This is a genomic window from Pseudomonas sp. BIGb0381, from assembly GCF_024809815.1.
Taxonomy (GTDB): Bacteria; Pseudomonadota; Gammaproteobacteria; order Pseudomonadales; family Pseudomonadaceae; genus Aquipseudomonas.
The window spans coordinates 685974-732998 of the sequence record NZ_JANUEN010000003.1 but is presented as its reverse complement, the minus strand read 5'-3'; the positions used below and the strand labels follow the sequence as shown (position 1 = coordinate 732998).

The 47025-nt window shown below is 62.6% G+C and carries 35 protein-coding genes and 1 pseudogene (1 of these 36 cut by a window edge); 12 read left to right on the top strand and 24 right to left on the bottom strand.

The window, feature by feature from the left end:
• Positions 1 to 278 precede the first annotated feature (278 nt).
• Both M2397_RS13455 and M2397_RS13450 read right to left on the bottom strand, forming a co-directional pair.
• Positions 279 to 13175: a non-ribosomal peptide synthetase gene (locus M2397_RS13455; RefSeq protein ID WP_259243523.1), complete on the bottom strand. Its 12897-nt coding sequence runs from the start codon at positions 13173 to 13175 to the stop codon at positions 279 to 281.
• Between the two features lie 51 nt (positions 13176 to 13226).
• Positions 13227 to 13979, bottom strand: coding sequence for a thioesterase II family protein (locus tag M2397_RS13450; RefSeq protein ID WP_259243522.1), 753 nt, complete (start codon positions 13977 to 13979; stop codon positions 13227 to 13229).
• A gap of 302 nt (positions 13980 to 14281) precedes the next feature.
• On the opposite strand from M2397_RS13450, the gene M2397_RS13445 reads away from it, so the two are divergent.
• Positions 14282 to 14833 carry an RNA polymerase factor sigma-70 gene (locus M2397_RS13445; RefSeq protein WP_027603895.1) on the top strand — a complete coding sequence of 184 codons (552 nt, stop codon included), beginning with the start codon at positions 14282 to 14284 and terminating at the stop codon, positions 14831 to 14833.
• Between the two features lie 2 nt (positions 14834 to 14835).
• Here M2397_RS13445 and M2397_RS13440 read toward each other — a convergent pair whose 3' ends face one another.
• Positions 14836 to 15624: an ABC transporter substrate-binding protein gene (locus tag M2397_RS13440; RefSeq protein ID WP_131698542.1), complete on the bottom strand. Its 789-nt coding sequence runs from the start codon at positions 15622 to 15624 to the stop codon at positions 14836 to 14838.
• A gap of 93 nt (positions 15625 to 15717) precedes the next feature.
• Positions 15718 to 16341 (bottom strand): TetR/AcrR family transcriptional regulator, encoded by a 624-nt coding sequence (locus M2397_RS13435; protein ID WP_145336956.1) that lies wholly within the window; start codon positions 16339 to 16341, stop codon positions 15718 to 15720.
• Between the two features lie 153 nt (positions 16342 to 16494).
• On the opposite strand from M2397_RS13435, the gene M2397_RS13430 reads away from it, so the two are divergent.
• The 8 genes and pseudogenes from M2397_RS13430 to M2397_RS13400 all read left to right on the top strand — a co-directional run bounded on the left by M2397_RS13430 (position 16495) and on the right by M2397_RS13400 (position 25672).
• Positions 16495 to 18273, top strand: a complete 1779-nt coding sequence (locus M2397_RS13430; RefSeq protein WP_259243520.1) for an acyclic terpene utilization AtuA family protein — start codon at positions 16495 to 16497, stop codon at positions 18271 to 18273.
• Positions 18274 to 18370: 97 nt separating this feature from the next.
• Positions 18371 to 19987, top strand: a complete 1617-nt coding sequence (locus M2397_RS13425) for an acyl-CoA carboxylase subunit beta (protein ID WP_259243518.1) — start codon at positions 18371 to 18373, stop codon at positions 19985 to 19987.
• A gap of 16 nt (positions 19988 to 20003) precedes the next feature.
• Complete coding sequence (gene atuD / locus M2397_RS13420; protein WP_167656611.1) at positions 20004 to 21161, top strand: citronellyl-CoA dehydrogenase; 1158 nt, start codon at positions 20004 to 20006, stop codon at positions 21159 to 21161.
• Positions 21158 to 21919, top strand: a complete 762-nt coding sequence (locus M2397_RS13415) for an enoyl-CoA hydratase/isomerase family protein (RefSeq protein ID WP_131698547.1) — start codon at positions 21158 to 21160, stop codon at positions 21917 to 21919. Before atuD ends, M2397_RS13415 begins: the two co-directional genes overlap by 4 nt.
• A gap of 775 nt (positions 21920 to 22694) precedes the next feature.
• Entirely contained in the window at positions 22695 to 24578 is a 1884-nt protein-coding gene (locus tag M2397_RS13410) for an acetyl/propionyl/methylcrotonyl-CoA carboxylase subunit alpha (RefSeq protein ID WP_259243517.1), read from the top strand.
• Positions 24579 to 24652: 74 nt separating this feature from the next.
• Positions 24653 to 25195, top strand: coding sequence for an exonuclease domain-containing protein (locus M2397_RS13405; protein ID WP_053133333.1), 543 nt, complete (start codon positions 24653 to 24655; stop codon positions 25193 to 25195).
• Positions 25196 to 25260: 65 nt separating this feature from the next.
• Positions 25261 to 25347, top strand: a pseudogene (locus M2397_RS30305) (outer membrane lipoprotein carrier protein LolA); the annotation flags it as partial.
• 40 nt (positions 25348 to 25387) lie between these two features.
• Entirely contained in the window at positions 25388 to 25672 is a 285-nt protein-coding gene (locus tag M2397_RS13400; RefSeq protein WP_131698550.1) for a pyrimidine/purine nucleoside phosphorylase, read from the top strand.
• A gap of 63 nt (positions 25673 to 25735) precedes the next feature.
• Here the strand turns inward: M2397_RS13400 and M2397_RS13395 are convergent, their stop codons facing one another.
• Both M2397_RS13395 and M2397_RS13390 read right to left on the bottom strand, forming a co-directional pair.
• Complete coding sequence (locus M2397_RS13395) at positions 25736 to 26542, bottom strand: MOSC domain-containing protein (RefSeq protein WP_145336963.1); 807 nt, start codon at positions 26540 to 26542, stop codon at positions 25736 to 25738.
• A gap of 39 nt (positions 26543 to 26581) precedes the next feature.
• On the bottom strand, positions 26582 to 27517 hold the full coding sequence (locus M2397_RS13390) for a chemotaxis protein CheV (protein ID WP_027603884.1): 936 nt from the start codon (positions 27515 to 27517) through the stop codon (positions 26582 to 26584).
• Positions 27518 to 28066: 549 nt separating this feature from the next.
• On the opposite strand from M2397_RS13390, the gene M2397_RS13385 reads away from it, so the two are divergent.
• The 3 genes from M2397_RS13385 (at position 28067) to M2397_RS13375 (ending at position 30422) form a co-directional block, all read left to right on the top strand.
• On the top strand, positions 28067 to 28516 hold the full coding sequence (locus tag M2397_RS13385) for a hypothetical protein (RefSeq protein WP_205885872.1): 450 nt from the start codon (positions 28067 to 28069) through the stop codon (positions 28514 to 28516).
• A gap of 356 nt (positions 28517 to 28872) precedes the next feature.
• On the top strand, positions 28873 to 29766 hold the full coding sequence (locus M2397_RS13380) for a sensor histidine kinase (protein WP_131698734.1): 894 nt from the start codon (positions 28873 to 28875) through the stop codon (positions 29764 to 29766).
• A complete protein-coding gene (locus tag M2397_RS13375; RefSeq protein ID WP_131698552.1) occupies positions 29763 to 30422 on the top strand; it encodes a response regulator transcription factor in 660 nt (219 codons plus the stop codon). The genes M2397_RS13380 and M2397_RS13375 overlap by 4 nt, the downstream gene beginning before the upstream one ends.
• Here M2397_RS13375 and yegS read toward each other — a convergent pair.
• From yegS to flhA, 18 genes are all read right to left on the bottom strand, one after another.
• Positions 30381 to 31301 (bottom strand): lipid kinase YegS, encoded by a 921-nt coding sequence (gene yegS, locus M2397_RS13370; RefSeq protein WP_131698553.1) that lies wholly within the window; start codon positions 31299 to 31301, stop codon positions 30381 to 30383. The two genes, M2397_RS13375 and yegS, sit on opposite strands and share 42 nt — an antisense overlap.
• A gap of 96 nt (positions 31302 to 31397) precedes the next feature.
• Positions 31398 to 31952, bottom strand: coding sequence for a hypothetical protein (locus M2397_RS13365; protein WP_259243512.1), 555 nt, complete (start codon positions 31950 to 31952; stop codon positions 31398 to 31400).
• 33 nt (positions 31953 to 31985) lie between these two features.
• Complete coding sequence (locus M2397_RS13360) at positions 31986 to 32312, bottom strand: hypothetical protein (RefSeq protein ID WP_065940546.1); 327 nt, start codon at positions 32310 to 32312, stop codon at positions 31986 to 31988.
• Between the two features lie 24 nt (positions 32313 to 32336).
• Positions 32337 to 32648 carry a hypothetical protein gene (locus M2397_RS13355; RefSeq protein WP_184744142.1) on the bottom strand — a complete coding sequence of 104 codons (312 nt, stop codon included), beginning with the start codon at positions 32646 to 32648 and terminating at the stop codon, positions 32337 to 32339.
• A 464-nt stretch (positions 32649 to 33112) separates the two neighbouring features.
• Positions 33113 to 33505 carry a DUF2802 domain-containing protein gene (locus M2397_RS13350; protein WP_131698556.1) on the bottom strand — a complete coding sequence of 131 codons (393 nt, stop codon included), beginning with the start codon at positions 33503 to 33505 and terminating at the stop codon, positions 33113 to 33115.
• Positions 33506 to 33988: a chemotaxis protein CheW gene (locus tag M2397_RS13345; protein WP_005790025.1), complete on the bottom strand. Its 483-nt coding sequence runs from the start codon at positions 33986 to 33988 to the stop codon at positions 33506 to 33508. It lies immediately after the preceding gene.
• An 81-nt stretch (positions 33989 to 34069) separates the two neighbouring features.
• Positions 34070 to 34876 carry a CheW domain-containing protein gene (locus M2397_RS13340; protein ID WP_259243508.1) on the bottom strand — a complete coding sequence of 269 codons (807 nt, stop codon included), beginning with the start codon at positions 34874 to 34876 and terminating at the stop codon, positions 34070 to 34072.
• 2 nt (positions 34877 to 34878) lie between these two features.
• Positions 34879 to 35667: a ParA family protein gene (locus M2397_RS13335; RefSeq protein ID WP_065924144.1), complete on the bottom strand. Its 789-nt coding sequence runs from the start codon at positions 35665 to 35667 to the stop codon at positions 34879 to 34881.
• Positions 35668 to 35718: 51 nt separating this feature from the next.
• Positions 35719 to 36606 carry a flagellar motor protein MotD gene (gene motD / locus M2397_RS13330; RefSeq protein ID WP_131698558.1) on the bottom strand — a complete coding sequence of 296 codons (888 nt, stop codon included), beginning with the start codon at positions 36604 to 36606 and terminating at the stop codon, positions 35719 to 35721.
• Positions 36607 to 36621: 15 nt separating this feature from the next.
• Positions 36622 to 37362, bottom strand: coding sequence for a flagellar motor protein (locus M2397_RS13325; RefSeq protein ID WP_027603872.1), 741 nt, complete (start codon positions 37360 to 37362; stop codon positions 36622 to 36624).
• A complete protein-coding gene (locus M2397_RS13320; RefSeq protein WP_167656605.1) occupies positions 37362 to 38486 on the bottom strand; it encodes a chemotaxis response regulator protein-glutamate methylesterase in 1125 nt (374 codons plus the stop codon). The genes M2397_RS13325 and M2397_RS13320 overlap by 1 nt, the downstream gene beginning before the upstream one ends.
• Before the next feature lie 48 nt (positions 38487 to 38534).
• On the bottom strand, positions 38535 to 40757 hold the full coding sequence (locus M2397_RS13315; protein WP_184743539.1) for a chemotaxis protein CheA: 2223 nt from the start codon (positions 40755 to 40757) through the stop codon (positions 38535 to 38537).
• A gap of 11 nt (positions 40758 to 40768) precedes the next feature.
• Positions 40769 to 41557, bottom strand: coding sequence for a protein phosphatase CheZ (locus M2397_RS13310; RefSeq protein WP_090399987.1), 789 nt, complete (start codon positions 41555 to 41557; stop codon positions 40769 to 40771).
• Positions 41558 to 41575: 18 nt separating this feature from the next.
• On the bottom strand, positions 41576 to 41950 hold the full coding sequence (locus tag M2397_RS13305; protein WP_160385018.1) for a chemotaxis response regulator CheY: 375 nt from the start codon (positions 41948 to 41950) through the stop codon (positions 41576 to 41578).
• Positions 41951 to 42119: 169 nt separating this feature from the next.
• Positions 42120 to 42860 carry an RNA polymerase sigma factor FliA gene (gene fliA, locus M2397_RS13300; protein ID WP_065924972.1) on the bottom strand — a complete coding sequence of 247 codons (741 nt, stop codon included), beginning with the start codon at positions 42858 to 42860 and terminating at the stop codon, positions 42120 to 42122.
• Positions 42857 to 43690, bottom strand: a complete 834-nt coding sequence (gene fleN, locus M2397_RS13295) for a flagellar synthesis regulator FleN (RefSeq protein ID WP_003192912.1) — start codon at positions 43688 to 43690, stop codon at positions 42857 to 42859. Before fleN ends, fliA begins: the two co-directional genes overlap by 4 nt.
• Positions 43691 to 43795: 105 nt before the next feature.
• Complete coding sequence (flhF, locus tag M2397_RS13290) at positions 43796 to 45112, bottom strand: flagellar biosynthesis protein FlhF (RefSeq protein ID WP_131698561.1); 1317 nt, start codon at positions 45110 to 45112, stop codon at positions 43796 to 43798.
• Positions 45113 to 45124: 12 nt separating this feature from the next.
• A protein-coding gene (gene flhA, locus M2397_RS13285) for a flagellar biosynthesis protein FlhA (RefSeq protein ID WP_221461931.1) crosses the window boundary here: on the bottom strand, positions 45125 to 47025 show its 3' portion. It continues 214 nt past the right edge of the window; only the last 1901 of its 2115 coding nucleotides appear in the window; the start codon falls outside the window, past its right edge — the gene reads right to left on this strand; the stop codon is at positions 45125 to 45127.

Sequence of the window (47025 nt, the reverse complement as noted above, 5' to 3'; positions counted from 1 at the left end):
CGCCCCGTCAAACACGCTGGCCGAACGCAGGCTTTGGAGCGTGGGTAACCCGGCAGGACGCCGGGTTAGCCGCGCTGGGCCAAGGATGGCCCATCGCGGCGGCCCACGTTCCAAAGCCGGAGTGAGGGCACACCGAGCCTAGGCGAGGTGCCGAGTGTTGGGGCGAAGCGTTTTTGGTTACTTTTGGCGCTCTTCCAAAAGTGACCCGCCGTAAGGGCGGAACCATAGGTAGCCGTGACCGCAGCAACGGATATGTACTCACCCAAACCCAGCGGAGATTAAAGCCCTTCCAACTCCGCCATCAAATCACTCAACCGATCCACCTTCTCCGCACTGATCTCATTAGCCGCCAGCCCCTCGATGTACTCGGCCAATTCCGCCACCGTGCTGCACTCGAACATCGCCCGCAGCGGCACGTCCCGTTGCAAGGTCTTCTGCACGCGCGACGCAATTTGCGTGGCCAGCAGCGAGTGCCCGCCCAGTTCGAAGAAGTTGTCCTGTACCCCTACCCGTTCGACTTTGAGCACCTCGGCCCAGATCGCGGCCAGGGTGTTTTCCAGTTCGTTGCGCGGCGCCAGGTAGTCCTGGCCGTGCAACTGACCGATCTCCAGTTCCGGCAGGGCGTTGCGGTCGAGTTTGCCGTTGGCGTTGAGCGGCAGGCGCTCGAGCCATAGCCAGTGCAGCGGCACCATGTATTCCGGCAGTTCGGCGCGCAGGCGTTGCTTGATGCGGTCCAGGCGTTCGCTTGTATTCAGGGCTTCGTCGGCGGCCACCAGGTAACCCACCAGATGCTTGCCGTTGGCGCCTTCGTGCACGCCCACTGCCGCATCGCGGAGCTCCGGTTGTTCGTGCAGGCGCGCTTCGATTTCACCCAGTTCGATGCGGTAGCCGCGAATCTTCACCTGATGGTCGATACGTCCGACGTACTCCAGCACGCCATCGCTGCGCCGCCGTGCCAGGTCGCCGGTGCGGTACAGGCGCTCACCCGGTGCGCCGAACGGGTTCGGCACAAACACCTGGGCGGTGCGCAGCGGATCGCTGACATATCCGCGGCCCACACCGGTGCCGGCCACACACAGCTCACCGACCGCCCCTTGGGGCACCAATTCCAGCGCGCCATCCACTACGTACAAACGGTTATTGTCCGTCGGCGTACCAATCGGCAGGTAAGTGCCACGGGTGGACGCCGGATCGACGCGGAAGAACGCCACATCGTCCGAACATTCCGCCGGGCCGTAGGCGTTGACCAGGCCGATATCCGGGTAACGCAACAACCACTGGTGCGCCAGCTCCGGCGGCATCGCTTCACCGGTCGGCAGCATCCAGCGCAAACCGTCCAGGCTGATGCGATCCTGGGCGAGCATGCCCTGGATCAGCGACGGCACGCTTTCCAGCACAGTGATGCCGTGTGCTTGGACGTGCGCCAGCAAGCCCTGCGGATCGTGGGCGATGCTGTTCGGCACAATATCCACCCGCGCACCGAACAGCGGCGCGGCGAGGAATTGCCACACGGAAATATCGAAGCTTTGCGAGGCCGTCTGGGCGATCACATCCGTCGCGCTCAGTTGCAGGTACGGCACCTTGCTCAATTGGTTGTTGAGCATGCCGCGCTGTTCGACCATCACGCCTTTGGGCAGGCCGGTGGAGCCCGAGGTGTAGATCACGTAGGCAAGGTTGTCGGGGCCGCTGTAGATGCCCGGATTTTCCCCACGGGCAGGCACTTCCTCCCACACCAGCAACTGACAGTCGACGCCGTCCAGCAGCTCGATGGCCTGCTCGCGACACGCCTCGGTGCATACCAGCAACGGTGTACGACTCAGGTCGATGATGCGGCTCAGGCGCTGGCTCGGCAGGCCCGGGTCCAACGGCAGGTAACCGGCGCCGGCCTTGAAGCTGCCGATGATCATGCCCAGCAGGTCCAGGTTACGCTCGGCCAGCAACGCTACCGGTTGGTCCAGGCCGACGCCTGCCGCAATCAGCGCATGACCCAGGCCGTTACTGCGGCGGTTCAACTCGTCATAGCTCCATTGCTGGTCCAGGCAGCTGGCGGCGATACGCTGCGGATCACCGCTCACCTGGGCTTCGAACAACTCGACATAGCTGCGCTCCAGCGGGTAGTCGTGTTCGCTCTGGTTGCAGCCGTCCAACAGGAACGCGCGCTCCTGCTCGCCCATCAGCGGCAAGTCGGCCATATCACCGTGGAAGCCCTGCACCAGCGCCAGCAGCAGGCGCTTGAATTCGCCAAGCATGCCTTGCACGGTGGTTTCGTCGAAGTAACGCTGGTCGTAGGACAGGTGCAGACCGAGGTCATCCCCCGGATAGCACACGGCAGTCAGCGGGAAGTTGGTGTGGGTGCGACCGGAGTCCGAGGTGGCATTCAGGCTGTGGGCGCGGTCCAGCACCGAGACTTCCACCGGGGCATTTTCGAACACGAACAGGCTGTCGAACAGCGGCTGGCCCTTGGGCAGTTCGCTGTGTTCCTGGATCGTCACCAGCGGCAGGTATTCGTACTCGCGAAGCTGCATATTGCTGTCGAGCAACGCACTCAACCACTGGCGTACGCTGCAGCGCTGGTCGTCCTCGGGCAGCTTCACCCGCAGGGCGATGCTGTTGATAAACAGGCCGACGGTACGTTGCATCTCGGGCATTTCTACCGGGCGCCCGGCCACGGTGACGCCGAACAGCACGTCACGGTCGCCGCTCAAGCGCCGCAGCACCAAGGCCCAGGCCGCCTGGGCAAAGGTGTTGACGGTGAGTTGATGGGCCTGGGCCAGTTCGCGCAGTTGCGCACCGTCACGGGCGTCGAGCCGGGTGTAGCAGTCGCCCACCACCATGCCGCCGCTGTGGCCGGCATGTTCGCGCAGGAACGGCCGGTCGCTCGGGATCGGCGTCGTGCGCTCGAACCCTTGCAGGTTCTGCTGCCACCACTGGCGTGCTTCGGCGAGGTTCTGGCGTTGCAGCCAGGCGATGTAGTCGCGGTAGCGCGGCGGCGTAGCCAGTTGTGCCTCGCGGCCTTCGCCGAGGGCCATGTAAATATCAAAGAAGTCATTCATCAGCAGCGAACGGCACCAGGCATCGATCAGGATGTGGTGGTTGCTCATCATGAACCAGTAGCGCGCTTCGCCGACGCGGATCAGGCGCAGGTGGAACGGCGCCTGGTTGAGCAGATCGAAACCGGCTTCGCGCTCGGCCTTGAGCAGCGCTTGCAGGCGCGGTTCCTGTTCGCTTTCCGGATCGGCACTCCAGTCCAGGTACTCAATCGGCGTGCTACCCGGCTTGTGAATCACTTGCAGCATGTCTTCACCGACGTTCCAGCAGAACGAGGCGCGCAAGGCTTCGTGGCGGGCGATCACCGCTTGCCAGGCCTGGGCGAAACGCTCGGGGTCGAGGGCACTGTTGATGCGGTAGCGGTCCTGCATGTAGTAGAGGCCGGTGCCCGGTTCGAGCAGGGTGTGCAGCAGCAGGCCTTCTTGCATCGGGGTCAGCGGGTACACGTCTTCGATGGCGCTGGCCGGTACCGGCAAGGCATCCAGTTGCGACTGGGTCAGGCGGGCCAGGGGGAAGTCGGACGGCGTGAGGCCGCCGGCGTTGTCCTCCAGGCAATGGGCGACCAACGCTTGCAGTTCGGCCAGGTAGGCCTGCGCCAGATCCTGGATGGTCTGCTGGTCGTGGCGTTCGCGGCTGAAGGTCCAGCGCAGCACCAATTCGCCGCCGTACACCTGGCTGTCGACGCTCAGCTCGTTGGGCAGCGGCGCGTCCGGGTCATGGGCCAGGCCCGCCGATTCGTCCAGCGGATGGAACAGTGCATCGGTGCCGAAGCTCTGGTCGAACTGGCCGAGGTAGTTGAAGGTGATCTGCGCGCTTGGCAGAGCGGCCATGCTTTGTTTGCACGCGTCGTCCGCCAGGTAGCGCAGCACGCCATAACCCAAGCCTTTATGGGGCACAGCACGCAGCTGTTCCTTGATCGCCTTGATCGAGTCGCCCTGCCCGACGTGCGGGGTCAAGCGCAGCGGGTAAGCGCTGGTGAACCAGCCGACGCTGCGGGTCAGGTCGATGTCGTCGAACAGGCTTTCGCGGCCATGGCCTTCCAGTTGGATCAACGCCGAATCATGCCCGCTCCAGCGGCACAGCACACGTGCCAGGGCAGTCAGCAGCAGGTCGTTGACCTGGGTGCGGTAGGCGCTTGGCGCCTGTTGCAGCAACTGGCGGGTGTGTTCGGCATCCAGGCGCACGCTGACCGTATCGGCATCGCGATTGCGCAGCGAACCGTGCGGGCGGGCCACGGGTAATACCGCGTCAGGGCCGGCTAACCGGTCCTGCCACACGCTCAACTCTTCACGCAGGGATTCGCTGCCGGCATACGCCTGCAAGCGTGCGGCCCAGTCACGCAGGGCGCTGGTCTTGGCCGGCAGGCTGACGGACTGGCCGTCGCTGAGCTGGCGATAAACGTTTTGCAGGTCTTCGAGCAACACGCGCCACGACACACCGTCCACCACCAGGTGATGGATCGCGATCAGCAAGCGTTGCTGACCTTGCGGCCCATCCACCAGCAAGGCGCGCAACAGCGGGCCGTGTTCCAGGTCGAGGCTGCGCTGGGTGTCGGTGAACAGCGCGGTGCACTGCGCCATATCGCGCACTTGCGCCTGCATCAGCACGCCGCCCTGGGGCACGGCCAAGTGTTCGGCATGCCATTGCGCATCGCGCCGGGTGAAGCTCAGGCGCAAGGCGTCGTGGTGTTCCAGTACCGCCAGCAGCGCTTGCTCCAGGCGATGAGGGTCGAGCAGTTGCAGCGGTTTGAGCACCAGCGCCTGGTTCCAGTGCTGACGCGCAGGAATATCGGTGTCGAAGAACCAGTGCTGGATCGGCGTGAGGCCCGAGCGGCCGGTGAGCACGCCTTGCTCGGCGATGATCTGCTCGGCGCGCGTGGCGACCGCGGCCAGGGTTTGCACGGTCTGGTGCTGGAACAGGTCACGAGGGCTGAAATGAATCCCCGCCTGCCGTGCGCGGCTGACCACCTGGATCGACAGGATCGAATCGCCGCCCAGTTCAAAGAAGTTATCGTCGAGGCCGACTTGCTGCACGTTCAACACCGCGCACCAGATCGACGCCAAGGTGCTTTCCAGCTCGTTGCGCGGCGCCACGTAGTGTTGGCGATTGGCCTCGGGGTCGGGTTGCGGCAAGGCGCGGCGGTCGAGCTTGCCGTTGGCGGTGAGCGGCATGCTGTCGAGCACGATCAGGTGCGCGGGCACCATGTAGTCCGGCAGTTGTGCCTTGAGATGGGCCTTGAGCGCGTCACGCAAGGTGGCGTGGTCGGCGTCGCTGACCAGGTACGCCACCAGCTGCTTGCCACTCGGCGAATCCAGCGCCAGCACCACCGCTTCACGTACGGCGGCGTGCTCCAGCAGGCGGGTTTCGATCTCGCCCAGCTCGATCCGGAAACCGCGAATCTTCACCTGATGGTCGATGCGCCCCAGGTACTCCACCAGGCCATCGGCGCGTTGGCGCACCAGGTCGCCGGTGCGATACAGGCGACCGCCAGCGGCGGCAAACGGGTCGGCGACAAACCGCTCGGCCGTCATCCCCGGACGTTCGTGGTAACCCTGGGCCAGACCGGCGCCGCCGACATACAACTCGCCGGTCGCGCCTTGAGGCACCAGTGCCAGGTCGGCGTCGAGAATGTAGGCCACGCGGTCGCCGATGATGCTGCCGATCGGCACACTGGCGGCGCCCTCCTCCAGTTGCTGCGGCGCGAGGCTGGCCAGGGGCATGACCACGGTTTCGGTCGGGCCGTAGGCGTTGAAAAACACCTCGGGCTGGAACGCCGCACGGATACGCTGCACGTGTTCGCCGGTCAGCGCTTCGCCGCCGGTGATGCACATGCGCACCGGCAAGGTCTGCTGCTGGGTCGCGAGCCACTGCGCCAACTGGCTGCCGTAGCTCGGGGTAAAACCGAGGATGTTGATGCGATGGGTACGAATCAGCCCGCAGATTTCCTCGGCATCCCACTGGCCCTGGGCGCGCAGGACCACCTGCGCACCGCTGAGCAGCGGCACCAGCAAACGCTCGGTGGCGGCGTCGAAGTTGATCGAATAAAAGTGCAGCTCGCAATCGTCCGGGCGCATGCCGAAGCGCTCGATCACGGCCTGGCAATGCATGGCGATTTCACCGTGGGACACCACCACGCCCTTGGGTTTACCGGTGGAGCCGGAGGTGTAGATCAGGTAGGCCTGATGCTGCGGCACGCTGATAAACGGCAGCTCGCCGACGGGGTAATTCGCCAGCACCGGCAAGTCATCTTCCAGGCACCAGCAGGCCACGGTCGCCGGCAATTCGCCGAGGGCTTCGAACATCGCCGCATCACTGAGCAACAGGCCGATGCCACTGTCTTCGATCATGTAGTGCAGGCGGTCCAGCGGGTATTCCGGGTCCAGCGGCACATAGGCGCCACCGGCCTTGAGGATCGCCAGCAGGCCGATGACCATTTCCAGCGAGCGCGGCAGCGCCAGGCCGACACGCACCTGCGGGCCGACGCCGCGCTCGCGCAGCATCCACGCCAGGCGATTGGCGCGGGCGTCCAGTTCGGCATAAGTGAGGGTGACACCGGCAAAGGTCAGCGCCGGGGCCTGCGCACGCTTGAGCGCCTGCTGGCTGAACAGTTGATGGATGCACTGGTCGAGACGATGCTCGCCGGCTTCCACGCCCAGGCTGTCCTGCAACGCACGTTGCTCGGTGGCGCTCAGCAACGGCAGTTCGCTGAGGCATTGTTGCGGATTGGCGATCAACGCTTCGAGCAGGTTGCGCCAATGCTCGGCCATGCGCGCAATGCGTGGTTCATCGAACAAATCAGTGCTGTAGGTCAGGCAGCAACCCAGGCGATGATCGAGGTCGGTGACTTCCAGGTTGAGGTCGAACTTGGTCGCGCGGGCATCGTTGGCCAGGTAGTCGACGGTCATGCCGGCCAGTTGGCGGCTCTGCTGGAATTCCCAGCGCTGCACGTTGCACATCACCTGGAACAGCGGGTTGTACGCCGCGCTGCGTGGCGGTTGCAGGGCTTCCACCAGATGGTCGAACGGCAGGTCCTGATGGGACTGGCCTTCGATCACGGTGTGGCGGACCTGCTCGAACAGCTCGGCAACATTCATCTGCCCAGTGAGCTGGCAACGCAGCACCTGGGTGTTGAGGAACGCCCCGATCAGCCCTTCGCTTTCCGGGCGAATGCGGTTGGCCACCGGCGCGCCGATGCGCAGGTCGGTCTGGCCGCTGTAGCGGTAGAGCAACACCGCCAGGGTGGCCGTCATGGTCATGAACAGGGTCAGGCCACGTTCGGCGTTGAAGGCACGCACACGAGCGGCGAGATCGGCGCTGAGGTCGAAGCGGTACAGCTCGCCCCGGTGACTTTGCACCGGTGGCCGCGGACGGTCGCCGGGCAATTCGAGCAATGGGTGTTCGTTGCCCAGTTGCGCGGTCCAGTAATCCAGCTGGCGTTGGCGCTCGCCAGACTCCAACCATTGGCGTTGCCACACGCTGTAGTCCAGGTACTGCACCGGCAACGGCGCCAGCGGTGACAGGCGCTCATCGATAAACGCTTCGTACAGCGCGCTGAGTTCACGGGCAAAGATGTCCATGGCCCAGCCTTCGGTGACGATATGGTGCAGGGTCAGCACCAGGTAGTGCTCCTGCTCGCCGGCCTTGACCAGGCAGGCGCGCAGCAGCGGCCCGGTTTCCAGGTTGAACGGCGTGTGGGCTTCAACATCGGCCAGTTGCTGCAGACGCTGCTCACGTGCGCTTTCGTCCAGTGCAGAAATATCCTGCCAATCCATGCGCAGGCCGGTCTGCGCCGAGACCTTTTGACAGGCCACGCCGTCGACGCTCGGAAAGGTGGTGCGCAGGGTTTCGTGGCGCAGGATCAATGCCTGCAACGCCGCTTCGAAACGCGCCACATCCAGCACACCGCGCAGGCGCGCCATGCCGCCGACGTTGTAGGCCGGACTGTCCGGTTCCATCTGCCACAGGAACCACATGCGCTGCTGGGAATACGACAACGGCACCGGCACGCTGCGGTCGACGGTGGCGATTGCGGTTTGCTGGTTGCGTTGGCCGCTGGCCTGGATCAGGCCGACTTGCTCGGCAAAAGCGCCCAGCTCGCTGGCTTCGAACAAGGTGCGCAACGGCAGTTCGACGTCGCAGGCCTGGCGGGTGCGGGAGATGATTTGCGTGGCCAGCAACGAGTGGCCGCCGAGGGCGAAAAAGTCATCGCGCAGGCCGATACGGGGCACGCCCAGCACTTCACGCCAGATCGCTGCAATCTGCTGCTGCAAGGGTGTTTCGGGCTCGACGTGTTCGCGGGTTTGCCACACCGGCGCCGGCAACGCGCGACGGTCGAGCTTGCCGCTGGGGCTCAGCGGCATCGCGTCCAGGCGCATCAGTTGCGCGGGCACCATGTACTCCGGCAACTCGGCGGCCAGAGCGGCTTTTACGTCCTGTTCGTCCAGCGCGGTATGGGCGGTGTAGTAACCGATCAACTGCGCGTCACGCACCAGCACCACGGCCTGGGCGATACCGTCCAGGGCCAGCAGGCGCGCTTCGATTTCTTCCGGCTCCACCCGGAAGCCGCGCAGCTTGACCTGCTGGTCGAGACGGCCAAGGTATTCAAGCACGCCATCTGCACTCCAACGTGCGCGGTCACCGGTGCGATACAGGCGCGCGCCGGCCTCGCCCAGCGGGTCGGCGACAAAGCGCTCGGCGGTCAAACCGGCACGCCCAAGGTAACCGCGCGCCAGGCCGATGCCACCAATGCACAGTTCACCCGGCACACCGGCCGGCAACGGGTTGAGCTGCTCGTCCAGCACGCGGCAGATCACATTGCCCAGCGGCCGGCCAATCGGCGAGCGCTCGCCATCCTCGGCAGTGCAATGCCAGTGGGTAACGTTGATCGCCGTCTCGGTCGGGCCATAGCGGTTGTGCAATTGCACCGCCGGCAACTGCGCCAATACGCGATTGCGCAACTCGGCGGGCAAGGCCTCGCCACCGGAGAACAGGCGACGCAGGCTGGTGCACTCGGCCACCAGCGGTTCGTCGATAAACAGCTGCAACAGCGGCGGCACAAAGTGCAGCGTGGTCACGCCGTACGCCTGCACCAACTGCGCGATGCGGTGCGGATCGCGATGTTCGCCAGGGCCGGCCAGCATCAGGCGGCAGCCGGTGATCAGCGGCCAGAAGCACTCCCACACCGACACGTCGAAACTGATCGGCGCCTTTTGCATCAGCACGTCGCTGTCATTCAGTTGATAGGTGGCCTGCATCCACTGCAAGCGCTCGGCCAGGGCCGCGTGGGTATTGCCCACGCCCTTGGGCTGGCCGGTGGAGCCGGAGGTGTAGATCACATAGGCGAGGTTGTCGCCGTGCAGGTGCAGGCCCGGTGGCTGGGTCGGCCAACCGTCGAGGTGCAGGGTGTCCATGGCAATCACGCACACGCCTTCGGCACTCGGCACGCGGTCCAGCAACGCGGTCTGGGTCAGCAGCAGGTGCACGCCGCTGTCCTTGAGCATGTAGGCCAGGCGCTCGGCAGGGTAATCCGGGTCCAGCGGCACATAGGCGCCACCGGCCTTGATGATCGCCAGCAGGCCGGCCAGCAACTGCGGCGAACGCTCGGCGGCGATGGCCACGCACACGTCCGGGCCGACACCTTTGTCACGCAGGTAATGGGCCAGGCGGTTGGCCTGGGTGTGCAGTTGGGCGAAGGTCAGGCTGCCGTCCTGCCAGACCAGCGCGGTGGCGTCCGAGGTGTGTTGGTTGAGCAGTTCGGGCAGCCAGTGTTGAGCCGGTGCGCACGGCGCCTGGCTCCACGCTGGCTGTTCGTCCTGCTGCATCAGCTGGAGGTCGCCGATGGCCTGTTGCGGTTGTTCGCACACGGCCTGCAGCAGGTGAATGAAGTGCTCGGCCAGGCGCTGGATGGTCGCGCTGTCGAACAGTTCATCGGCGTAGTCGAAGGACAGGCTCAAACGCCCGTTGCGGTCTTCTTCGCTGTGCAGTTGCAGGTCGAACTTGGCTTCGCGGCTGTGCCAGGGCAGCTCATCGGCGAGCATGCCCGGCAGACGGCGCAAGGCGCTGAGGTCACGTTGCTGGTGGTTGAACATGACCTGGAACAGGCCCTGTTCGCGGGCTTGCGGGAAGGCTTCCAGCAGTTGCTCGAACGGCAGGTCCTGGTGGGCCTGGGCGCCCAGTGCAGTCTCGCGGGTGGCGGCCAGCAGCTCAGTGAAAGGCAAGCGTCCGTCCAGCTCGGCACGCAGCACCAGGGTGTTGATAAAGAAGCCGATCAGGCCCTGGGTTTCCTGGCGCGGGCGGTTGGCATTGGGCACGCCGATGCGGATATCGCGCTGGCCGCTGTAGCGGTAGAGCAAGGTCTGGAACGCCGCCAGCAACAGCATGAACGGCGTGGACTGGTTGGCCTGGGCGGTCTGGCGAATCGCTTCGCTGAGGCTGACACTCAAGCGCGCACTATGGCGCGACGCACTGTGGCGTTGCTGGGCCGCACGCGGGTGGTCGGTGGCCAGGCTCAGGGTCGGGTGCTCGTCCCCCAGTTGGGCTTTCCAGTACGCCAGTTGGCGCTGGCCTTCACCGTCGGCCAGCCATTGGCGCTGCCAGCTGCCGTAGTCGGCGTACTGCAAGGCCAGTGGCGGCAACGTCAGGGCCTGGCCCTGGCGTGCGGCGGCGTAGAGACGCGAGAACTCGTCGATGAGGATATTCAACGACCAGCCGTCCGCGATGATGTGGTGCAGGGTCACCAGCAACTGGTGATCCTCATCGTCCAGGCGCACCAGGGTCACCCACAGCAGCGGGCCTTTTTCCAGGTCGAACTGGGTGCGGGCTTCGTCCTCGCGGATCTGTTGCGCGCGGGCTTCACGCTCGGCGGAGGGCAAATCACTGAGGTCGATGATTTGCAGGTCGAAATCGCTGTGGGCATCCACACGCTGGAAGGCCTGGCCATCACGTTCATAGAAGCGTGTGCGCAGGGCTTCGTGGCGCTGGATCAGGTACTGGAAGCTTGAGCGCACCGCGTCTTCATCCAGTTCGCCACGCAAACGCAGGGCGCCGGGGATGGTGTAGGCGCTGCTTTGCGGGTCCAGTTGCCAGGTGATCCACAGGCGGTTCTGGGCCAGGGATTGCGGCAGCTCTTCCTGGCGTGACAAGGCATGAATAGCACCTTGGGCGATGCCGCCGTCCTGTTGCAGTTGCGCCACGTTGGCAGCAAATGCAGACAGCGTCGGCGCCTCGAACAGCAGGCGCAGGTTCAGCTCCAGGCCGAGGGTTTCGCGCAGGCGCGCGACCACTTGGGTGGCGGTGATGGAGTTGCCGCCGAGCAGGAAGAAGTGATCATCGGCCGCCACCGTGGCGACCTGCAACTGCTCGCACCAGATCGCGGCGATCTGGCTTTGCAGTTCGGATTCCAGCGCAACAGCGCTCGCCTGCGCGTGCAGATCGGGAAACTGCGCGTAGCAGTCGAGGCTGCCGTCGGCCTGCCGAAGCGCGCACGCCGCACGCTGCACCTTGCCGCTGGAGGTCTTGGGCAAGCCGCCGGGGTTGAGCAACACCACCACGCACGGCGCCTCTTGATAGGCCTCGGCCACGGCTTGGCGGATAGCTTTGATCAGCGCTTCAGGCGGCAGGATTTTCTGCACGCTGCGGCTTATTTCCGCGGCGATGCCGATGCCTTCCAGGCCGTTGTCATTCACCGCAAACGCGGCGACCCGGCCCTTGCGCACCAGTTCCACTTCGCGCTCGATGGTCTGTTCGATGTCCTGGGGGTACAGGTTGTGGCCGCGCACGATCAGCAGGTCTTTCAGGCGGCCGGTGATGTACACCTCGCCCTCGCGGATAAAGCCCAGGTCACCGGTGCGCAGCCAGGTGCGGCCGGCATGCTGCACGAAGGTCTTGGCGCTGGCCTCCGGGTTGCGCCAGTAGCCGTGGGCGATGCTCGGGCCGCTGGCCCAGAGTTCGCCAACATGGTTGTCGGCCAGCTCGGCCAGTGTGTGCGGGTCGGCGATCAGTACCGCGTGTTCCGGCTGGCGGGTGCCGCAACTCATGATCGCACTGCCCTGCCCCGGCTCGGCGCGGTTGGCGGCCAGGGCCTGCTCGTCGACACGTAGCGCGGGGATGCCATGGCCACGCCGGCCGCCGGCGACAAACAGAGTGGCTTCGGCCAGGCCGTAGGAGGCGAAGAAATTATTCGGGGTAAACCCGCAGGCGGCGAACTTCTCGGCGAAGCGCTCCAGGGTGTCGAGGCGGATCGGTTCGGAGCCGGAATAGGCCACGCGCCAGCGGCTCAAGTCCAGGCGTTCCAGGGCCGTCTCGCTGACCCGCTCGCTGCACAGGCGGTAGGCGAAATCCGGCCCGCCGCTGATGGTGCCACGGTATTCGCTGATCGCTTCGAGCCAGCGCAACGGCCGGCCGAGGAAGTAGGCCGGCGACATCAACACACACGGCACGCCGCTGAAGATCGGTTGCAGCAGGCCGCCGATCAGGCCCATGTCGTGGTACAGCGGCAACCAGCTGACGATCACATCGTCAGGGTTCAGGTCGATGCCAAAGCCGCGCCGTATCAGCACTTCGTTGGCCACCAGGTTGCCGTGGCTGACTTGCACGCCCTTGGGCAACGCGGTGGAACCGGAGGTGTATTGCAGGAAGGCGATGTCATCGGGGTGCAGGTCGGGGGCGCTCCAGGCGCCGGCGATCTGTGCTTCGAGGGTGTCGACACTCAGCACCGGCGGCGCGTTTTCGATCTGCGCGAGGCCATCGGCCAGGCTGGCGATGGTCAGCAGCAGGCGTGGTTCGGCGTCACCGATAATCGACAGTAAGCGCTCCTGGTGATGACGGCGGGTGGACTCCGGCGGGTAGGCCGGCACCGCGATCACCCCGGCGTACAGGCAGCCAAAGAACGCCGCGACGTAGTCCGGGCCACTGGGGAACAACAGCACCGCGCGGTCGCCCAACTCGGCGTTGGCCTGCAAGGCGGCGGCGATGGTGCGGGCGCGTTGGTCCAGGTCACGGTAACTGAGCACCACGTTATGCTCGGCCGACTCGGCGAGGAAGCGCAGGGCGACCTGGTCCGGGGTCTGCGCGGCGCGACGTTGAAGGGACTCGACCAGGGTGCGGGGAAGTTCGAAGGCGTCCATCATGGGGTTCCTGCCTGAAATCGGCTTACGGGAAATGCGGGAATGGGAGAGCGATCAGCCGGCGGCCAATTGCCGCGCCGCGCCGTTGCGCCAGCGGGCCAGGTGTTCGTCGGCGTAGCGCCGCACGCAGCGCAGTACGGCGCTTTCGTGTTGGATAAGGAAGAAGTGGTGGCCGTCGAACATGTCCAGGGAAAAGCCACTGGCGGCATCGAGTTGCCAGTCGAGCAACTGGTCGGCGCGCACGCTGTCCTGCGTGCCGCCAAACACATGGATCGGCATGCCCAGCGGCTCGCGCTCGCCGTAGGTGAAGCTGCCGCACAGCAGGAAGTCGGCGCGCAGGATCGGCAGCATCAACTGCATCAACTCGGGGTTGGCCAGGGCTTCTTCGGCGGTGCCTTGCAGTTCGCGCAGGCGGACGATCAGTTGCGCGTCGGTCTTCTCGATGGCGTATTCGCTGACATCACGCCGAGCCGGACCGGCCGTGCCGGAGGCGAACAGCGCCAGCGGCGCAGGGACATTTCGTGCGTTTAACGCGTGGGCCAATTCAAAGGCCAGCAGGCCGCCGAGACTATGGCCGAACAACGCATAAGGGCCGCTCAAGTCGCCGCTGATTTCATCCGCGAGCTGCGCCGCCAAGGCCTTGATATCGCGCTGCAGGGGCTCGTCCATGCGCATGCCACGGCCGGGCAATTCCAGCGGGCACACCTGCAACCACTCCGGCAACGTGCGGCGCCAACGTGCGTAAACCATGGCGCTGGCGCCCGAATAGGGCAGACAGAACAGGCGCAGTCGAGTCGGCGTAGTCATCCCGCGACGACTCCAAACTGAAACACGCTGTGTGCACGATAAAAACCCATGTCGTCCTCCTGCGGGTGCTGATCCCTGGCCGCTTGACTAACGGACCTGTCACCCAGAAGAACGGACGGCACCGGCAAATAATTAGTCGCCGGGTACCTGCGAGACGTGGTTCACACCAAACAAGAAAGCATAAGATTAGTTCGCCTTCTCATTTGACAATCATTATCATTAAGCATAATTTGTTGCCCGATGTGTAGGAGGCCTCAGCAAGGACGCCCTCCCCTAACCTCTTTTGCGACAAGGTGATTTCCATGACGGAACAAGTATCCACAGGCAGGTGCGACTCACCGCTTCTCCAGGCATTTGTCGACAATCGACTGATTCTGGTGAAGATTGCGGCACGTATTACCGGGTGCCGCTCCCGTGCTGAAGATGTAGTGCAGGACGCCTACTTCCGCCTGCAATCGGCGCCGACGATCACGTCATCGTTCAAGGCCCAACTGAGTTATCTGTTCCAGATCGTGCGCAACCTGGCGATCGATCACTATCGCAAGCAGGCCCTGGAACTCAAATATTCCGGGACGGAAGAGGAAGGCTTGAATGTGGTCATTCACGGCGCTTCACCGGAAACCTCCCACATCAATTTCAACACCCTGGAAAACATCGCAGACGCCCTGACGGAGTTGCCCCAGCGCACCCGCTACGCGTTCGAGATGTACCGCCTGCACGGTGTGCCGCAAAAGGACATTGCCAAAGAACTGGGGGTTTCACCGACGTTGGTGAACTTCATGATTCGCGATGCGCTGGTGCACTGCCGCAAGGTGTCGGGCAACCACAGCGATACATTTGCGCGGCGGGTTTGACCTCAGGGCACCGCCATCACATCGATGCGATACGGCTCGAAAATCTTCAGCATCTCGCCCTTGTCGCGCAGTCGCTTGAGCAACGCCGAAAACGCCTCGCCCGTGATCGGCGCCTTGGGCCGCAGCAACGCGTAGTGGTGATAGACCTGGTCGATGCGCTCCGAGACCAGGAACTGCCCGGCCATATCCGCATTGCGCACCATGAAGTCACTCAAGTACGAACGGGTTACCAAGGCGATGTCCGCCCGCCCGCGCGCAACCATCAGCAGGTTGCTGTCATGGGAGTAGGTCAACGTGGCGTTGAAGTGCTCAGCCAAGTACTTGGGGTCGGGGTTAAAGTTGGCAAAGGCGTAGTGATAACCGCTGAATACCGCCAGGCGCTTGCCGGTCAGGTCGGCGAAATAGCTTTGGTCACGGCCTGGATCATGCTGGGCAACGAAGATTTCCGCATCTTCAAGGCCCATATCGACGCTGGTGTGGGGAATCTTCTGCCAGCCCCAGTCGGGATTTTCGAAAATAGCCATGTCAATCCGGCCCTGCTCGAAATCGCGGAAGCGCCTGGGGATGGAGGTGGGCACCAGCACAAACTGGTAGTCGGTCTGCGAGGCGTTCAGGACCTCCACCAGTTGCGGCAACAAACCGGTATCGGCGCCCTGCTCCGGACGCACGGTGTAGGGTGGAAAATGCGCCGCGCCGATGCGCACCAGTTGCGCAGCCGAAGCCGGCAACCACGCTGCGGTGCCGAGAGCCCATAAAGTAAGTCCTGCAGCCAACCGCCATGGCGAAAACATCAAGGCACACACCGTTCAATACATCGATGTCGATAAGCTAGGCGTTTTTGTTCGGCTAGACAACTTTCCATCGACAAATTAAGAGCTTGCGCCTCAATCGGCCTTCAAAACCATCAACAAGGCTTCTTCGGCCAATTGCTCCAGGGTCAGGTTGCCCTCGGCACGAAACCAGGTAGTGGTCCAGGACAAGGCCCCGGTGAGGAAGCGTCGCGCAATAAACACATCACCCTTGATGTAGCCCGCCGCCTTGGCTTCGCCCAACACCTGCAGCCAAATGTCTTCGTACACATCGCGCAGCGCCAGTACCTGGGCCTGGGCGTCGGCCGACAACGAGCGCCACTCATACACCAGCACCGCCATGGCCTCGCCGCTGCCGCCCATGATCGATTGCAACTCGCAGCGAATCAGCGCCCGCACGCGTTCGCGCACGTTGGTCGCCTCCTCGAGCGAGGCGCGCATCAAGGCCGTGTTGTAGTGGATGGTTTCCTCCATCACCGCACGCAGGATCTCGTCCTTGCTCTTGAAGTGATGAAAGATGCTGCCGGACTGGATGCCCACGGCGCTGGCCAGGTCGCGCACGGTGGTGCGCTCAAAGCCCTTGTTGCGAAACAGGTGAGCCGCGGTTTGCAGCAACTTGCCACGGGCACTGTCGGGGTCGGTCAATTGGCCGCCGTCGACCATGGTGCGCATCACCCGCAGGGCTTTGTGCTCATCCATGCTGCTCTCCTCTACTTCTACTGACGTCTTGGCCGGCAATTTAGGCCGTGCCAGTCACCCAAGCAAGCGCTTGGCTAAAACTTGTGACCAGAGTTTACAAACCAAGCGCTTGCTTGGTAGTCTCGTTGCCAGCCATTCGAGGAAAGATTTCTCATGAGCAAGACGGTTCGTATCGGCTGCGCCAGCGCGTTCTGGGGTGACACCTGCACCGCTGCCGCGCAGTTGGTGCACGGCGGCAAGCTGGATTACCTGGTGTTCGACTACCTGGCGGAAGTCACGATGTCGATTCTCGCCGGTGCGCGAATGAAAGATCCTCAAGCCGGATACGCCACGGATTTCGTCGAGGTGCTCACGCCGCTGCTGGCCGAGATCCAGCACCAGGGCATCCGCGTGATCAGCAATGCCGGCGGCATCCACCCCCAGGCCTGCGCCACCGCCCTGCAAACCGCCTGCGATAAAGCCCAGATCCCGCTGAAAATCGCCGTGCTGCTGGGCGACGACCTGCAACCCCAGCTCAAGCACCTGCACGGCATCACCGACATGTTCAACGGCGCGCCGCTGCCGCCCATGTGCGTCTCCGCCAATGCCTACCTCGGTGCACCGGGCATCGCCCAGGCGCTGCAATTGGGCGCGGACATCGTCATCACCGGCCGCGTGGTCGACAGCGCAGTGGTCAGCGCGGCACTGGTGCATGAATTCGGATGGTCGTGGCAGGACTACGACCGCCTCGCCCAGGCAGCCTTGGCCGGGCATATCATCGAATGCGGCGCCCAATGCACCGGTGGCAACTTCACCGATTGGCGCGACGTGCCGGACTACGAGCACATCGGCTTTCCCATCGTCGAAGTCAGCGCCGACGGTCAATTCACCGTCAACAAGGTCGAGGGCAGCGGCGGACTGATCAGCGAACTGAGCGTGGCCGAACAGCTGCTGTATGAAATCGGCGACCCACGCGCTTATTTACTGCCCGATGTGATTTGCGATTTCAGCCAGGTGAAGTTGCAGCAACAAGGCAAACATTGCGTACGCCTGCACGGCGCCAAGGGCCTGCCGCCGACCGCGCAGTACAAGGTCAGCGCCACCTACCCGGAGGGCTTTCGCTGCACCGCCAGTTGCCTGATCGCCGGGATCGATGCGGTGGCCAAGGCCGAGCGCGTCAGCCAGGCGATCATCAACAAGACCTCGGAGCTGTTCAGCCAGCGCGGCTGGGCACCCTACACCGAAGTGAATATCGAACTGCTCGGCAGCGAAGCAACGTATGGCGCTCACGCCCAGCGCCACGACTGCCGCGAGGTGGTGGTCAAGCTGGCGGTGCGACACCCGAGCAAGCAAGCGCTGGTGCTGTTCGCACGCGAGATCGCCCAGGCCGCCACCGGAATGGCGCCGGGGTTGACCGGGATTGTCGGTGGCCGGCCAACGGTCTACCCGCTGATCCGCTTGTTCTCGTTCCGGATCGATAAGGCCGCCTGCGAGGTGGTGATCGACTTCCAGGGCCAACGCCACGTCTGCACGCTGCCCGTCGCCGACGCCCCCCTCATGCCTGCCGCCGCAATGGATCCGCCCAAACCCCTGGGCCGCGCCGACGCCAGCGTGGCGCTGGTGAAACTCGCCGTGGCGCGCTCCGGCGACAAGGGCAACCACAGCAATATCGGGGTCATTGCCCGAGCCCCCGAGTACCTGCCGTGGATTGCCGAAGCGCTGACGCCGGAGGTGCTCGTCGACTGGATGGGCCACGTGCTCGACCCCGTGCACGGCCGCGTCGAACGCTGGTATTTGCCCGGCAGTCACAGCCTCAATTTCCTGCTGGAAAACGCCTTGGGCGGTGGCGGCATCGCCAGCCTGCGCATCGACCCCCAGGGCAAGGCCTTCGCCCAGCAACTGCTGGAAATCCCCATCGCCGTGCCGCAACACATCGCCGATCAACTCACGTAAAGGAGCGTTGCCGTGGCCTTCGACTCGATCCTCAAAGCCGGTCTGTTCCAGGGCCGCACCGTGATCGTCACCGCTGCACAAGGCGGAGCAATAAACCATGCCGCTGATTGACAGCCTGATCGATCCCCACAGCCCCCAGTTCGCGCAGAACCGCCAGGCCATGCTCGAAGGTATCCAGCACCTGCGCCAACTGGAACACACCCTGCTCGCCAAGGCCGAGGAAGCCAGGCCCAAGTTCGACAAGCGCAGCCAACTGCTGCCGCGCGAGCGCCTCAACCTGCTGCTGGACCCTGGCGCGCCGTTCCTGGAACTGGCGAGCCTGGCGGGCTACAAGCTGCACGACGACAAGAACGGCAGCGCCGCCGGTGGTGGGTTGATCGCAGGCATCGGCTACGTCAGCGGCGTGCGCATGCTGGTGGTGGCCAATAACAGCGCGATCAAAGGCGGCACCCTTTCGCCCTCCGGCCTGAAAAAATCCCTGCGCCTGCAACAGATCGCCATGGAAAACAAACTGCCGGTGGTGACCCTCGCCGAAAGCGGCGGCGCCAACCTCAACTACGCCGCAGAGATTTTCGTCGAAGGCGCGCGCAGCTTTGCCAACCAGGCGCGCATGTCGGCCATGGGCTTGCCGCAGATCACCGTGGTGCACGGCTCGGCCACGGCGGGGGGTGCGTACCAGCCAGGGCTATCGGATTACGTGGTGGTGGTGCGCGGCAAGGCCAAGCTGTTCCTCGCCGGCCCGCCGCTGCTCAAGGCGGCGACCGGTGAAGTCGCCACCGATGAGGAACTGGGCGGCGCCGAGATGCATGCGCAAATCGCCGGCACCGCTGAATACCTGGCGGAAAACGATGCCGATGGCGTGCGCATCGTGCGCGAGATTGTCAGCCTGTTGCTCTGGAACGATCGCCTGCCACAGGCGCCAAAACGCACTTACGCCGAGCCGCTGTACCCCATCGACGACCTGCTGGGGCTGATCCCCGATGACGCCAAAAAACCCTACGACGTGCGCGAGATCCTCGCGCGCCTGGCCGACGGTTCGCAGTTCCTCGAATTCAAGGGAGAGTTCGACGCCCATACCGTCTGCGGCCATCTGCACATTCAAGGCCGTGCGGTCGGCGTGATCGGCAACAACGGCCCGATCACGCCCAAAGGCGCGAGCAAGGCGGCGCAGTTTATCCAGCTGTGCGACCAGAGCCGCACGCCGCTGTTGTTCATGCACAACACCACCGGCTTCATGGTGGGTACCGAAGCGGAGCAGCAAGGGGTGATCAAGCACGGCGCGAAGATGATCCAGGCCGTGGCCAACGCACGGGTACCTAAACTCACCGTGGTGGTCGGTGGCTCCTACGGCGCCGGCAACTATGCGATGTGCGGTCGCGGCCTGGACCCGCGCTTTATCTTCGCTTGGCCCAACAGCCGCACAGCGGTGATGGGCGGTGCGCAGGCGGGCAAGGTGCTGCGGATCGTCACCGAGGCCAAACAGCTGAAGGACGGTTTGGTGCCCGATCCCAAGGTGCTGGACATGCTTGAGCAGGTCACCGCGCAGAAACTCGACAGCCAGTCCACTGCACTCTATGGCAGCGCGAATCTGTGGGATGACGGGCTGATAGATCCACGGGATACCCGTACCTTGCTCGGCTTTCTGCTGGATATCTGTCACGAGGCCGAAGTCCGCGAGTTGCAGTCCAACAGCTTCGGTGTCGCGCGTTTCTAACAGGAGAACAAGAACAATGATCTTCACCCAGGAACACCAGGAACTGCGCCGCACCGTCCGCGCCTTCGTCGACCGCGAGATCAACCCCCATGTGGACGAATGGGAAAAGGCCGGGCGCTTCCCCATCCACGAAATCTTCCGCAAGGCCGGTGACCTCGGCTTGCTGGGCATTTCCAAACCGGAACAATTCGGCGGCATGGGCCTCGACTACAGCTACTCGATCGTCGCTGCCGAAGAGTTCGGCACCATCCGCTGCGGTGGCATCCCCATGTCCATCGGCGTGCAGACCGACATGTGCACCCCCGCCCTCGCCCGCTTCGGTTCCGATGAATTGCGCGAGGAATTCCTGCGCCCGGCCATCAGCGGTGAGCAGGTCGGTTGCATCGGCGTATCGGAAACCGGCGCCGGTTCCGACGTGGCCGGGCTCAAGACCCATGCGCGCAAGGACGGCGGCGACTACGTCATCAACGGCAGCAAAATGTGGATCACCAACTCGCCCAGCGCTGACTTTATCTGCCTGTTGGCCAACACCTCCGACGATAAGCCGCATATCAACAAGTCGCTAATCATGGTGCCGATGAACACCCCCGGTATCAGCGTCAGCCCGCCCCTGGAAAAGCTCGGCATGCACAGCTCCGAGACCGCCCAGGTGTTCTTCGACGACGTGCGCGTGCCGCAGCGCAATCGCGTCGGCCACGAAGGCGCGGGCTTCATGATGCAGATGCTGCAGTTCCAGGAAGAACGCCTGTTTGGCGCGGCCAATATGATCAAGGGCCTGGAATACTGCATCGACAGCACTATTGATTACTGCAAGGAGCGCCAGACCTTCGGCAAGGCGCTGATCGACAACCAGGTGATTCACTTTCGCCTGGCCGAACTGGCCACCGAAATCGAATGCCTGCGGGCGCTGGTCTACCAGGCCACCGAGCAGTACATCAAGGGCCAGGACGTGACCCGCCTGGCCTCCATGGCCAAGCTCAAGGCCGGGCGCCTCGGCCGTGAAGTCAGCGACAGTTGCCTGCAATACTGGGGCGGCATGGGCTTCATGTGGGACAACCCGGTGGCCCGCGCTTATCGCGACGTGCGCCTGGTGTCGATTGGCGGCGGCGCCGATGAAATCATGCTGGGCATCATCTGCAAACTGATGGGCACTTTGCCTGGGAAAAAGCCATGAATACCTTGCTGCTCGAACCGCATAACGGCGTGTTGCACATCACCCTCAACCGGCCCGAATGCCGTAATGCCATGAGCCTGGAGATGGTCAACGAACTGCGCGCGGTGCTGGCGGGATTGGACAACCAGGTGCGCGCGGTGGTGATCAGCGGCGCAGGCGGACACTTTTGTGCCGGTGCCGATGTGAGGGATCTGGTCAGCGCAGGCGAACAATTGCAGGCGTTGAACCGGGCCTTCGGCACGTTGCTGCAAGAGGTGGAAGCCGTGTCGCAAGTGGTCATCGTGGTGCTGCAAGGCGCGGTGCTGGGCGGTGGGTTTGGCCTGGCCTGCGTGAGCGACATCGCGATTGCCGACCACCAGGCGCAGTTCGGTTTACCGGAGACCAGCCTGGGGTTGCTGCCGGCGCAGATTGCGCCGTTTGTGGTCAAGCGTATCGGCCTGGCCCAGGCACGGCGGCTGGCACTGACGGCGGCGCGGTTCGATGGACGGGAAGCTGAACGGCTGGGGCTGGTGCACTTTACCGAGACCGACCCGCAGGCGTTGGCGGAGCGTCTGGATGAGGTGCTGGGGCAGGTGCTGCGCTGCGCGCCAGGTGCCAACGCGCGTACCAAGGCGCTGCTGCTGGCGAGTGTGGAGCAACCGTTAGGGCCACTGCTGGATCAAGCGGCGCAGTGGTTTGCCGAGGCGGTGACCAGTGCAGAAGGGATTGAGGGGACGCAGGCGTTTGTGCAGAAGAGAAAGCCTGGGTGGTGCAGGTGACGCCCGCTGAGCATGGGTATCTACACAATTTTCAGTGGTCTGTGGCGAGGGGGCTTGTTTCCGTGGCGGCCTTCGGGCCGACCGCTTTTTGGGGTTTGGGTGAGTGCATATCCGTTGCTGCGGTAACGGCGGCTATTGGTTCCGCCCTTACGGCGGGTCACTTTGGAAAAGCCCCAAAGTAACCAAAGGGCTCTTGCCCCACCACTCGGTACCTCGCCTAGGCTCGGTATGCCCGAACGAAGGCTTGAATCCGTGGGCCGCCGTCATTGGCCATCCCTGGCCCAGGACGGCTAACCCGGCGTCCTGCCGGGTTACCCACGGATTCAAGCCTGCGCTCGGCCAGCGTGGTTAACGGGGCGCCTGAGATCAAGATCAAAAGCCAGAGCCAGAGCCAGATCAAAAGATTGCTGACTTCGTCAGCGGTTAAGGAAGTAGAAGCCACACCGCGTACGCTTCAAAGATCAGGTCGGCTTTAAGGCCGCCTCGTCTTGTTTTTGATCTGGGATCGCCCCGTCAAACACGCTGGCCGAACGCAGGCTTTGGAGCGTGGGTAACCCGGCAGGACGCCGGGTTAGCCGCACTGGGCCAGGGATGGCCCATTGCGGCGGCCCACGCTCCAAAGCCGGAGTGAGGGCACACCGAGCCTAGGCGAGGTGCCGAGTGTTGGGGCGAGGACCTTTTGGTTACTTTTGGGTCCTTCCAAAAGTGACCCGCTGTAAGAGCGGAACCCTAAGTGGCCGTTACCTAAATAACGGATATACACACGGAGCAAAAAATGCCGCAGTTCACAAAAATCCTGATCGCCAACCGCGGCGAAATCGCCTGCCGCATCCAGCGCACGGCCCAGGCATTGGGCTACCGCACCGTCGCCGTCTACAGCGATGCCGACGCCCAGGCCCTGCACGTACAGATGGCCGACGAAGCCGTGCGCATCGGCCCTGCGCCGGTACAACAGTCCTACCTCAACATCCCGGCCATCCTCGAGGCCGCGGAAAAAACCGGCGCCGACGCCATCCACCCCGGCTACGGCTTCCTCTCGGAAAACTCCGGTTTCGCCCGCGCCTGCCAACATGCCGGCCTGACCTTCATCGGCCCCAGCGCCGAGGCCATCGAACTGATGGGCAGCAAGCGCCTGTCCAAACTCGCCATGCTGGAGGCCGGCGTGTCTTGCATCACCGGCTACCAGGGCAGCGCCCAGGACGACACCTGCCTGCAGCGCGAAGCCGAGCGCATCGGCTACCCGTTGATGATCAAGGCCAGCGCCGGCGGCGGTGGCCGTGGCATGCGCCTGGTCCACCGGCCAGAGGCGCTGCTGGACAACCTGCACAGCGCGCGCTCGGAAGCGAAGAACGCATTTGGCAGCGACGAACTGATCCTCGAACAGGCACTGATCGAGCCGCGCCACGTCGAGATTCAGCTGTTCGGCGACAGCCACGGCAACCTGATTTACCTCGGCGAACGCGACTGTTCGATCCAGCGCCGCCATCAAAAAGTCATCGAGGAAGCGCCCTGCCCGGTGATGACGCCCGAACTGCGTCAGGCCATGGGCAAAGCCGCGCTCAAGGCCGCACGCGCGGTGAATTACGTCGGCGCCGGCACCGTGGAGTTCCTGCTCGACCGCAACGGCCGGTTCTACTTCCTGGAAATGAACACCCGCCTGCAGGTGGAGCACCCGGTGACCGAGCTGATCACCGGCCTCGACCTGGTGGCCTGGCAACTGCAGATCGCCGCCGGCCAGCCGCTGCCGCTCACGCAAGCGCAGGTGAGCCTGAACGGCCACGCCATGGAAGTGCGCCTCTACGCCGAAGACCCGGCCCTGGGCTTTCTGCCGCAAACCGGTGAGGTGCTGCGCTGGGGGCCGGCCGTGGGCGTACGGGTTGACCATGGGCTACGCGAAGGTGAAAAAATCGGCCCGTTCTATGACCCGATGCTCGGCAAGCTCATCGCCCATGGCGCCACCCGCGAAGAGGCCCGGCGCAAACTACTGCGGGCGGTGGAAGACACCTTGCTGCTGGGGGTGGCGACCAACCAACGGTTGCTGGCTGATTTGCTCAAGCATCCAGACTTTATCGGCGGCGATTTCAGTACCGGGTTTATCGCCGAACACTTCAGCGAAATACCGCGCCAGCCCGCGACGAGCGATCAACTCGCCCTGGCCGCCGCGCTGTTTTACCAACACAGCGCCGACCAGCATCCCCACGGCCTGGCGGGATGGCGCAACAACGCCAGTGTGCCCTGTACCTTTCGCCTGGAGGTCGACGGCGAAATCCACACCCTCACCGCTCCCCCTCTGCCACTCAGTACCGATGGGCGTCATGCCACTCTGCTGCTCAACGGCATTCGCCGCCGCATCGCCTATCACCTTGAGGGCACCCGGTTGTGGCTACCCGGCCTGACCGTGACCAACCGCACTCAGCAAGTTGTCGCCCCCCCGGCCGACGCCGGCAGCGGCACGGTCAAGGCACCGATGGACGGTGCCATCGTCGACGTACGCGTCAGCGCCGGTGAACACGTGAGCAAAGGCCAACTGTTGTTGGTGCTCGAAGCCATGAAAATGGAGCATCCACTCAAGGCCGATATGGACGGTGTGGTCAAGGCCGTACAGGTCACAGCAGGCGATCAGGTACGCAATCGCCAGGTTCTGCTGGAGATCGAATAACCACCTAGTCGGAACTACAAGGCCGGGCTACGCTCTATCCCCAACAGGAAAGGACGAGTACGGGAACCTGCGCGATGCCTCATTGGCTGATTATTGACCTTGAAGCCACAACGGATGAAGGCGGCTGGCCCGTGACGGAGATGGAAGTCATCGAGATCGGCGCGAGCCTGGTGAACCGCCAGGGCCGCGAACTGGATCACTTCCAGCGCTTTGTGCGGCCGCTGCGCCGTCCATTGCTGACGCCCTTTTGTCGCAAACTGACCCATATCACCCAGGCAAATATCGACACCGCCGCGCCCTTCACCGAGGTGTGGCCGCTGTTTGAGCGCTGGCTGGGCCAGCATCAGGCGCGCCTGGAAGGCTGGGCCAGTTGGGGTGACTACGACCGCGTGCAGTTGGAGCTCGAATGGCAACGCCATGGCCTGACCAGCGCCATGGCCCCCACGCCCCATGTCAACCTCAAGCAACGCTTCGCCAAGGCACGGCGCCTGGACAAGCCCCTGGGGCTCAATGGCGCCCTGCAGTTGGCGGGGATGCAGTTCCAGGGCCAGCAACATCGAGCGCTGGAAGATGCCCGCAACACCGCGCGCCTGCTGCCGCTGATTTTGCCGGTCTAGGCAGCGCCCGAAGCCTTGGGCATACTGGCTGCCCTTTTCCTTGCTGCTCAACTGTAGAAGCGAGCTTGCTTGCGCAGGTCGTTGACGATAACGCTGTAAACCGGGCACCCAGCGGCGCTCTCAGGTTTTTCGCGAGCAAGCTCGCTCCTACAGAGTGAGCGTAAAGCAGCAACTTTTTCCGAGGATTCGCCCATGTTCAAAGTCAACGAGTACTTCGACGGCACCGTCAAGTCGATCGCTTTCGGCACCGCAGAAGGTCCGGCGACCATCGGCGTAATGGCCCCGGGTGAATACGAATTCGGCACCGCCCAGCGTGAAATCATGCACGTGGTGTCCGGCGCCCTGACCGTCAAGCTGCCCGACGCCAACACCTGGGAAACCTTCGCCGCCGGCAGCCAGTTCAACGTACCGGCCAACAGCAAGTTCCAGCTGAAGGTCGCGGTGGACACCGCTTACCTGTGCGAATACCGCGGCTGACCGCTGCGCCGCAAAAAAAATGCCCGTATCCTGCGAGACGGGCATTTTTTATGGGCGCATGACTTATTCGAGGATGATCACCGGCATGCCCACTTCCAGGCGGCCCACGCCATCGTTGACCAGGTTCTGGCCAAAAATCGCGCCGTCCTCCGTCTTGCGGTAGGCCTCCAGCGTCACAAAAGGCTCACGGTCGGCGCTGCGCTCGCCGGTGTGCGGATCGATGGTCGTGAGAATGCAGCGTGAGCAGGGTTTGACTGCGCGAAACTCCACATCACCGATGCGCAAGCGTTTCCAGCCGTCTTCGGCGAAGGCTTCGCTGCCCTCGATCACAAGATTGGGGCGAAAGCGCAGCATGTCCATGGGACGGCCGACTTTCTGCGAGAGGTCGTCGAGGGACGCTTGCCCGATCACCAGCAACGGATAACCGTCGGCAAACGCTACCTGGTCATCATCGCGGCCGTAACCCGCTTGGGTGGTGCGGGCACGTTCCAGGGGGATCTGCACCAGCCGCGTGGGCTTGCCGATAAAGTCGCTGACCCAGGCGGCAGCTTCGTCGCCGGCGTCCGGCACACGCAAGGTGTCACGCCAGATGGTCACGCCGCGCAACTCGGCCTCGTTGCCGGGCAGCGCTACGTCCAGCGGCGCGTAGCCAGGCGAACTGAGGGTCAGGCCACCGCTGCTGTTCCACAGCGCCGACAGTTGGCTCATCTTCGCCACCGCGCGCTGGGTGAGAAAACGCCCACTGGCCTCGTCCACCAGCATCCAGCGTCGATCCCCGTCCAACCCGAGTTTATCCAGGCCGATCTGTTGCAGGATTTCGGCCCTGCCGGACTTCAAGGGATAACGGTACAACGCGCTGAGACGGAGCATGGGCCTGCATTCCTGAGGGGCAAAGCCGTCACCCTAAGGTCAAGCGGACGCTTCGTCCAGCATCAGGCGCTGGCGTACCACATCCACCAGCTTGTCCGGCTGGAACTTGGACAGGAAGTTGTCGCACCCGACCTTCTTCACCATCGAGTCGTTGAAGCTGCCCGACAGCGAGGTATGCAGCACCACGTAGAGCTTGCGCAGGCGCGGGTCATTGCGGATTTCGGTGGTGAGGCGGTAGCCGTCCATTTCGGGCATTTCGGCGTCGGTGAAGATCATCAGCAGCTTGTCGGTCATGACATGGCCGGCGTCAGCCCAGGCCTTGAGCATGTTCAGCGCCTTGAGGCCGTCGCTGGCGATGTGCATCTTCACGCCCAGTTGGCCGAGGGTGTCGCGCAATTGCGACAGGGCCACGTTGGAGTCGTCCACCAGCAGCACTTCGCGGCCACGGGCGCGTTCCAGCACCGGGTCGTCGAGTTTTTCGCGGGAGACCTTGGCGTTGTACGGCACGATCTCGGCGAGGACTTTTTCCACGTCAATGATCTCCACCAACTGGTCGTCGACCTTGCTGATGGCGGTGAGGTAATGCTGGCGCCCGGCGCTGGTCGGCGGCGGCAGGATGGCTTCCCAGTTCATGTTGACGATGCGGTCCACGCCGCCTACCAGGAACGCCTGCACCGAGCGATTGTATTCGGTGACGATGATGGTGCTGTTCGGCCCGGGTACCAGCGGGCGCATGCCGATGGCCTGGGACAGGTCGATCACCGGCAGGGTCTGGCCCCGCAGGTTGACCACGCCGCACACGAAGGGGTGACGCTGGGGCATCAGGGTCAGCTTGGGCAACTGCAAGACTTCCTGCACCTTGAACACGTTGATGGCGAACAGTTGGCGCCCGGCCAGGCGAAACATGAGGATCTCCAGGCGATTCTCACCCACCAGTTGCGTGCGTTGGTCTACCGTGTCGAGAATGCCGGCCATTAAGAGCTCCTGGTGTGCGCTGGAAAGTAATGCGCGAAGTGTTTGTGCAGTTAGCTTGTTATCGGCCGCAAGCGTCGGACCTTGACCCCGGTAAAATGCCACGTAAATTCATTGATGTCACACTGACATCATGCTTTACTGCCGAGGCCTGTTCATAGGCGGTACAGCAACGTTGCGCGACACTCAAATCGACGCAAGGTTCCGCCATGTAAGGGATTCCCCTATGCACAATCAGGCCCAACCTGATATTCGCAATATCTAATAGCCATTAATGTGACGCCATTCTCATTGAATGAATGGAGTCAGGCTTTTGTTTGCCATCCCAAGCCCTCGCCCCATGGGTCTTCCAGACGTTCACGTCGCGGCAACTGAAGGTGTGCAATCGAGCCCACTCATGGGGGCTACGCACAGCCGTCGCCGCCATTCAAATAAACGTCCTACTGAAAACTCAGAAGCAACCTACATATCCCCGTTACCTTTCAGCGGTAGTTTTACGCCATTCACCCGGTGCGACTTCTCATCACCCGACCTTATGTTGTGGAGACTTGCATGATGAACGACGGTAACGAGTGGCAGATTGCACTTCCTGAGTTCCTGAGCGAGGCTGAAAAACTGCTGACCAAGTCGGAAGAATGCCTGAGCCACCTGCATTTGATCCGCAACGACAGTGACGCCATCGACTGCATGAAAATCAGCCTGATCAAGCTTGCCGAAAAGGCCGATTGCCTGGCCCTTCAAGCGATCAGCGAGTTCTCGCGGCATATCCAGGACGTGATCGCCAACGCCGAAAACCCTTTGCAGTTACATGATCAAGCCCTGGAGGCCCTGCATGACTGCTTGACGTTGCTGGCCTGGCAGCTGGAACTGATCGATGCAAAAACTGGCCAACTGACCATGGATAAAGAAGAACAGACCAAGTTGATTGACACGGTCACCTTACAAATTCCGCAAAAGGTTTTCAGTTACAAGCCGCAACAACGTATGCATCATTTGTCTTGAGGCGTTATCAGGTCGCATTCAAGCACAGGGTTATCTAAAAACGACGATTCCAACTAACCCGCTGAAACAGAATGGCGCACACTAATATCAATGAGCCATTAACGATACAAACCCTTTAAAATAATGCAACCTCACTTCATCAACTCTGGGATTATCATTCCCCGAGTTTTTGCGCGTTTAAATAGGCCCGCCAGGCAAGGCACCTGGCGACCAACGGTAAGAGTGGTGGTACTATGCCCCCGCTTGAAGTGACTCAACTTCAACCTGCTTGAAAACGATTCAAGAACGTATTCCAAACAGAGCCCGGTCAGTCGCGACCGGTCTTTTCGCAGCGAACCTTATTGGCTCCATCCGCTATGCATGCCAGCCTCAAGACATTCATCGCAAGGTCCGCGTCCCGCAGTCACGCACGCCGTTTGATCCTCGCCCTGTGCCTTGGCTCGCTACTGCTGAGCCTGTGGGCCTACAGCCGCTCTGCGCCGCTGCCACTGATGGTGCTGCTGCTCAACCTGGCCACGTTGGTGGTGGTTGGCCTGCAACAGTGGCGCTCGCGTAAATCCATCAAGTTCCAGCCCCAGGAGTTGGCCGATCGCCTGTTGCAGGTGCAGGAAAACGAACGTCATCGCCTCAGCCGCGAACTGCATGACGATATCGGCCAACTGCTGACCGCCGCCAAGCTGCAAAGCGAATGGCTCAAGCGCCGCCTGCCGGATGAGCTGCAAAGCCAGTGCACTGTCCTGTGCAACACCTTGAATGAGACCCTGGCCAAGGTGCGCGACGTGTCCGCCATCCTCAATCCCCGGCAGCTCGCCAGCCTGGGCCTGGAAGCCAGCCTGCGCGCGCACCTGCTCAAGACCCTGGAAAACACCCCCGTGCACTGGAGCCTTGAATGCCAGCAACGGCTGACCGGCATTCCTGAAGAAATGGCCGTGGCGGCCTTTCGTATTACCCAGGAAGCCGTGACCAATATGCTGCGCCACGCCCAGGCGCACAATCTGCTGGTGCGCCTGCAACGCCTGCCCGAGGGCCTGTCGCTGACCATCTGCGATGACGGCCAAGGCTTTTCGCCCGCCATCAACCCCGGCCTGGAAGGTCAACGGGGCATGGCCGGCATGTCCGAGCGCATTGATCAGCTTGGCGGTTCATTATCCGTCAGCAGCCAACCAGGCAACGGGACACGGATCGAAGCGCTTTTCCCCTGGGCGCCCCGCGTCCTCGAACGGGCCAGCGCCCCTAAGGTTATCGAGTGAGCTGTACATTACTCCTGGTGGATGACCATGCACTGATCAGGGCCGGCGTACGTGCGCTGGTCCAGGATATTCCCGGCTACACGGTGATCGGCGAAGCCAGCGATGGCGCGCAGTTGTTGGAGCAGTTCAACGCCTTGCTGCCGGATATCGTGCTGTTGGACCTGTCGATGAAGCACACCAGTGGCCTGGACGCTCTGCAGCAACTCAAGCGCGTGCACCCCAAGAGCAAGGTGCTGATCCTGTCGATGCACACCGACCCGGAGCTGATCATGTGCGCGCTGGAGGCGGGCGCCCACGGCTACCTGCTCAAGGACACCACCGCCAACGAGTTGGAGCACGCGCTGCTGGCCTTGCGCAATAACGAGCGCTACCTGAGCCCCGCGATCGCCCATACCGTGATCAACCAGGCCCTGGTGCGCAGCCAGGGGCCCGCCACGCCCGCCGGCCACAGCCATAACCTCACGGCCCGCCAATTGGAAATCCTGCGCCTGATCGTGCGCGGCAAATCCACCCGCGAGATCGCCCACGGCCTGGGCCTGAGCATCAAGACCGTAGAAGCCCACCGCTCGCAAATCATGAAGCGCCTGCAGATATTCGACGTGGCGGGCCTGGTGTTATTTGCCGTGCGCGAGCAGATCATCAGCCTGGACGACTAGGGGCGAACCCACCGGCAGATGCACGCGCAGGGCCTTGGGCAAGGCCTCGAAGTGCAGGTCGTCACCTTCCAGCGGCTCGCCATCAAGGTTTATGTACAAACCCTGTGCGACCTTGATGTTCACCCACGGCAGGCGTGCCCGCACGAACATCGCGTCCAGCTCCCAACCGTTGCCCATCAGCTCGCGCAAGGTGCCGACCACTTCCTGGGGCGCCGGCAGGATGCTGACGTCCAGCAAGCCATCATCGGCCAATGCGCCAGGGCACAGCACATGCCCACCGCCCGCCTGGCGACCGTTACCGATGCCCAGCGCGAGCAGCTCGCCTTTCCAGTGGAAATCCGGCCCGTCAAGTTCGGCATAGGCGGCCTTCAACTCGCTGAAGCGCGTCAGGCCGGTGAACAGGTAGGCGGCACCACCGAGGACTTTCTTCAGGTCTTCGGAGGTATTGGCGGTGACCTGGCTGCCGAAGCCGCCGGTGGCCATATTGAGGAAGATCTGCCCGCCGACCTGGCCGAGGTCGATCGCACGGGGCGGCACATCCAGCAACGCCAGCGCCTGGGCGGGCTCCAACGACACGCCGGCAGCCTTGGCGAAATCATTGGCGGTCCCCAGGGGCATCAGCACCAGGCTGGCGTCGCCCTTGGCCTGGGCCATGGCCTCGGCCACATCGCGCAAGGTACCGTCACCGCCACCGGCAATGATGTGGGTGTAACCACCCTCCAGGGCCTCCTTGACCAGGCGCTGGGCATCACCGCCCTCCCAGGTCACCCGCACCGCCAGCTCCCAACCCTGCTCGCGCCGGGCCAGCACGGCGCTGCGCACGTCCTCGTTGAGGGCTTGCTTGCCGTGGAGGATCAACAGTGCCTTGGGTGTGGTCATGGATGGCTTACTCCTGGATTCAAAGGTGCTTGAAGGATGTGGACCTTGGGCGACCGAAAAAAAGCCATGAATATTGAAAATTAATCCCGCGACTGATTAGAAGTTATCCATCGCGCTGCACATCGACAGCTTGCCCTTGGACGCAGGCTCCACAGCGACCCATTGCTTGGCGCCCGCCGGCAGTTCATGCAACTGGATCGAACAATTGGCATACATGGACGCCTGCACCATGTAATCCACCCCGGGCCGAGGCACGAAGGCCATGCTGGCGGAGCATTGCCGGGAATACTGCAATTGCCCCAGGTAATGAAAGGCGATCGGCTTGTTCGCCGGCACCACCAATTCCGACGACACCGCAGCCGCCCACGAATAAATCGGACCAGGCATGCCCAGGCTTTCACCGTTGTGATCGGGGAAGCCCGCTTTCGTCGAGGCCATCACCCCAGCGCCCGGCACGTTCCAGTCCAGGCAATCACGCCCCGGCACAGCGCGCACCAGACCATCGGTGATCAACCGCACACGGGCGGTCTCGCCTGTCTGCGGTGCAACGTAGCCGGTGGACAGGGAACGGATATTCGCCACCTGGCCGCAGCCTGTCAGCAGCACCAGCAGCGCCAGCAGCGCCAAGGGAACCACACGTAAAAGGCTCATCAGCAGTCAACTCGCAGAGGAATAAAGGGCCGCTTACGGTTGACGGCAATTCTGGTTGACCGACAGCTCTGGCGCCGGTTCGTACTTCACCTGCTGCAAGCCATCAGCGCCCTGGAAGATGAAGTATTTGATCCGGCAGTCCTTGAACATCGGCGAGTAACCCTCAGCCCGGAAGCCTTGGCCATCGACCTGCTTGGTCACAGCGTTGTTGCGGCTGACCACCGCGAGCACCTGGGCGTAACTCTGGCCCATCTTCACCCCCGGCTCGCCGGTGACCGTCATCGACGAGGCGCAACCGCCCAGCCCTGCCACCGCCAATGCCAGCGCGACGCCGTACAGTCCATTGCGTAGATCGTTCATGCCTTGCTTCCTTTTAGTGTTGGATCAGCGGCGACCTTCGCACACAGGTGATTCGCCGATACGGCCTTCCTTGCACAGGTCCAGGTTATCCCTGCGCGTGAAGCCCGCATCTTTCATGCAGTAGAACCGCGTCAGGACCACATCAATTGGCGACGTGTCTCCCGCCCCATCAAGATTGGTATACCCGCAGGCACGCATGGCATCGTCGACCCCCTGCTGCGACACACCGCTTTTTTTCCATTGGGTATAGTCCCCTGGCGGAGGCTGAAAGCCCCTGCCCGTGCAGCCAATCAATAACACCGCGTAAACACTCAGCAGCAGGCTCTTCCTGAACATCGTGCTCTTCCTCAGGGTTTGCGTAGATCGTTCACGCGCCAGCACGTCCCTGGCATTGCCCATGGCCCAACGTCAGGTTAATGCCGCTGGCACGGACGCAACGTCCTTGCACCGGATCATCGACAGGATTCATTGGACATCTTCGGCCTGATTGCCACTGAGCACTACGCGGTCGATCTTGAAGCACGGCGTTTGATTGCGCGGTAAGCGCGGAGGTGGCGACGCAAGACGGCAGCAAAACAGAGGGTTTTGCTCGAGAGGGGGATCAACAGACATTTCGCATCCTTGTGAATGAAACTTCCTACATGCGCAGGTTGGTCATCACAAAGACGTAAAAGTGCCATGGAGAAACATGGCACTGTGACACATTCGACACAATCAGCCGCAGCCGACACCCTCGACTTTCAAGCCTGAAGGCTCTAGCTCAGGGCATAGAGAGGTTTTGCGCGGTATACACGGCGCAATCAGCTTTTGTGTAATTTACTCATCAACTGGGCCTCAGCCTGGGTCAAGCCACAGGACTGGGTCAGTTCATCCACCGTCGCGCCCATGCCCACCAGCTTCGCCGCCTGGGCAAATGACAGGCTGGAAGGATCACGCTGCTCGATCTGCGCCAGCTTGTCCGGCAACGGCGCGAGAATGGCGCGCAGTTCATGCACCTCGTCCCCGACCCTCACCGCACTCTGCTGGAAGTGATCAACCCGCTTGACCAGCTCCAGCACCCGTCGATCACGCACCGCATCGCGCTCGGCCTGCTGCATCGCCAATTCCCGCTGCTGGCTCATATAGCGCAGCAGAAAACCCAAGGTCCCGGCCCACAACAGGGCCAGGACAATCACCGCGACCTCAAGGAACAATCAGATGCTCTCCAGTTCCGACCATTCTTCTTCGCTCATCATTTTGTCCAGCTCAACCAGAATCAACAGTTCGTTGTTCTTGTTGCACACACCCTGGATGAACTTGGCCGATTCCTCGTTGCCCACGTTCGGCGCGGTTTCCACTTCCGATTGGCGCAGGTAGACCACTTCCGCGACGCTGTCGACCATGATCCCGACCACTTGCTTGTCGGCTTCGATGATGACGATGCGCGTGTTGTCGCTGACTTCGACCGTGTCCAGGCCAAAACGCTGGCGGGTGTCGATCACCGTCACCACGTTGCCGCGCAGGTTGATGATGCCCAGCACATAGCTTGGCGCACCGGGAACCGGAGCGATCTCGGTGTAGCGCAGCACTTCCTGCACGCGCATCACGTTAATACCGTAGGTTTCGTTGTCCAGTTTGAAGGTAACCCATTGCAGGATCGGATCATCCAAACCTTGTGCGGACGCTGACTTGTTCATATCTCTGACCCCTTCAAATGCCGATGTAGGCGGCGTGTGTACTTCTTTTGGCCGCACGCGCGTGCGGCCCTTATTGTCCAATCAACTGCGTTTGTTACCCGGCATCGCTTTAACGGCACCGCTGGCGATCAACTCGGCCAGTTCGGCAACGTCCAGCAATGCGCACATGTGTTCGATCACGGTACCTGCCAGCCAAGGCCGCTGGCCCCGGTGGCTGCGCCATTTGATTTCATTCGGGTCCAGGCGCAGCGAGCGGCTGACTTGATGCACCGCCAGCCCCCATTCGTAGCCCTGCACCGAGATCACGTATTGCAAGCCTTGGCGGAAGTCATCGCGGTAGCGGTCGGGCATCACCCAGCGCGCGGTGTCCAGCACCTTAAGGTTACCGGCCTGGCTCGGCAGGATGCCCAGGAACCACTCCGGCTGCCCGAACAACGGCGTCAGTTCCTGGCCTTCCAGGGAATAGATCGAGCCCAGGCACACCAGCGGCACCGCCAGGGTCAACCCGGCGACATCAAACAGCAAACATTCAAACGGCTCGGCAGCCCAGGCCGGGCGATCATCGCCGGTCACCGGCGGTGGCGTGATGCTCGGCGGCAGGTGCACTTCCACGACCGGCTCGACCACCACAGGCGCGACGGGCGTGACCACCGGGACGACAACCGGCACGCTCACCGGCGCGACGAGTGCATCACGGGCCTGTTCTTCCAATACAGCCAACTGGAACTCATCCAGGCTGCTCGACGACGGCACTTCGACCGCCGGCTCCAGCACCAGGATCGGTTCCGGCAATTCTTCTGCGGTCGCGTCCTGCAGCAAGGCATCCAGGTAGGATTCCAGTGCCAGTTGCGGCCGGGTCTTGACTTTGAGTTCGACGGGACGGTTCATCATCAGGCCACCTGCGCCACAAGCTGCTGGGACAGCAGGTGCTTGAGCAATGCACGGTAAGCCAGCACGCCACGGCTTTTACCGTCGAACTGCGACGGCGTGAGCCCGGCACGGCTGGCGTCACGCAGGCGCGTGTCCACCGGGATGTAGCCATTCCAGATGGTCTCCGGGTAGGCGTCGCGCAGTACGCGCAAGGTGCCTAGGGACGCCTGGGTGCGGCGGTCGAACAGTGTGGGCACGATGCTGTAGGGCAACGCCTGTTTGCGCGAACGGTTGATCATCGCCAGGGTGCTGACCATACGCTCCAGGCCTTTGACCGCCAGGTGCTCGGTCTGCACCGGGATCACCAGTTGCTGGCTGGCTGCCAAGGCGTTGACCATCAGCACGCCGAGCAACGGCGGGCTGTCGATGATGGCGTAGTCGAAGTCCTGCCACAGTTGCGCCAGGGTCTTGGCAATCACCAGGCCGAGGCCGCTCTGCCCCGGCGACTGGCGCTCCAGGGTGGCCAGCGCGGTACTGGACGGCAGCAGGGAAATGCTTTCGTTACTGGTGGGCAACAGCAATTGCCCGGGCAGGTCGGCCGGTACGTTGCCTTTGTGCAGGAACAGGTCGTAGTTGCTGTGCTCCAGCGCATCCGGGTCGTAGCCGAAATAGCTGGTCATCGAGCCGTGGGGGTCGAGGTCGACCACGACCACACGCTTGCCCGCCTCGGCCAGCAAGCCGGCTAAAGCGATGGAGGTGGTGGTCTTGCCGACTCCACCTTTTTGATTGGCAACTGCCCAGACTCTCATTCGGATGGTTCCTCCCGGTGGGCACACGCGCGACCGAGACATTGCATAAGGTTATTGAGCCGGCGACGGAGAATTGACGGCACTCTGCTGAACCGGCGGCTTTGCAGGGGCCGGTGCAGTTTGTGTGCCAGCGCGCTTCAAGGCCGCATCCGGTGTTGCATTGGCGGTACCGGTACCGGTCAGGCTACGGCGCACCTCCAGGTTTCGGGACACCACCAAGACCACCCGACGGTTGCGTGCGCGGCCTTCGAGCGTGGCGTTATTGGCCACCGGCTGGAACTCGCCATACCCCACCGACGCCAGGCGCCCAGGGTTCACGCCCTGCATCGCGAGCATGCGTACGATGCTCGCGGCACGGGCCGATGACAGCTCCCAGTTGGTCGGGTACTGAGCATTACTGATCGGCACATTGTCGGTAAAGCCTTCAACGTGGATCGGGTTTTCAAACGGTTTGAGGATCGCCGCGACCTTGTCGATGATGGTGAACGCCTGGTCGCTGGGCAACGCATCGGCACTGGCGAACAGCAGGCTGGAATTGAGTTCGATCTCAACCCACAACTCATTGCCGCGCACGGTCATCTGGTTGGAACTGATCAGGTCGCCAAACGCGGCACTGATGTCGTCGGCGATGCTTTTCAGCGGATCACTGGTGCCGCCCACGCCGGCAGCGGTTTCGTCGCTGTCGTTGACCAGCGGCTTGGCCGGGGTCACGGTCTTGGGCCGCTCTTCGCCGATGGGGATCGGCTTGAGCGAGCGGTCGGCGTCATTGAACACACCGATCAGCGCCTGGGAAATGACCTTGTACTTGCCTTCGTTGATCGACGAGATGGAATACATCACCACGAAAAAGGCGAACAGCAAGGTGATGAAGTCCGCGTAGGACACCAGCCACCGTTCATGGTTGACGTGTTCTTCAGGCTCGCGACGGCGACGGCTCATTGGCAATACTCCCCATCAATCCATGAAGCCCTGGAGCTTCAATTCGATGGAGCGCGGGTTCTCGCCCTCGGCAATCGACAGGATGCCTTCAAGCAGCATCTCGCGGTAACGGGACTGGCGCATGGCGATCGACTTGAGCTTGCTGGCCACCGGCAACAGCACCAGGTTGGCACTGGCCACCCCGTAGATCGTCGCGACGAACGCCACGGCAATGCCGCTGCCCAGTTGCGACGGATCGGCCAGGTTGCCCATCACATGGATCAGGCCCATCACCGCACCGATGATGCCGATGGTCGGCGCGTAGCCGCCCATGCTTTCAAATACTTTGGCGGCGTTGATGTCGCGGCTTTCCTGGGTGTAGAAATCCACTTCGAGAATGCTGCGGATCGCTTCCGGCTCGGCGCCGTCCACCAGCAATTGCAGGCCTTTGCGCGAGTAGCTGTCGGGTTCGGCATCGGCCACGCCCTCAAGGCCCAGTAGGCCCTCCTTGCGCGCGGTAAGGCTCCAATTGACCACACGATCGATGCCACCGGCCAAGTCGACACGCGGCGGAAAAATGATCCAGATGAGGATTTGCATTGCACGCTTGAACGAACTCATCGGTGACTGCAGCAACGCGGCGCCCACCGTGCCGCCAATCACGATCAGCGCCGCCGGGCCATTGGCCAGGGCGCCAAGGTGACCGCCTTCGAGGTAGTTGCCGCCAATAATGGCGACAAACGCCAGGATGATGCCGATCAGGCTCAATACATCCATCAGAGGCAGGCCTCCACCAGATGCTTGCCGATGTCGTCCAGGCTGTAGACGGCGTCGGCCAGGTCAGCCTTGACGATGGCCATGGGCATGCCATAGATCACGCAGCTGGCTTCGTCCTGGGCCCAGATCGCGCTGCCGCCCTGCTTGAGCAGGCGCGCGCCTTCACGGCCATCGGCGCCCATGCCGGTGAGCACCACCGCCAGAACTTTGTCGCCGTAGGACTTGGCCGCCGAACCGAAGGTGATGTCCACGCACGGCTTGTAGTTGAGGCGTTCGTCGCCCGGCAGGATTTTGATCGCGCCACGGGCATCGACCATCATCTGCTTGCCGCCTGGGGCCAGCAACGCCAGGCCAGGACGCAGGATGTCGCCATCCTCGGCTTCCTTGACGCTGATGCGGCACAGCTTGTCCAGGCGCTCGGCGAAGGCCTTGGTGAACGCAGCGGGCATGTGCTGGATCAATACGATCGGCGCCGGGAAGTTGGCCGGCAATTGGGTCAACACGCGCTGCAAGGCTACCGGGCCGCCGGTGGAGGTGCCGATGGCGACCAGTTTATAAGCCTTGCGCTTGGGCGCAGGCGACTGGGCAGCCGCCGGTGCCGACGTGCGCACCGGCGGCACGGCAGGCCGTGCAACCGGCGCAGACGCCGGGCGACTGAACGAGGAACTGGTCGGCGCAGCCACCGGTGCCGGCGCAGGGGCTGGCGCGCTGAACAGGCTGCGGCGGTTGCTGCGGGAAATACTGTGGACTTTCTCGCACAGCAGTTGCTTGACCTTCTCGGGATTACGCGAGATGTCTTCGAAATTCTTCGGCAGGAAGTCCACCGCACCCGCATCCAACGCGTCGAGGGTCACTCGGGCGCCTTCGTGGGTCAGCGAGGAGAACATCAATACCGGGGTCGGGCAGCGTTGCATGATATGCCGAACTGCCGTGATGCCATCCATCATCGGCATCTCGTAGTCCATGGTGATCACGTCCGGCTTCAACGCAATGGCTTGATCAATCGCCTCTTTGCCGTTGGTGGCCGTGCCGACCACCTGGATGCTTGGATCGGCGGAAAGAATTTCCGAGACGCGGCGGCGGAAGAAACCCGAATCGTCCACCACCAGGACCTTGACTGCCATAAACACTCCGTTAGGTGGGGTGGGCAATACCGCCGTGCCCCACCAGAATCAAATACGCCGAGCGGCGTAACGCTTGAGCATGCTCGGAACATCGAGAATCAGCGCGATCCGACCGTCACCGGTGATGGTCGCACCCGACATGCCCGGGGTTCCCTGCAGCATTTTGCCCAAAGGCTTGATGACCACTTCTTCCTGGCCAACCAGTTGATCGACGACAAAGCCGATACGCTGGGTGCCCACGGAGAGAATCACCACATGGCCTTCGCGCTGCTCTTCATGGGCAGCCGAAGCAACCAGCCAGCGCTTGAGGTAGAACAGCGGCAACGCCTTGTCCCGTACGATCACCACTTCCTGGCCGTCGACCACGTTGGTGCGCGACAGATCGAGGTGGAAGATCTCGTTGACGTTGACCAGCGGGAAGGCGAATGCCTGGTTGCCCAGCATCACCATCAGGGTCGGCATGATCGCCAAGGTCAACGGCACCTTGATGACGATCTTGGAGCCCTGGCCCTTGGTCGAGTAGATGTTGATCGAGCCGTTGAGCTGGCTGATCTTGGTCTTCACCACGTCCATGCCCACGCCACGGCCCGACACGTCGGAAATCTCGGTCTTGGTCGAGAAGCCAGGGGCGAAGATCAGGTTGTAGCACTCGGTGTCAGTCAGGCGGTCGGCGGCGTCCTTGTCCATCACGCCACGCTTGACGGCAATATTGCGCAGAATCGTCGGGTCCATGCCCTTGCCGTCATCGGTGATCGACAGCAGGATGTGGTCGCCTTCCTGCTCTGCCGCCAGGATCACCTTGCCGCCACGGGACTTGCCCGAGGCTTCGCGTTCTTCCGGGGTTTCGACACCGTGGTCGACAGCGTTGCGCACCAAGTGGACCAGCGGGTCGGCCAGGGCCTCGACAAGGTTTTTGTCGAGGTCGGTTTCTTCACCCACCAGTTCCAGGTTGATCTCTTTCTTCAGTTGGCGCGCGAGGTCGCGAACCAGGCGCGGGAAGCGGCCGAAGACTTTCTTGATCGGTTGCATCCGCGTTTTCATCACCGCGGTTTGCAGGTCGGCGGTGACCACGTCGAGGTTCGACACGGCCTTCTGCATGGCTTCATCGCCACTGCTCAGGCCCAGGCGCACCAGGCGGTTACGCACCAGTACCAGTTCGCCGACCATGTTCATGATGTCGTCCAGGCGCGCGGTATCGACCCGTACGGTGGTTTCGGCTTCACTGGCCGGTTTTTCCGCGACCGGTGCGGCAGCGGCACGCGCTGGAGCCGGGGCAGCAGCCGGCGCAGGCGCAGGCTTGGCGGCGGGCGCGGCGGCTTTGGCGGCAACCGGTGCCGCCGTGGCCGCAGCAGCGGCTGGGGCGGCAGCGGCGGCTGGGGCGACTTCGGTGAACTTGCCCTTGCCGTGCAAATCGTCCAGCAACGCTTCGAATTCGTGATCGGAGATCAACCCATCGTCCGCAGGCTTGGCACCGGCAGCCGGTGTTGCGGGTGTAGCGGCGACGGCAGGCAAGGCGTCGGCCGCGAAGGTGCCCTTGCCATGCAACTGGTCGAGCAGCGCTTCGAATTCGTCGTCGGTGATATCGGTGCTGACAGGTGCAGCGGGCGCATCCGCAGCAGGCTCGGCACCGGCAGGCGCCACGGCGTCGGCCGCGAACTGGCCCTTGCCGTGCAATTGGTCGAGCAGGGACTCGAACTCAGCGTCGGTAATGTCTTCGCTGCTCGGCGCGGCGGCCGGGGCAACGGCGGCTGGGGCTTCGGCCTCAGCCTTGACGGCACTGAGGGAATTGAGCAGTTGCTCGAACTCGCTGTCCGTCACATCCGCTTCAGGCTCCACCACCGGTTCCGGCGCGGCTTCGACCACCGGCGCTGCCGAGGTATCGGCCGGCTCGGCATAGCGCGCCAGGGCGGCCAGCAGTTCCGGAGTGGCTGCGGTGATCGGGGCACGTTCGCGCACTTCGCTGAACATGCCGTTGACCGCATCCAGTGCTTCGAGAATCACGTCCATCAACTCCGAATCAACGTGACGCTCACCCTTGCGCAGAATGTCGAACACGTTCTCGGCGATGTGGCAGCACTCCACCAGCTCATGGAGCTGGAGGAAGCCGGCGCCCCCTTTTACAGTATGAAAACCGCGAAAAATTGCATTGAGCAGGTTCGCATCATCCGGGCGGCTTTCCAGCTCGACCAGTTGTTCGGACAGTTGCTCTAAAATTTCGCCGGCCTCTACAAGGAAATCCTGAAGGATCTCTTCATCGGCGCCGAAGCTCATGTGGGTGCTCCTTAGAAGCCTAAACTGGATAACAGGTCATCTACGTCATCCTGACCTGACACAACGTCTTCACGTTTATCGGCATGAATCTGCGGACCTTCACCCTTGGCGAGATGTTTTTGTGGATCTTTTTCAGAGAGGATCGCTTCGCGGTCATGTTCGATGCCGGCAAAACGGTCGACCTGGCCGGCCATGAGTACCAATTTGAGCAGGTTGCTTTCCACTTCGGTGACCAACTGGGTCACACGCTTGATCACCTGACCGGTCAGGTCCTGGTAATCCTGGGCCAGCAGAATGTCATTGAGGTTGCTGGAAACCGTGCGGTTTTCCTGCTCGCTGCGTGACAGGAACCCTTCGACCCGACGGGCCAGCTCACGAAACTCCTCTGCACCGACTTCACGGCGCATGAAGCGGCCCCAGTCAACGCTGAGCGCCTGGGCTTCCGTGGCCATGCCGTTGACCAGGGGCGTGGCGTTTTCCACCAGGTCCATGGTGCGGTTGGCCGCCGCCTCAGTCAGCCTGACCACATAGGACAGGCGTTCGGTGGCGTCGGTGATCTGCGAAATCTCTTCGGCCTGGGGCATGTGCGGGTCAATCTGGAAATTGACGATTGCACTGTGCAGCTCGCGTGTGAGCTTGCCCACTTCCTGGTACAGGCCGCGGTCACGGGTCTGGTTAAGCTCATGGATTAACTGCACCGCGTCGCCGAAATGGCCTTTTTCAAGGCTGTCGACCAACTGGTGAGCATGCTTTTTCAGGGTCGACTCAAAGTCGCCCTGTGACGTTTCTTTATGCTCCATAGCTCCCCCGCGATGGCATCAGCCGTGGATGCGTTCGAAGATCTTTTCGATCTTCTCTTTCAAGGCCTGTGCAGTGAATGGTTTAACCACGTAACCGTTGACCCCGGCCTGGGCGGCTTCGATGATCTGTTCACGCTTGGCTTCGGCGGTCACCATCAACACGGGAAGGCTGCGCAATTTTTCGTCGGCACGCACGTGGCGCAACAAGTCGATACCGGTCATCCCCGGCATGTTCCAGTCCGTTACCAGAAAGTCGATGCTCCCGCTGTTGAGGATCGGAATCGCCGTAAGGCCATCATCCGCCTCGACCGTGTTTGTGAACCCCAGGTCACGCAACAGGTTTTTTATGATCCGCCGCATCGTTGAGAAGTCATCAACGATGAGGATTTTCATGTTCTTGTCCAATTCGACCTCCAAGCAGTCTTAAACGCGCCCAGCACCTGGACGCGCCATTTCAATCAACAGGCATACACAACAAGGACTGCCAGGGGCACCACGGGTCGAACCCGCGAAGGCCAATCACCTTCGCGGTATCGCTTTGCAGTGCTCCCCACACTGCCTGTCAGCGCGCTCGCCACTCTCCCAAACGCCCCCGCAAGCGGGCCGCGCACTGGCTGTGCAACTGGCTGACACGCGATTCGCTGACCCCCAGGACCTCACCGATTTCCTTGAGGTTCAGCTCTTCGTCGTAGTACAGCGCCAACACCAACCGCTCACGCTCCGGCAAGTTGGCAATGGCGTCCGCCAACGCCCCCTGGAAACGCTCATCTTCCAGGTCACGCGACGGCTCCATATGCGTGCTCGCGCCGTCCTCATGCAGCCCTTCGTGTTCGCCGTCCTGCAACAGGTCGTCGAAACTGAACAGGCGGCTGCCCAAGGTATCGTTCAAAATCCCGTAATAATCGTCGAGACTCAATTGGAGTTCGGCCGCAACTTCGTGATCTTTAGCGTCGCGACCGGTTTTTGCTTCAATTGCACGAATTGCGTCACTGACCATGCGTGTATTGCGGTGCACCGAACGCGGTGCCCAATCACCTTTGCGCACTTCGTCGAGCATCGCGCCACGGATGCGGATCCCCGCATACGTCTCGAAACTCGCGCCCTTGCTCGCGTCGTACTTGGTCGACACTTCGAGCAGGCCGATCATGCCCGCCTGGATCAGGTCTTCGACCTGGACGCTGGCGGGCAGGCGTGCCAGCAGGTGATAGGCAATCCGCTTGACCAGTGGCGCATAGCGCTCGATCAACTCGCCCTGGCTGTCACGGGCAGACTTCTTGTATGCGTTATAGCCGTTCGCTGTCATAGCACCGGTCCTGCGCTCGTCTGATGCACCAATCGCTCGACGAAAAACTCCAGATGCCCCCGAGGGTTGGCAGGCAACGGCCAGGTATCGACCTTCTGGGCAATAGCCTTGAACGCCAATGCGCATTTGGAACGAGGGAACGCTTCGTAGACTGCACGCTGCTTTTGCACAGCCTTGCGCACACACTCGTCGTAGGGAACTGCACCGACGTATTGTAAGGCGACATCGAGAAAGCGATCCGTGACCTTGGTCAACTTGGCGAACAGGTTGCGACCTTCCTGCGGGCTCTGGGCCATGTTAGCCAGGACGCGGAAGCGGTTCATGCCGTAGTCACGGTTAAGCAGTTTGATCAGGGCGTAGGCGTCGGTGATCGAGGTGGGTTCATCGCAGACCACCAGCAAGACTTCCTGCGCCGCGCGCACGAAGCTGACCACGGACTCGCCGATCCCGGCGGCGGTGTCGATCACCAGCACGTCGAGGTTGTCGCCGATGTCACTGAAGGCCTGGATCAGGCCGGCATGCTGCGCCGGGCTCAGGTGCACCATGCTCTGGGTGCCGGAGGCGGCCGGCACGATGCGGATCCCGCCAGGGCCCTGGAGCAGCACATCGCGCAGCTCACAGCGCCCCTCGATCACATCGGCAAGGGTGTGTTTAGGCGTCAGTCCCAGTAGAACGTCGACGTTCGCCAGCCCCAGGTCAGCATCCAGCAGCATGACGCGACGGCCAAGCTCTGCCAGGGCCAGGGACAAATTCACTGACACGTTAGTTTTTCCGACGCCACCTTTGCCGCCGGTCACCGCGATCACCTGTACGGGATGCATGCTGCCCATTTTATTTCTTTACCTTGTCTTGCTTAGACGCAGGCTACATGGCTTGGCCGCGTGAATCGCTTGCAGACCATCGATGTAGGTACATTTCACGGTGTTCATCGCGCCTCAACCCACCCGTTTTGCCGGGTTGTGGTAAAGGTCGGCGAACATATCGGCCATCGCTTCCTCGCTAGGCTCTTCTTGCATTTGCACGCTGACGGCGCGGCTGACCAACTGATGACGGCGCGGCAGATGCAAGTCATCCGGGATCCGCGGCCCGTCGGTCAGATAGGCAACCGGTAGTTCATGGCTGATAGCCAGGCTCAACACTTCCCCCAGGCTGGCGGTTTCATCCAGTTTAGTCAGGATGCAACCGGCCAGACCGCAACGCTTGTAGCTATGGTACGCAGCGGTAAGAACCTGTTTCTGGCTGGTGGTTGCAAGCACCAGGTAATTTTTCGATTTGATGCCACGCCCGGCCAGGCTTTCCAGTTGCATGCGCAACGCCGGATCACTGGCTTGCAGGCCGGCGGTGTCGATCAGCACCACACGCTTGCGCAGCAGCGGATCGAGCGCGTTGGCCAGGGACTGGCCCGGGTCGACGTGGGTGACCGGCACATTGAGGATGCGGCCCAGGGTCTTGAGCTGTTCCTGGGCGCCGATGCGGTAGCTGTCCATGCTCACCAGCGCGATGTTATTCGCGCCGTACTTGAGCACATAACGCGCCGCCAGCTTGGCCAGGGTGGTGGTCTTGCCCATGCCGGCAGGGCCGACCATGGCAATCACGCCGCCCTCTTCCAGGGGTTCGATTTCCGGGGTGCTGATCATCCGCGCCAGGTGGGCCAGCAACATGCGCCAGGCCTGGCGAGGCTCTTCGATTTCGGTGGTCAGGGCCAGCAGGTCGCGGGACAACGGGCCGGACAGGCCGATGCGTTGCAGGCGGCGCCACAGGTTGGCCTGTTGCGGTTTGCTGCCTTGCAGTTGGGTCCAGGCCAGCGAACCCAATTGCACTTCCAGCAGTTCGCGCAGGCCGTTGAGTTCAAAACGCATCGAGTCGAAGACACGCTGGTCGACTGCGGCGGCCGGGGCTGGCGCAGCAGGACGCGGCGGTTCGATGAACGTTGGCTCAACCAGCGGCTCGGCGGCGGTCAGCGGCAGGCCGGCAAACAACTGGCGATTGGTGGTGGCATCGCTGTCGCCACGCATGCTCAGTTCAGCCTGGGCCGAGACGATGCGCGAAGCGGTCTTGCGCAGCTCGTCTTCAAGCTCCATGTTCGGCACACGCGGCGCCAATGCCGAGGGGGTGTAGTCCAGGGCAGCCGTCAGCTCGACACCGCCGGCAATACGACGGTTACCGATAATCGCGGCATCGGCGCCCAGCTCATCGCGGACCAGTTTCATGGCCTGACGCATATCGGCGGCGAAAAAACGCTTAACTTGCATAACCCACTACCCTCAGCCGTTGGGCCCTACTGTCGCGACGATAGTCACTTGCTTGTTGTCAGGAATTTCCTGATAAGCCAAGACGTGCAAATTCGGTACTGCCAGACGTCCAAACCGCGACAACATCGCCCGGACCGGACCCGCCACCAGCAGAATCACCGGTTGGCCCTGCATTTCCTGGCGCTGTGCGGCGTCGATCAACGAACGCTGCAGTTTCTCAGCCATGCTTGGTTCCAGCAGAACGCCCTCTTCCTGGCCTTGTCCTGCCTTCTGAATACTATTGAGCAATATCTGTTCCAACCTTGGTTCCAAGGTGATCACAGGCAGCTCGGAGTCAAGCCCTACAATGCTTTGCACGATTGCGCGGGACAATCCGACACGCACCGCCGCCACCAACGCGGCAGTATCTTGACTCTTGGCGGCATTGTTGGCGATAGCCTCGGCAATGCTGCGGATGTCGCGTACCGGCACCTGTTCGGCCAGCAGCGCCTGCAGCACCTTGAGCAGTTGCGACAACGACAGCACGCCCGGCACCAGTTCTTCCGCCAGTTTTGGCGAGGCCTTGCCGAGCAAGCCCATCAGTTGCTGGACTTCTTCGTGGCCGATCAGCTCGTGGGAGTGCTTGTAGAGGATCTGGTTGAGGTGAGTGGCGACCACGGTACTGGCGTCCACCACGGTGTAGCCCAGGGACTGCGCCTGGCTGCGCTGGCTGATTTCGATCCACACCGCCTCCAGGCCAAAAGCCGGATCTTTGGCGGTAATGCCGTTGAGGCTGCCGAACACCTGGCCGGGGTTGATCGCCAGCTCGCGGTCCGGGTAGATCTCGGCTTCGGCCAGGATCACGCCCATCAGGGTCAGGCGGTAGGCACTCGGGGCCAGGTCGAGGTTGTCGCGGATATGCACGGTAGGCATCAGGAAACCCAGGTCCTGGGACAGCTTCTTGCGCACGCCCTTGATCCGCGCGAGCAATTGGCCGCCCTGATTGCGGTCTACCAGCGGAATCAGGCGGTAGCCGACTTCCAGGCCGATCATGTCGATCGGGGTCACGTCGTCCCAGCCCAACTCCTTGGTTTCCTGGGCGCGGGCTGGCGATGGCAGCAGTTCCTGCTGGCGCGCAACTTCTTGCAGGGCCTGGACCTTGACCGCATTCTGCTTTTTCCAGAACAGGTAGGCAGCGCCGCCGGCCAGGGCCGCCATGCTCAGGAATGAGAAGTGGGGCATGCCCGGCACGATGCCCATGATCGCCATGATGCCCGCCGCTACGGCCAGGGCCTTGGGCGAGGCAAACATCTGCCGGCTGATCTGCTTGCCCATGTCTTCGGAGCCCGAAGCACGGGTCACCATGATGGCGGCAGCTGTAGATAACAACAGTGATGGCAATTGCGCCACTAAACCGTCACCGATGGTCAGCAAGGCGTATACCTTGCCCGCATCGCCGAAAGTCATGCCGTGCTGGAAGATCCCGACCGCAATACCACCGATCAGGTTGATGAACAGGATCAGCAGCCCGGCAATGGCGTCACCGCGCACAAATTTGCTGGCACCGTCCATGGAGCCGTAGAACTCGGCTTCCTGGGCCACTTCCAGGCGTCGGGTCTTGGCCTGGTTCTGGTCGATCAAGCCGGCGTTGAGGTCGGCATCGATGGCCATCTGCTTGCCGGGCATGGCGTCGAGGGTAAAGCGCGCGCTCACCTCGGAAATACGGCCGGCACCCTTGGTCACCACCACGAAGTTGATGATCATGAGGATCGCGAACACCACGACACCGACCACATAGTTACCGCCGATCACCACCTCACCGAAGGCCTGGATCACCTTACCGGCGGCGGCGTGGCCATCCTGGCCGTGCAACATCACCACGCGGGTGGACGCCACGTTCAGCGCCAGGCGCAACAGGGTTGCCACCAGCAGGA

Excerpts from the sequence above, each read along its gene's own strand:
- M2397_RS13380 (WP_131698734.1), top strand. The coding sequence starts at position 28,873 with ATGCATGCCAGCCTCAAGACATTCATCGCAAGGTCCGCGTCCCGCAGT.
- M2397_RS13360 (WP_065940546.1), bottom strand. The coding sequence starts at position 32,312 with ATGAACGATCTACGCAATGGACTGTACGGCGTCGCGCTGGCATTGGCG.
- M2397_RS13410 (WP_259243517.1), top strand. The coding sequence starts at position 22,695 with ATGCCGCAGTTCACAAAAATCCTGATCGCCAACCGCGGCGAAATCGCC.
- M2397_RS13430 (WP_259243520.1), top strand. The coding sequence starts at position 16,495 with ATGAGCAAGACGGTTCGTATCGGCTGCGCCAGCGCGTTCTGGGGTGAC.
- M2397_RS13405 (WP_053133333.1), top strand. The coding sequence starts at position 24,653 with ATGCCTCATTGGCTGATTATTGACCTTGAAGCCACAACGGATGAAGGC.
- motD (WP_131698558.1), bottom strand. The coding sequence starts at position 36,606 with ATGAGCCGTCGCCGTCGCGAGCCTGAAGAACACGTCAACCATGAACGG.
- flhF (WP_131698561.1), bottom strand. The coding sequence starts at position 45,112 with ATGCAAGTTAAGCGTTTTTTCGCCGCCGATATGCGTCAGGCCATGAAA.
- M2397_RS13305 (WP_160385018.1), bottom strand. The coding sequence starts at position 41,950 with ATGAAAATCCTCATCGTTGATGACTTCTCAACGATGCGGCGGATCATA.
- M2397_RS13425 (WP_259243518.1), top strand. The coding sequence starts at position 18,371 with ATGCCGCTGATTGACAGCCTGATCGATCCCCACAGCCCCCAGTTCGCG.
- M2397_RS13340 (WP_259243508.1), bottom strand. The coding sequence starts at position 34,876 with ATGAACCGTCCCGTCGAACTCAAAGTCAAGACCCGGCCGCAACTGGCA.
- M2397_RS13400 (WP_131698550.1), top strand. The coding sequence starts at position 25,388 with ATGTTCAAAGTCAACGAGTACTTCGACGGCACCGTCAAGTCGATCGCT.
- M2397_RS13385 (WP_205885872.1), top strand. The coding sequence starts at position 28,067 with ATGATGAACGACGGTAACGAGTGGCAGATTGCACTTCCTGAGTTCCTG.
- M2397_RS13390 (WP_027603884.1), bottom strand. The coding sequence starts at position 27,517 with ATGGCCGGCATTCTCGACACGGTAGACCAACGCACGCAACTGGTGGGT.
- fliA (WP_065924972.1), bottom strand. The coding sequence starts at position 42,860 with ATGACAGCGAACGGCTATAACGCATACAAGAAGTCTGCCCGTGACAGC.
- M2397_RS13455 (WP_259243523.1), bottom strand. The coding sequence starts at position 13,175 with ATGATGGACGCCTTCGAACTTCCCCGCACCCTGGTCGAGTCCCTTCAA.
- M2397_RS13415 (WP_131698547.1), top strand. The coding sequence starts at position 21,158 with ATGAATACCTTGCTGCTCGAACCGCATAACGGCGTGTTGCACATCACC.
- M2397_RS13440 (WP_131698542.1), bottom strand. The coding sequence starts at position 15,624 with ATGTTTTCGCCATGGCGGTTGGCTGCAGGACTTACTTTATGGGCTCTC.
- M2397_RS13445 (WP_027603895.1), top strand. The coding sequence starts at position 14,282 with ATGACGGAACAAGTATCCACAGGCAGGTGCGACTCACCGCTTCTCCAG.
- M2397_RS13320 (WP_167656605.1), bottom strand. The coding sequence starts at position 38,486 with ATGGCAGTCAAGGTCCTGGTGGTGGACGATTCGGGTTTCTTCCGCCGC.
- yegS (WP_131698553.1), bottom strand. The coding sequence starts at position 31,301 with ATGACCACACCCAAGGCACTGTTGATCCTCCACGGCAAGCAAGCCCTC.
- M2397_RS13395 (WP_145336963.1), bottom strand. The coding sequence starts at position 26,542 with ATGCTCCGTCTCAGCGCGTTGTACCGTTATCCCTTGAAGTCCGGCAGG.
- atuD (WP_167656611.1), top strand. The coding sequence starts at position 20,004 with ATGATCTTCACCCAGGAACACCAGGAACTGCGCCGCACCGTCCGCGCC.
- M2397_RS13450 (WP_259243522.1), bottom strand. The coding sequence starts at position 13,979 with ATGACTACGCCGACTCGACTGCGCCTGTTCTGTCTGCCCTATTCGGGC.
- M2397_RS13335 (WP_065924144.1), bottom strand. The coding sequence starts at position 35,667 with ATGAGAGTCTGGGCAGTTGCCAATCAAAAAGGTGGAGTCGGCAAGACC.
- M2397_RS13355 (WP_184744142.1), bottom strand. The coding sequence starts at position 32,648 with ATGTTCAGGAAGAGCCTGCTGCTGAGTGTTTACGCGGTGTTATTGATT.
- fleN (WP_003192912.1), bottom strand. The coding sequence starts at position 43,690 with ATGGGCAGCATGCATCCCGTACAGGTGATCGCGGTGACCGGCGGCAAA.
- M2397_RS13345 (WP_005790025.1), bottom strand. The coding sequence starts at position 33,988 with ATGAACAAGTCAGCGTCCGCACAAGGTTTGGATGATCCGATCCTGCAA.
- M2397_RS13315 (WP_184743539.1), bottom strand. The coding sequence starts at position 40,757 with ATGAGCTTCGGCGCCGATGAAGAGATCCTTCAGGATTTCCTTGTAGAG.
- M2397_RS13365 (WP_259243512.1), bottom strand. The coding sequence starts at position 31,952 with ATGAGCCTTTTACGTGTGGTTCCCTTGGCGCTGCTGGCGCTGCTGGTG.
- M2397_RS13435 (WP_145336956.1), bottom strand. The coding sequence starts at position 16,341 with ATGGATGAGCACAAAGCCCTGCGGGTGATGCGCACCATGGTCGACGGC.
- M2397_RS13325 (WP_027603872.1), bottom strand. The coding sequence starts at position 37,362 with ATGGATGTATTGAGCCTGATCGGCATCATCCTGGCGTTTGTCGCCATT.
- M2397_RS13310 (WP_090399987.1), bottom strand. The coding sequence starts at position 41,557 with ATGGAGCATAAAGAAACGTCACAGGGCGACTTTGAGTCGACCCTGAAA.